The organism is Streptomyces sp. CNQ085, from assembly GCF_022614595.1.
Lineage (GTDB): Bacteria > Actinomycetota > Actinomycetes > Streptomycetales > Streptomycetaceae > Streptomyces.
This window is the reverse complement of the sequence record NZ_JAJFAU010000005.1, coordinates 11,473-63,242: the sequence shown is the minus strand read 5'-3', so window position 1 is coordinate 63,242 and position 51,770 is coordinate 11,473. Positions and strand designations below refer to the sequence as shown.

40 protein-coding genes, 2 tRNA genes and 4 pseudogenes are annotated in these 51,770 nt (G+C 72.8%); 22 read left to right on the top strand and 24 right to left on the bottom strand.

Annotation, left to right across the window (positions count from 1 at the left end; translation table 11 throughout):
- The 10 genes and pseudogenes from LJ221_RS23860 to LJ221_RS02200 all read right to left on the bottom strand — a co-directional run.
- Positions 1 to 407: pseudogene (locus LJ221_RS23860) on the bottom strand (rod shape-determining protein); the annotation flags it as partial.
- Positions 408 to 691: 284 nt separating this feature from the next.
- On the bottom strand, positions 692 to 1,105 hold the full coding sequence (gene ndk / locus LJ221_RS02240) for a nucleoside-diphosphate kinase (protein ID WP_241713235.1): 414 nt from the start codon (positions 1,103 to 1,105) through the stop codon (positions 692 to 694).
- 106 nt (positions 1,106 to 1,211) lie between these two features.
- Positions 1,212 to 1,559, bottom strand: coding sequence for a DUF4233 domain-containing protein (locus tag LJ221_RS02235; RefSeq protein ID WP_241713233.1), 348 nt, complete (start codon positions 1,557 to 1,559; stop codon positions 1,212 to 1,214).
- A 6-nt stretch (positions 1,560 to 1,565) separates the two neighbouring features.
- Positions 1,566 to 3,125 carry a folylpolyglutamate synthase/dihydrofolate synthase family protein gene (locus LJ221_RS02230; RefSeq protein ID WP_374228352.1) on the bottom strand — a complete coding sequence of 520 codons (1,560 nt, stop codon included), beginning with the start codon at positions 3,123 to 3,125 and terminating at the stop codon, positions 1,566 to 1,568.
- Between the two features lie 101 nt (positions 3,126 to 3,226).
- Positions 3,227 to 5,875, bottom strand: a complete 2,649-nt coding sequence (locus tag LJ221_RS02225) for a valine--tRNA ligase (RefSeq protein ID WP_241713231.1) — start codon at positions 5,873 to 5,875, stop codon at positions 3,227 to 3,229.
- Between the two features lie 244 nt (positions 5,876 to 6,119).
- Positions 6,120 to 7,415 carry an ATP-dependent Clp protease ATP-binding subunit ClpX gene (clpX, locus tag LJ221_RS02220; RefSeq protein WP_241713229.1) on the bottom strand — a complete coding sequence of 432 codons (1,296 nt, stop codon included), beginning with the start codon at positions 7,413 to 7,415 and terminating at the stop codon, positions 6,120 to 6,122.
- A gap of 180 nt (positions 7,416 to 7,595) precedes the next feature.
- Positions 7,596 to 8,282, bottom strand: coding sequence for an ATP-dependent Clp protease proteolytic subunit (locus LJ221_RS02215; RefSeq protein WP_241713227.1), 687 nt, complete (start codon positions 8,280 to 8,282; stop codon positions 7,596 to 7,598).
- Between the two features lie 64 nt (positions 8,283 to 8,346).
- Complete coding sequence (locus tag LJ221_RS02210; RefSeq protein WP_241713263.1) at positions 8,347 to 8,949, bottom strand: ATP-dependent Clp protease proteolytic subunit; 603 nt, start codon at positions 8,947 to 8,949, stop codon at positions 8,347 to 8,349.
- A gap of 257 nt (positions 8,950 to 9,206) precedes the next feature.
- A complete protein-coding gene (tig, locus tag LJ221_RS02205) occupies positions 9,207 to 10,589 on the bottom strand; it encodes a trigger factor (RefSeq protein WP_241713225.1) in 1,383 nt (460 codons plus the stop codon).
- Between the two features lie 98 nt (positions 10,590 to 10,687).
- Positions 10,688 to 10,764 (bottom strand) — tRNA-Pro (locus LJ221_RS02200).
- Positions 10,765 to 10,877: 113 nt separating this feature from the next.
- On the opposite strand from LJ221_RS02200, the gene LJ221_RS02195 reads away from it, so the two are divergent.
- Positions 10,878 to 10,948, top strand: a tRNA-Gly gene (locus tag LJ221_RS02195).
- Between the two features lie 36 nt (positions 10,949 to 10,984).
- Here LJ221_RS02195 and LJ221_RS02190 read toward each other — a convergent pair.
- Entirely contained in the window at positions 10,985 to 11,179 is a 195-nt protein-coding gene (locus tag LJ221_RS02190) for a hypothetical protein (protein ID WP_241713223.1), read from the bottom strand.
- 502 nt (positions 11,180 to 11,681) lie between these two features.
- Here LJ221_RS02190 and LJ221_RS02185 point away from each other — a divergent pair.
- Positions 11,682 to 12,884, top strand: a complete 1,203-nt coding sequence (locus LJ221_RS02185; RefSeq protein ID WP_241713222.1) for an acyltransferase family protein — start codon at positions 11,682 to 11,684, stop codon at positions 12,882 to 12,884.
- 148 nt (positions 12,885 to 13,032) lie between these two features.
- Here the strand turns inward: LJ221_RS02185 and LJ221_RS02180 are convergent, their stop codons facing one another.
- A complete protein-coding gene (locus LJ221_RS02180) occupies positions 13,033 to 14,187 on the bottom strand; it encodes a PP2C family protein-serine/threonine phosphatase (protein ID WP_241713220.1) in 1,155 nt (384 codons plus the stop codon).
- A gap of 117 nt (positions 14,188 to 14,304) precedes the next feature.
- Between LJ221_RS02180 and LJ221_RS02175 the strand changes: the two genes are divergently transcribed.
- Complete coding sequence (locus tag LJ221_RS02175; RefSeq protein WP_241713261.1) at positions 14,305 to 15,531, top strand: GNAT family N-acetyltransferase; 1,227 nt, start codon at positions 14,305 to 14,307, stop codon at positions 15,529 to 15,531.
- Between the two features lie 42 nt (positions 15,532 to 15,573).
- On the opposite strand, the gene LJ221_RS02170 is transcribed toward LJ221_RS02175, so the two are convergent.
- Genes LJ221_RS02170 through LJ221_RS02160 form a run of 3 tightly spaced genes read right to left on the bottom strand, consistent with a single transcriptional unit; the run spans position 15,574 to position 17,559 of the window.
- Entirely contained in the window at positions 15,574 to 16,410 is an 837-nt protein-coding gene (locus LJ221_RS02170) for an Fpg/Nei family DNA glycosylase (protein ID WP_241713218.1), read from the bottom strand.
- A gap of 25 nt (positions 16,411 to 16,435) precedes the next feature.
- Positions 16,436 to 16,924: a ribose-5-phosphate isomerase gene (locus LJ221_RS02165; protein WP_241713216.1), complete on the bottom strand. Its 489-nt coding sequence runs from the start codon at positions 16,922 to 16,924 to the stop codon at positions 16,436 to 16,438.
- A gap of 26 nt (positions 16,925 to 16,950) precedes the next feature.
- The gene (locus tag LJ221_RS02160; protein WP_241713215.1) at positions 16,951 to 17,559 is read right to left on the bottom strand and encodes a biotin transporter BioY; all 609 of its coding nucleotides are present in this window, start codon (positions 17,557 to 17,559) and stop codon (positions 16,951 to 16,953) included.
- A 289-nt stretch (positions 17,560 to 17,848) separates the two neighbouring features.
- Here LJ221_RS02160 and LJ221_RS02155 point away from each other — a divergent pair.
- Positions 17,849 to 18,190 (top strand): annotated as a pseudogene (locus LJ221_RS02155) (amino acid permease); the annotation flags it as partial.
- A 352-nt stretch (positions 18,191 to 18,542) separates the two neighbouring features.
- On the opposite strand, the gene LJ221_RS02150 reads toward LJ221_RS02155, so the two are convergent.
- Positions 18,543 to 19,190: a DsbA family protein gene (locus LJ221_RS02150; protein ID WP_241713214.1), complete on the bottom strand. Its 648-nt coding sequence runs from the start codon at positions 19,188 to 19,190 to the stop codon at positions 18,543 to 18,545.
- A 159-nt stretch (positions 19,191 to 19,349) separates the two neighbouring features.
- Between LJ221_RS02150 and pepN (LJ221_RS02145) the strand changes: the two genes are divergently transcribed.
- Together pepN (LJ221_RS02145) and LJ221_RS02140 are read left to right on the top strand one after the other, a co-directional pair.
- Positions 19,350 to 21,962, top strand: coding sequence for an aminopeptidase N (pepN, locus tag LJ221_RS02145; RefSeq protein WP_241713213.1), 2,613 nt, complete (start codon positions 19,350 to 19,352; stop codon positions 21,960 to 21,962).
- Positions 21,963 to 22,064: 102 nt separating this feature from the next.
- Positions 22,065 to 23,114 (top strand): hypothetical protein, encoded by a 1,050-nt coding sequence (locus LJ221_RS02140; RefSeq protein ID WP_241713212.1) that lies wholly within the window; start codon positions 22,065 to 22,067, stop codon positions 23,112 to 23,114.
- A 157-nt stretch (positions 23,115 to 23,271) separates the two neighbouring features.
- Here the strand turns inward: LJ221_RS02140 and pepN (LJ221_RS23585) are convergent, their stop codons facing one another.
- Positions 23,272 to 27,384 (bottom strand): aminopeptidase N, encoded by a 4,113-nt coding sequence (gene pepN, locus LJ221_RS23585; protein WP_308314702.1) that lies wholly within the window; start codon positions 27,382 to 27,384, stop codon positions 23,272 to 23,274.
- 123 nt (positions 27,385 to 27,507) lie between these two features.
- Between pepN (LJ221_RS23585) and LJ221_RS02125 the strand changes: the two are divergent.
- A pseudogene (locus tag LJ221_RS02125) lies at positions 27,508 to 27,658 on the top strand (Clp protease N-terminal domain-containing protein); the annotation flags it as partial.
- A gap of 259 nt (positions 27,659 to 27,917) precedes the next feature.
- Positions 27,918 to 29,633, top strand: a complete 1,716-nt coding sequence (locus tag LJ221_RS02120) for a TIGR03767 family metallophosphoesterase (RefSeq protein WP_241713211.1) — start codon at positions 27,918 to 27,920, stop codon at positions 29,631 to 29,633.
- Positions 29,634 to 29,669: 36 nt separating this feature from the next.
- On the opposite strand, the gene LJ221_RS02115 is transcribed toward LJ221_RS02120, so the two are convergent.
- Complete coding sequence (locus tag LJ221_RS02115; RefSeq protein WP_241713210.1) at positions 29,670 to 30,329, bottom strand: SMI1/KNR4 family protein; 660 nt, start codon at positions 30,327 to 30,329, stop codon at positions 29,670 to 29,672.
- Between the two features lie 214 nt (positions 30,330 to 30,543).
- Here LJ221_RS02115 and LJ221_RS02110 point away from each other — a divergent pair, with 214 nt between their 5' ends.
- On the top strand, positions 30,544 to 31,713 hold the full coding sequence (locus tag LJ221_RS02110) for an endo-1,4-beta-xylanase (RefSeq protein ID WP_241713209.1): 1,170 nt from the start codon (positions 30,544 to 30,546) through the stop codon (positions 31,711 to 31,713).
- Positions 31,714 to 31,871: 158 nt separating this feature from the next.
- On the opposite strand, the gene LJ221_RS02105 is transcribed toward LJ221_RS02110, so the two are convergent.
- The gene (locus LJ221_RS02105) at positions 31,872 to 32,132 is read right to left on the bottom strand and encodes a hypothetical protein (RefSeq protein ID WP_247719533.1); all 261 of its coding nucleotides are present in this window, start codon (positions 32,130 to 32,132) and stop codon (positions 31,872 to 31,874) included.
- A 389-nt stretch (positions 32,133 to 32,521) separates the two neighbouring features.
- Here LJ221_RS02105 and LJ221_RS02100 point away from each other — a divergent pair, with 389 nt between their 5' ends.
- Positions 32,522 to 33,700, top strand: coding sequence for a methyltransferase domain-containing protein (locus LJ221_RS02100; protein ID WP_241713207.1), 1,179 nt, complete (start codon positions 32,522 to 32,524; stop codon positions 33,698 to 33,700).
- A 95-nt stretch (positions 33,701 to 33,795) separates the two neighbouring features.
- Here LJ221_RS02100 and LJ221_RS02095 read toward each other — a convergent pair whose 3' ends face one another.
- Positions 33,796 to 34,518: a lytic polysaccharide monooxygenase gene (locus LJ221_RS02095; protein WP_241713205.1), complete on the bottom strand. Its 723-nt coding sequence runs from the start codon at positions 34,516 to 34,518 to the stop codon at positions 33,796 to 33,798.
- A gap of 554 nt (positions 34,519 to 35,072) precedes the next feature.
- On the opposite strand from LJ221_RS02095, the gene LJ221_RS02090 reads away from it, so the two are divergent.
- The 4 genes from LJ221_RS02090 to LJ221_RS02075 all read left to right on the top strand — a co-directional run bounded on the left by LJ221_RS02090 (position 35,073) and on the right by LJ221_RS02075 (position 37,877).
- On the top strand, positions 35,073 to 35,369 hold the full coding sequence (locus tag LJ221_RS02090) for a hypothetical protein (RefSeq protein WP_241713203.1): 297 nt from the start codon (positions 35,073 to 35,075) through the stop codon (positions 35,367 to 35,369).
- A complete protein-coding gene (locus LJ221_RS02085; RefSeq protein WP_241713201.1) occupies positions 35,366 to 36,667 on the top strand; it encodes a hypothetical protein in 1,302 nt (433 codons plus the stop codon). Before LJ221_RS02090 ends, LJ221_RS02085 begins: the two co-directional genes overlap by 4 nt.
- Before the next feature lie 176 nt (positions 36,668 to 36,843).
- Entirely contained in the window at positions 36,844 to 37,692 is an 849-nt protein-coding gene (locus LJ221_RS02080) for a helix-turn-helix transcriptional regulator (protein ID WP_241713198.1), read from the top strand.
- Positions 37,671 to 37,877 (top strand): DUF397 domain-containing protein, encoded by a 207-nt coding sequence (locus LJ221_RS02075; RefSeq protein ID WP_241713196.1) that lies wholly within the window; start codon positions 37,671 to 37,673, stop codon positions 37,875 to 37,877. Before LJ221_RS02080 ends, LJ221_RS02075 begins: the two co-directional genes overlap by 22 nt.
- Before the next feature lie 298 nt (positions 37,878 to 38,175).
- Here the strand turns inward: LJ221_RS02075 and LJ221_RS02070 are convergent, their stop codons facing one another.
- Genes LJ221_RS02070 through LJ221_RS02060 form a run of 3 tightly spaced genes read right to left on the bottom strand, consistent with a single transcriptional unit; the run spans position 38,176 to position 41,031 of the window.
- Entirely contained in the window at positions 38,176 to 38,475 is a 300-nt protein-coding gene (locus LJ221_RS02070; protein ID WP_241713194.1) for a hypothetical protein, read from the bottom strand.
- 10 nt (positions 38,476 to 38,485) lie between these two features.
- Positions 38,486 to 40,729 (bottom strand): 4-alpha-glucanotransferase, encoded by a 2,244-nt coding sequence (gene malQ / locus LJ221_RS02065; RefSeq protein WP_241713192.1) that lies wholly within the window; start codon positions 40,727 to 40,729, stop codon positions 38,486 to 38,488.
- Positions 40,730 to 40,767: 38 nt separating this feature from the next.
- Complete coding sequence (locus tag LJ221_RS02060; protein WP_241713190.1) at positions 40,768 to 41,031, bottom strand: hypothetical protein; 264 nt, start codon at positions 41,029 to 41,031, stop codon at positions 40,768 to 40,770.
- 391 nt (positions 41,032 to 41,422) lie between these two features.
- On the opposite strand from LJ221_RS02060, the gene LJ221_RS02055 reads away from it, so the two are divergent.
- Positions 41,423 to 43,819, top strand: coding sequence for a beta-N-acetylglucosaminidase domain-containing protein (locus LJ221_RS02055; RefSeq protein ID WP_241713188.1), 2,397 nt, complete (start codon positions 41,423 to 41,425; stop codon positions 43,817 to 43,819).
- Positions 43,820 to 43,889: 70 nt separating this feature from the next.
- On the opposite strand, the gene LJ221_RS02050 is transcribed toward LJ221_RS02055, so the two are convergent.
- Positions 43,890 to 44,435, bottom strand: coding sequence for an HNH endonuclease (locus LJ221_RS02050; RefSeq protein WP_093849161.1), 546 nt, complete (start codon positions 44,433 to 44,435; stop codon positions 43,890 to 43,892).
- 215 nt (positions 44,436 to 44,650) lie between these two features.
- Between LJ221_RS02050 and LJ221_RS02045 the strand changes: the two genes are divergently transcribed.
- From LJ221_RS02045 to LJ221_RS02015, 7 genes and pseudogenes are all read left to right on the top strand, one after another.
- Positions 44,651 to 45,742, top strand: coding sequence for a mechanosensitive ion channel family protein (locus LJ221_RS02045; RefSeq protein ID WP_241713258.1), 1,092 nt, complete (start codon positions 44,651 to 44,653; stop codon positions 45,740 to 45,742).
- 120 nt (positions 45,743 to 45,862) lie between these two features.
- A pseudogene (locus LJ221_RS02040) lies at positions 45,863 to 46,054 on the top strand (MarR family transcriptional regulator); the annotation flags it as partial.
- A gap of 142 nt (positions 46,055 to 46,196) precedes the next feature.
- Positions 46,197 to 47,474 carry a 6-phospho-beta-glucosidase gene (locus tag LJ221_RS02035; protein WP_241713186.1) on the top strand — a complete coding sequence of 426 codons (1,278 nt, stop codon included), beginning with the start codon at positions 46,197 to 46,199 and terminating at the stop codon, positions 47,472 to 47,474.
- The gene (locus tag LJ221_RS02030) at positions 47,465 to 48,511 is read left to right on the top strand and encodes an N-acetylglucosamine kinase (protein ID WP_241713184.1); all 1,047 of its coding nucleotides are present in this window, start codon (positions 47,465 to 47,467) and stop codon (positions 48,509 to 48,511) included. Before LJ221_RS02035 ends, LJ221_RS02030 begins: the two co-directional genes overlap by 10 nt.
- A 297-nt stretch (positions 48,512 to 48,808) precedes the next feature.
- Entirely contained in the window at positions 48,809 to 50,116 is a 1,308-nt protein-coding gene (locus tag LJ221_RS02025) for a hypothetical protein (RefSeq protein ID WP_241713183.1), read from the top strand.
- A gap of 205 nt (positions 50,117 to 50,321) precedes the next feature.
- Positions 50,322 to 50,477, top strand: a complete 156-nt coding sequence (locus tag LJ221_RS02020) for an Arc family DNA-binding protein (RefSeq protein WP_241713181.1) — start codon at positions 50,322 to 50,324, stop codon at positions 50,475 to 50,477.
- Between the two features lie 318 nt (positions 50,478 to 50,795).
- Complete coding sequence (locus LJ221_RS02015; protein ID WP_374228351.1) at positions 50,796 to 51,710, top strand: PP2C family serine/threonine-protein phosphatase; 915 nt, start codon at positions 50,796 to 50,798, stop codon at positions 51,708 to 51,710.
- The last annotated feature ends 60 nt before the right edge of the window (positions 51,711 to 51,770 follow it).

Below are 51,770 nucleotides of genomic sequence, written 5' to 3'. Positions count from 1 at the left end.
GCCATCGGCTCCTCGATGATGTGCACCTGGCGGGCGCCCGCCTGGGTGGACGCCTCGATGACCGCGCGCCGCTCGACACCGGTGATGCCGGAGGGGACGCACACGACCACCCGGGGGCGCGCGAGGTAGCGCCGCTTGTGGATCTTGAGGATGAAGTAGCGGAGCATCCGCTCGGTGATCTCGAAGTCCGCGATCACCCCGTCCTTGAGGGGACGGACCGCCACGATGTTGCCCGGGGTGCGGCCGATCATCTTCTTCGCCTCGGCGCCGACCGCGAGGATTCCGCCGGTGTTGGTGTTGATGGCGACGACCGATGGCTCGTTGAGGACGATCCCGCGACCCCTGACGTACACCAGCGTGTTGGCGGTCCCGAGGTCGACAGCCATGTCACGGCCGATGAACGACATGTTGTTCGCCATGAGGATACGTCAGGCCTTCCGACTGGAGCGATGTGAGGGGAGGACGACAGCGTGCGCTGCGGGGCCCGGAGAGGTTTCCATCGTAGTCGCGCTCCTTCGAACGCGGTGAGAGGGTTCCTCCTCCGTCATTGTCGGCGGAACGCGGTTCATCCCCGTATGTGGTGACGTCGCGTCCGGGTGATTCGTTCCCCCGACTGGCGGGCGAACTCACCCGGGGCGATCGAATTCCATCGATCACCCCAGGTCAAGAGATTCACACCTCTGACGCGCCGTCAGAAACGGGAGGGAAAGAAGATATTCAGTTCCCGTTCGGCGGACTCCTCGGAGTCCGAGGCGTGGACAAGGTTCTCACGCACGATCGTTCCGAAATCCCCTCGGATGGAGCCGGGCGCCGCGGCGATCGGGTCAGTCGGACCGGCCAGGGCACGCACCCCCTCGATCACCCTCTCGCCCTCGACGACCATCGCCACGGACGGGCCGGAGGCCATGAACTCCAGCAGCGGCTCGTAGAACGGGCGGCCGACGTGCTCGGCGTAGTGCCGCTCCAGCGTGGCGCGGTCCAGCGTGCGCAGCTCCATCGCGCTGATCGTCCAGCCGGCCTTGCGCTCGACGCGCCCGACGATCTCGCCGATCAGGCCCCGCCTGACCGCGTCGGGCTTGAGAAGGACGAGAGTGCGCTGGCTCATGGTCGGCTGCTCCTTGGGGTGTCGCGTGAGTACGGGCCTTCACAAGTGCTCAGAGGCTACAGGGAGCCCGTCCGCGCCCCGGCGGCACCCGTCCACGCGGTGCGGGTCAGACGGCTCCGGCTCCCGCTCCCGCGGCCCTTCGGGCCTTCGCCTCGTCGATCATCCGGCCAAAGTGGATCGACGCCCACCACAGCCCGGCGAAGACCGCGCCGAGGAAGAACATCGCCGGGACGGCGAAGCCGGAGGCGATCAGAGCGATCTGCAGCGCCCAGCCGAGCTGGAGCGCGCCGGGCCGGCCGAGCATCCCGCACAGCAGCGGGCACAGCAGCATCGCCGTGCCCGCGACGGCCCAGACCGTCCCCGCGGGCAGCCCGCCCAGCCGCGTCGCCACCAAGGCGGCGAAGCCGATGACGAGGAACTCGCCGATGAGCGTGGACGCGCAGAGCGTACGCACCGTGTGTCACCTGTCCTTTCCGAGCAGCAGCCGGGCCTCGCCGACGGTCAGGACCGAGCCGGTGACCAGTACGCCCGCACCGGCGTACTCGCCCTCCTCCTCGGCCAGGGTGATGGCCGCCTCCAGCGCGTCGTCCAGCCGGGGCTCGACCTGGACCCGCTCCTCGCCGAAGACCTCCACGGCCAGCGCGGCGAGCTCGTCCACGTCCATGGCGCGGGGGGTGGAGTTGCGGGTGAGCACGACCTCGGCGAAGACCGGTTCGAACGCCTCCAGCAGCCCCTTCACGTCCTTCTCCGCGCTGGGGGCGACCACGCCGACCAGACGGCTGAAGCCGAACGCCTCGGTGACCGCGGCGGCCGTCGCCTGGGCGCCCGCGGGGTTGTGCGCGGCGTCCAGCACCACCGTGGGACTGCGGCGTACCACCTCCAGCCGCCCCGGGGAGGCCACGGCGGCGAAGGCGGTGCGCACGGCGTCGATGTCCAGGGCGCGGGCGTGCCGGGAGCCGATGCCGAAGAACGCCTCGACGGCCGCCAGTGCCACGGCGGCGTTGTGCGCCATGTGGGCGCCGTGCAGCGGCAGGAAGACCTCCGGGTACTCCCCGCCCAGGCCGCGCAGCGTCAGCAGTTGTCCGCCGACGGCGACCTCGCGGGCGACGACGCCGAACTCCAGGCCCTCGCGGGCAACGGTGGCCTCCATCTCCACGGCCTTGCGCAGTACGACCGAGGCGGCCTCGACCGGCTGCTGTGCCAGCACGACGGTGGCGTCCCGCTTGACGATGCCGGACTTCTCCCCCGCGATCTCCTCGGGCGTATCCCCCAGCCGGTCGGTGTGGTCCAGGGCGATGGGGGTGACGACGGCGACGGACGCGTCGATCACGTTGGTGGCGTCCCAGCTCCCGCCCATGCCGACCTCGACGACCGCCACGTCCACGGGCGCGTCGGCGAAGGCCGCGTAGGCCATGCCCGTCATGACCTCGAAGAACGACAGCCGGTGCTCCTGGGCGGCGTCCACCATCTCCACGTACGGCCGCAGGTCCTGGTAGGTCTCGATGAACCGCTCGGCGGAGATCGGCGCGCCGTCCAGGCTGATCCGCTCGGTCATGGCCTGGACGTGCGGGCTGCTGTAACGGCCGGTGCGCAGGTCGAAGGCGCCCAGCAGCGCCTCGATCATCCGGGCGGTGGTGGTCTTGCCGTTGGTGCCGGTGATGTGGATGCAGGGGTAGGAGCGCTGCGGCTCGCCGAGTACGTCCATCAGCGCGGCGATCCGCGTCAGGGACGGCTCCAGCCTCGTCTCGGGCCACCGCCCCACCAGCTCGGCCTCCACCGCCCGCAGCGCCCGGTCCAGCTCCGGGTCCTCGGGCCGGGTCGGCAGCTCGCCGCCCCCGGCCGGACCGGCCTGGGCGCGCAGGGTACGGCTGCCGGCCTCGATCACGGCGAGATCGGGGTCGCGGTCGGTCTCGGCGTCGATGATCTCGTCGAACCGCTCCAGGGGATCGCCGTGCTCCCCCTCCTGGCCGGAGGCGTCGCCGTGGCCTTCGTGCGGGTCGCGCGGGGGCTGCTCACTCACCGTTTCAGTGTACGGAGGCAGCGGTGGCCGCCGCGCCCGGGCCGGACGCGGCGCCCACCGCTCTCTCGTCGCAACCGTCCTCCGGCCCGCACGCGGGCTCTCTATGCCTGCGGCAGCGCCTCCATCTGGGCGGAGATCCGGGCGATGTCCGCCTCGGCCTGCTTCCTGCGGGTTCGGATCTTGTCGACCACGTGGTCGGGGGCCTTGGCCAGGAAGCCCTCGTTGCCGAGCTTGGCCGTGGTCTGCGCCAGCTCCTTCTCGGCCGCCGCCAGATCCTTGGCCAGACGCTTGCGCTCGGCGGCGAAGTCGATCGCGCCGGACAGGTCCAGCTCCACTTTCGCGCCCGCCACCGGCAGGGACGCGGTGGCCCGGAAGTCCTCGCCGGCCGGCCGCATGCGCAGCAGGGAGCGGATGGCCGCCTCGTGGACGGCCAGCGCCGTCCCGTCCAGGGTGAGGCGGGCCGGGACGCGCTGGCCGGGCTGGAGGCCCTGGTCGGCGCGGAAGCGGCGGACCTCGGTGATCACCTGCCGCAGGGTGGCGATCTCCTGCTCGGCCGCGGTGTCGCGGAAGCCGGAGTCGGAGGGCCAGTCCGCGACCACCACGGACTCCCCGCCCGTCAGCGTCGTCCACAGCGTCTCGGTGACGAACGGCATCACCGGGTGGAGCAGCCGCAGCGTGGTGTCCAGGACCTCGCCCAGCACGCGGGCGGAGGCGCGGGCCGCGTCGCCGCCCGCGGCGAAGGTGGTCTTGGACAGCTCGACGTACCAGTCGAAGACCTCGTCCCAGGCGAAGTGGTAGAGGAGGTCGGAGAGCTTGGCGAACTGGTAGTCGTCGTAGTACGCGTCCACCTCGGCCACGACCGTGTTCAGCCGGGAGAGGATCCAGCGGTCGGTGGACGACAGCTCCTCGGGCGCGGGCAGGCCGCCCTCGACCGTGGCGCCGTTCATCAGCGCGAAGCGGGTGGCGTTCCAGACCTTGTTGGCGAAGTTGCGGGAGGCCTGGACCCAGTCCTCGCCGATGGGGACGTCGACACCGGGGTTGGCGCCGCGCGCGAGGGTGAAGCGCAGCGCGTCGGAGCCGTACTCGTCCATCCAGTCCAGCGGGTTGACCGCGTTGCCGAAGGACTTCGACATCTTCTTGCCGAACTGGTCGCGGACCATGCCGTGCAGCACGATCTGGCGGAACGGCGGGGTGCCGTCCATCGCGTAGAGGCCGAACATCATCATCCGGGCGACCCAGAAGAAGAGGATGTCGTAGCCGGTGACCAGGACGGAGTTCGGATAGAACTTCGCGAGGCTCTCGGTCTTCTCCGGCCATCCGAGGGTGGAGAACGGCCACAGGCCGGAGGAGAACCAGGTGTCCAGCACGTCGCTGTCCTGGTACCAGCCCTCGCCTGCCGGGGGCTCCTCGTCCGGGCCGACGCAGACGGTCTCGCCGTTCGGGCCGTACCAGACCGGGATGCGGTGGCCCCACCACAGCTGGCGGGAGATGCACCAGTCGTGGAGGTTGTCGACCCAGCCGAAGTAGCGGGACTCCATCTCCTTGGGGTGGATGGCCACCCGTCCGTCGCGCACCGCGTCGCCGGCGGCCCGCGCCAGCGGACCGACCTTCACCCACCACTGCATCGACAGCCGCGGCTCGATGGTCGTCTTGCAGCGCGAGCAGTGGCCGACGGAGTGAACGTAGGGGCGCTTCTCGGCGACGATACGCCCCTCGGCGCGCAGTGCGCCGACGACCGCCGAACGCGCCTCCAGCCGGTCCAGGCCCTGGAACGGACCGTGGGCGGTGATGACCGCGTGCTCGTCCATGACCGTGATGCCCGGCAGGTCGTGGCGGCGGCCGATCTCGAAGTCGTTCGGGTCGTGCGCCGGGGTGACCTTGACGGCGCCGGTGCCGAACTCGGGGTCCACGTGCTCGTCGGCGACGACGGGGATGCGCCGGCCGGTGAGCGGCAGCTCGACCCCGGTGCCGACGAGGTGGGCGTAGCGCTCGTCGTCGGGGTGGACGGCCACGGCCGTGTCGCCGAGCATCGTCTCGGCACGGGTGGTGGCCACGACGATGGAGTCCTCGCCCTCCCCATAGCGGATCGAGACCAGCTCGCCGTCCTGGTCGGCGTACTCCACCTCGATGTCGGAGATGGCCGTCAGACAGCGCGGGCACCAGTTGATGATCCGCTCGGCACGGTAGATCAGCTCGTCGTCGTGGAGCCGCTTGAAGATCGTCTGGACTGCGCGGGAGAGACCCTCGTCCATGGTGAAACGCTCACGCGACCAGGCGACGCCGTCGCCCAGCCGCCGCATCTGGCCGGAGATCTGCCCGCCGGACTCCGACTTCCACCGCCACACCCGCTCCACGAACGCCTCGCGGCCGAGGTCGTGACGGGACTTGTCCTCCTTGGCCAGCTCGCGCTCGACGACGTTCTGGGTGGCGATGCCCGCGTGGTCCATGCCGGGCTGCCACAGCGTCTCGTGGCCCTGCATCCGCTTTCGGCGGGTGAGGGCGTCGATCAGCGTGTGCTCGAAGGCGTGGCCCAGGTGCAGGCTGCCGGTGACGTTGGGCGGCGGGATGACGATCGTGTACGGCGGCTTGCCGCTCCCCGCGTCCGCCTCGAAGTAACCGCGCTCTACCCAGCGCTCGTACAGCTTCCCCTCCACCTCGGCCGGAACGTACTGGGTCGGCAGGTCGGCATGGGCGCTGTTCGACGGCTCCGCCCCAGCGGGGGTCGGGCTCTGCTGAGTGTTCTCGGTCACGACGGCCAGTGTACGGGCGGCCGTGCGGCGGTCTCGAACCGGTTTGGGAGTCCGGGTGACGAGGCCGTGCCGGGGTCCGTCAGGACGGGACGGGACGGCTCGTCCACGGACACGTCCGGTCAACGGGGAGTCCGGCGTGAGCCACAACCAGCCGCCGCCAGGTCCGTACGGTCAGCGGCCGAGGGCCGCCGTACGGTGGCCCTCGGCCGGGGTACGGCCACGTGCTGCCGACGGCGTGGTGCGCTCAGGCGCTCTTCTCGCGCGGCCCCTGCCCCTGGTCGCGCTCGCCGCGGGAGCGGGGCACCAGGGTGGGGTTGACGTTGGAGTGGACGACGTCCTCGGTGATCACCACACGCGCCACGTCCTTGCGTGAGGGGACCTCGTACATCACCGACATCAGGACCTCCTCCATGATCGCGCGCAGACCGCGCGCCCCGGTGCCGCGCAGGATCGCCTGGTCGGCGATGGCCTCCAGCGCCGGGCGGTCGAAGTCCAGCTCCACACCGTCGAGCTCGAAGAGCCGCTGGTACTGCTTGACCAGTGCGTTGCGCGGCTCCACCAGGATCTTCAGCAGGGCCTCGCGGTCGAGGTTGTGGACGGAGGTGATGACCGGGAGGCGGCCGATGAACTCCGGGATCATACCGAACTTGACCAGGTCCTCGGGCATGACGTCCTCGAACTGGTTGCTGGCCTCGATCTCGCGCTTGGAGCGGATCGTGGCGCCGAAGCCGATGCCCTTGGCGCCCGCCCGGGACTCGATGATCCTCTCAAGCCCGGCGAAGGCGCCGCCCACGATGAACAGCACGTTCGTGGTATCGATCTGGATGAACTCCTGGTGGGGGTGTTTGCGTCCGCCCTGCGGCGGCACGGAGGCGGTGGTGCCCTCCAGGATCTTCAGCAGCGCCTGCTGCACGCCCTCGCCGGAGACGTCGCGGGTGATCGACGGGTTCTCGCTCTTGCGGGCGACCTTGTCGATCTCGTCGATGTAGATGATCCCGGTCTCGGCCTTCTTCACGTCGTAGTCGGCGGCCTGGATCAGCTTCAGCAGGATGTTCTCGACATCCTCGCCCACGTAGCCGGCCTCGGTCAGGGCGGTGGCGTCGGCGATGGCGAAGGGTACGTTCAGCATCCGGGCGAGGGTCTGCGCCAGCAGCGTCTTGCCGGAGCCGGTGGGGCCCAGCAGGAGGATGTTGGACTTGGCCAGCTCGATGCCGTCGTCGCGGCCCTGCGAGCCGCCGTTCTCCCCGGCCTGCACCCGCTTGTAGTGGTTGTAGACGGCGACGGAGAGAGCCTTCTTGGCTGCCTCCTGGCCGACGACGTACCCCTCGAGGAACTCGTAGATCTCACGCGGCTTGGGCAGTTCGTCCCAGCGCATCTCGGAGGTGTCGGCGAGCTCTTCCTCGATGATCTCGTTGCAGAGGTCGATGCACTCGTCGCAGATGTAGACGCCCGGCCCCGCGATGAGCTTCTTCACCTGCTTCTGGCTCTTGCCGCAGAACGAGCACTTGAGCAGATCGCCGCCGTCACCGATGCGTGCCACGAGGTGCTTCTCCTTCGCCTGGGATCCGTCGAGTTCCGCGAACCCGGGTGCTTGCTCTGGGCCTTGGCGGGGGCGGCCCCCGGACCCCTTATGACGGTACCTTGCCCGACCCCCTGAACGGGCCCCCCTCGGACCGACTCGACCCGAGGGGGGCGGAAATGTTCGAAGGATCCCGCAGGCTCAGCCCAGCCCCACCGAGGTCTTGCGGGTGGAGATGATCTGGTCGATCAGGCCGTACTCCAGCGACTCCTCGGCGGTGAGGATCTTGTCGCGCTCGATGTCCTGGCTGATCTGCTCGATCGGCTTGTTGGAGTGCTGGGCGAGCATCTCCTCCAGCTGGGTGCGCATTCGCTGCACCTCGTTGGCGGCGATCTCCAGGTCGGAGACCTGACCGCGGCCGGTCTCACTGTAGGGCTGGTGGATCAGGATCCTCGCGTTAGGCAGCGCCATCCGCTTGCCGGGGGTGCCGGCGGCCAGCAGCACGGCCGCGGCGGAGGCCGCCTGGCCCATGCAGACGGTCTGGATGTCCGGCTTGACGAACTGCATCGTGTCGTAGATGGCCGTCAGCGCCGTGAAGGAGCCGCCGGGGCTGTTGATGTAGACCGAGATGTCGCGGTCGGGGTCCATCGACTCCAGGCACAGCAACTGCGCCATGACGTCGTTGGCGGAGGCGTCGTCGATCTGCACACCGAGGAAGATCACGCGCTCCTCGAAGAGCTTCGCGTACGGGTCGTACTCGCGCACGCCCTGCGAGGTGCGCTCCACGAAGCGCGGAACGACGTAGCGGGACTCGGCCGACGGCCCGGTGTAACGGGCCTCGAGGCGGTCGTGGATCCCGGCCCCGGGGAAGCTGTGCTGACTGTTCATGTGGCTGTACACCGTTCTGGAGAGATGGACTGGCTGCGGTGTCGAGCTGTGGGAGGTCAGGCGCTCACGCGCCCGTACCGCCGCCGCCCGGAAGCTGCGTGGCGGAGCCGTAGACCTCGTCGATCAGGCCGTACTCCTTGGCCTCCTGGGCGGTGAACCAGCGGTCGCGATCGGCGTCGCGGGTCCACTGCTCCTCGCTCTGGCCGGTGTGCAGCGCGGACAGCCTCGTCATCTTCGTCTTGGTGCGCAGCAGCTGTTCGGCGTGGATCTTGATGTCCGAGGCCGAGCCCGCCAGGCCCGCGGAGGGCTGGTGGATCAGGATCTCCGCGTTCGGCAGGGCGAAGCGCTTGCCGGGGGTGCCCGCGCTCAGCAGGAACTGGCCCATGGACGCGGCCAGGCCCATGGCGATGGTCACCACGTCGTTCTTGATGTACTGCATGGTGTCGTAGATCGCCATGCCGGCCGTGATCGAGCCGCCCGGGCTGTTGATGTAGAGGTAGATGTCCTTGTCCGGGTCAGCGGCCAGGAGGAGCAGCTGAGCGGTGATCCTGTTGGCGATGTCGTCGTCGACCGGCTGGCCGAGGAAGATGATCCGCTCGTTGAGCAGTCGGTTGTAGACCTGGTCGCCGAGGCCACCGATGGTCGGCTCGGTGGCGGCGGAAGGCATCGGAAGCGTCACGTGTCCACCTGCTCGTATACGGACGGCCGCGGTCTGCCGCAGGGCCGTCTCTGTGGTCTTCGTCTGTACTTGGACCCTAACGCGCGGGTCCGACTGCGCCGTCCCGGTCCGAGAACTGTTCGCTGTTAGCGCAGGGAGCGTTCCCGCAGGTGAGGTCGGTGTGTTCCGCCGTACGCGAACGGGCCCGCACGCGGTGTCGCGTACGGGCCCGTTGGGCCGGTCGTGGGGGCGGGGCGCCCCGCGGATCAGCCCTCGGACTTCTCGCCGCTCTGACCGGTGGACTCGGCGGATGCCTCGCCGGACTCCTCCTCGCCCTCCTCGTCCTCCATGGAGACGACCTCGCCATTGGTGTCGGTGACCTTGGCGGCCTCGACGACGACCGCGAGGGCCTTGCCGCGGGCGACCTCGCCGACGAGCATCGGCACCTGGCCGCCCTCGACCACGGCCTGGGCGAACTGGTCGGGGCTCATGCCGGAGGACTGGGCGCGCCGCATGAGGTGCTCGGTGAGTTCCTCCTGGTTGACGTTCAGCTTCTCCTTGTTGACCAGCTCGTCGAGGATGAACTGGGTCCGGATGCCCTTCTCCGCCTGCTCCTTGAGCTCGTTCTCGAACTCCTCCTCGGTCTTCTCCTGCATCTTCAGGTAGGCCGTGAGGTCCATGCCGAGCTGTGCGAGCTGGTGGTTGACCAGGTTGTGCTTGCGGGTGTTGATCTCGTCCTGGAGGAGCTTCTCGGGCACCGGGACCTCGACCAGGGAGATCAGCTCGTCGAGCACCTTCTCCTGGGCCTGGGTGGCCTGGTCGTACTTCTTCATCCGCTCCAGGCGCTTGCGGCTGTCGGCCCGCAGCTCCTCAAGGGTGTCGAACTCGCTGGCCATCTGGGCGAAGTCGTCGTCCAGCTCGGGCAGTTCACGAGCGGAGACGGAGGTGACATCGACCTTGACCTCGGCCTCGCGGCCGGCGGCGGAGCCGCCCTTGAGCTCGGAGGTGAAGGTCGCGGAACCACCGGCCTCCAGACCGGTGACGGCCTCGTCGATGCCGTCCAGCAGCTCACCGGAGCCGATGGTGTAGTCGACGCCCTCGGCGACGCCGTCCTCCAGGACCTCGCCGTCGACCCGGGCCTCCAGGTCGATCTTGACGACATCGCCCTCGGCGGCGGCCCGCTCGACGACGGTGGTGGAGGCGAAGCGCTCACGGAGCTGCTCGACCGACTTCTCCACGTCCTCGTCGGCGACCTCGAGGGCGTCGACGGTGACCTCGATACCGGAGTAGTCCGGGATCTCGACGGCGGGGCGGACATCCACCTCGGCGGTGAACGCGAGAAGCTCGTTGTCCTTGAGCTCGGTGATGTCGACCTCGGGCTGGCCGAGCGGGCTCAGCTCACCCTCCTCGACGGCGTCCTGGTAGAGCTTGGGAAGCGCGTCGTTGACGGCCTCCTCCAGGACAGCGCCCCGGCCGAACCGCTGGTCGATCACCCGGGCGGGAACCTTGCCCTTGCGGAAGCCTGGCACGGTGACCTGCTGGTTGATCTTCTTGTACGCCGCGTCGAGGCTGGGCTTGAGCTCCTCGAAGGGCACCTCGACAGTGAGCCGAACCCGGGTGGGGTTCAGGGTCTCCACGGCGCTCTTCACGGTCGGTCTCCTTGGGGGCTGACTGCTGGGACTTCGTACTTCTTGTGGGGCGCCCCGCACGCAGACACGACACAGACAGGCGCGTCTTTCATAGTACGTGGTCGGGGTGGCCGGATTCGAACCGACGGCCTTCCGCTCCCAAAGCGGACGCGCTACCAAGCTGCGCCACACCCCGTCCGTGCGACACGTAGAGTACATGCCGTACGATGCGGAGCGTGCCGCACACGGTTCACGGTCGGTCGGCTGCGGTCTGTATGATCTGCCTGCCGCGTGAACGACGGCGGTGCCGCGGGCGTAGCTCAATGGTAGAGCCCCAGTCTTCCAAACTGGCTACGCGGGTTCGATTCCCGTCGCCCGCTCCGCTGTTTGCCTGCGCGCCCGCTTTCCGGACGCCCTCAGAAAGTGATCTGGTTGATCGACTCGGCGAGCGAGTCGAGGAAGCGGCTGATCGACGGGGCGATGCCCGTGGAGGCCAGGAAGAAGCCGAAGAGGATCGCGACGAGCGCGGGTCCCGCCTTCAGTGAGCCGCTGCGCATGAGAACGACCATGATGATCGCCAAGAGCAGCACCACAGACAGTGAAATGGCCACAACTGATCACACCCTTGGTCGCAACGCCTCTGCGCCGGCCGCGCCGGCCCGGGAACCCTCCACCACGTCCCCGGTGTGACCATCGTGCCACCAACTGCCGTGTTGGTGGAGGCGGGTGGAGGATCGGCGGGCCCCGGGCGTGTCAGCGGGCCGGGTCCGCCGGACCGCCCCCGCCCGGCACCGCACCGGGCCCGCGCGGCACACTCCGGCATTTCGGGCCGGATCTTCCGAGAACATTCCCAATAACTTCACCGCCGGAATTCGACGGTTGCCGCGATTCGCTCCGGACGGCGGAACCCCGAAGGGGGAGCGACGCCTTCCGAGGGGACAAGTCCGGCACGACCGGAAGAAAAGGGCGGACGAATGGGACTTAACGTGTAAAACACAAAAGGTGTCGCTTTCCATGGGCTGCCCGAGAGGCACTGGTCACAATTCCCCGTTCCGAGGGGTTCGAGAACTCCCCGGATTTACCTGCGGCCGGGTTCCCGCTAAAGTGCGGCAGATGTTCCAGGTCGGCCACGAGCGCTCGCCGCGCCCTCCCGCCAGGCCCGACGCGGCCACACCGTCCGCACCGGAGACCGGCCGGACCGGGCCGAGAGGCGGAACGGGCGGAGCCGGGCGGCGGGACGCCTTCTTCGACAACGCCAAGTTCCTGGCGATCGCGCTGGTCGTGGTGGGACACGCCTGGCGGCCGGTGATCGACGACTCGCGGGCGGTGCTGGCGGCCTACAACTTCGTGTACGCCTTCCACATGCCGGCCTTCATCATCGTTTCGGGCTACTTCTCCCGAAGCTTCGACACGCGCCCGAGCCGGGTGCGGCGGCTGGTGACCGGCGTACTCGTGCCGTATCTGCTCTTCGAGACCGCCTACAGCCTGTTCAGAAAGGCGGCGGACTCCCCGGAGCACCCCATAAGCCTGCTCGATCCCTGGTACCTGACCTGGTTTCTGATCGCGCTGTTCGTGTGGCGGCTGACGACACCCGTCTGGAAGGCCCTGCGCAGGCCCCTGCCGATAGCCCTGGGCATCGCCCTGCTGGCCTCGGTCTCACCCGACATCGGCAACGACCTGGACCTCCAGCGGGTACTGCAGCTCCTGCCGTTCTTCGTCCTCGGCCTCTGCCTGCGGCCCGAGCACTTCGAGCGCGTGCGGCGGCGCGGGGTGCGGCTGCTGAGCGTGCCCGTGGCCGCCGCGGCGCTGGTCCTCGCGTACTGGTCGGGCCCCCGGATGAACTTCGAGTGGTTCTACCACAACAGCAGCGGCCAGGAGCTCGGCGTGCCCTGGTGGATCGGCGTCGCCATGAACCTCGCGATGTTCGCCTGCTCCCTGGTGCTGACGGCCTGCTTCTTCGCCTGGGTCCCCCGGCGCCACACGTGGTTCACCGCACTGGGCGCGGGGACGCTGTACGCCTACCTGCTGCACGGCTTCCTGGTCCAGGCCTCGCGGATCTTCGGGTGGTACGACGCGTTCCCCTGGATCGCCACACCGGCCGGCGTCGTCGCGCTGACGATCGGCGCCGTGGCCCTGGCGGCCGTGCTGTGCGGCTCTCCGGTGCGGCGGGCGTTCCGGTTCGCGATGGAGCCCAGGATGGACTGGCTCTTCGGACGGGACGCCGCCGAGGACGCCCGGCGGCGCTCCGCCGTCCCGGCCGCCCCGGCGGACTCGGCCGGGACGGCGGAGCCCTCCGGTAGGGCCGACTCGCGCTGACCATCCGCCCGGGGTCTCACCGGTCCGCGGCGCCGTACGGCTCACGCAGGCCCTGCCTGATCTCCCTCAGGATCCCGCGGCTGAGTCCGCCTCCGCCTCGGTGACCGGCCACCGCGGGGTCCTGCCCGACGTACCGGCCGCACCCTCGTCAGTCACGGCGGATCAGCAGCAGGGCACGGTCGTCGTTGACGTCGCGGGCGACGGCTTCGATCAGATGCCAGGCGGCCCCCGCGAAGCCCCTGACGACATAGCGGTCGGCCTCCCCCGTGAGCCTGTCGATGCCCTCGGTCAGCTCCCGTTCGGCGGTCTCCACCAGGCCGTCGGTGAAGAGCATCAGGACGTCGCCCGGGCGCAGACTCCCCTTGACCGGGTCGAACCGGGCGCCGTCGTAGACGCCCAGCAGCGGTCCCTCGGCGTTCTTCTCCTCCCAGCGGCCACTGCCCGCGTTGAGCTGGAGGGCCGGGACGTGGCCCGCGGAGAACAGCTCGTAGTCGCCGCTGTCGAGGTCGAGGACGAGGTGGACGGAGGTCGCGAAGCCCTCCTGCCAGTCCTGGCGCAGCAGGTAGTCGTTGGCGGCCGGAAGGAAGGCGTGCGGAGGCAGAGAGCCCAGCAGTCCGCCGAAGGCGCCGGACAACAGCAGCGCGCGGGAGCCCGCGTCCATGCCCTTGCCGGAGACGTCGGTGAGGACGGCCTCCAGAGTGCGGCGGTCGGGCCCGGTGAGGGTGGCGACGACGAAGTCGCCGGAGAAGGACTGCCCGCCCGCCGGACGCAGCGCCATCTCCCGGTGCCAGCCCACGGGCAGCTTCGGCAGCTTGCTCTGGACGCGGATGCGTTCGCGCAGGTCGAACAGCATGGTGTTGCCGCGCCGCCAGGGGACGCCGACCCGGCTGCGGAACTGGGCGATCAGCAGCCCGGAGAGCCCGACCGCGCCCACCACCAGGACGGTCCCCGGTGTGACACGGCCGGGCCCGGCCGTGTACGGGCCGAGCACGGTGGCCTCCACGATCAGGGCGCCGGCCGCGGCGGCGTACAGGACCAGCAGACTGGCCGGGCGCAGCAGCAGGCCGCCCGCGATGACCGGCAGCACCAGACCCTCGGGCGCGAACCACAGCGGCTCAGCGGTCGTGGCGTAGGCGAGGGCGGGGACGGTGGCGAGCAGGGCGGCGAAGGCGATCCGGTCGGATCCGTCGCCGCGGAAGTAGTCGACGGCGGAGCGGCGCAGGACGGTGCGGACCCGGCGGACGGCCTTGCGGGCCTGGCGCAACCGGGGCGCGGGGAGGGTGTTGCCCGTGCGACCTGCCATGTCAGGGACCTTATCCACCCGTTCGGGGGTCCGTCGATTCCCGACATGGGGTGACCTGAAACGGTGTTCGATAACCAGTCGCCCCGCTTCTGTCTTCCTGATAGGGATGGGTCCATGATGGGTACGAATCTGCGGGTGCTGCGTCCCGAGGAGTGGGACGACTGGTTCGAGAAGCTCGAACTCGCCTTCGGGGAGTCCGAGCCGCCCGAGGCCCGGGCGCTGTGGCGGGAGCTGACGGAGTTCGAGCGGGCGGTCGCCGTCCGGGACGGGGAGGAGATCGTCGGTACGGCCTGTGCGTTCTCCTTCCGCATGTCGGTGCCCGGGGGCGCGGTCGTGCCCACCGGCGGGCTGTCGATGGTCAGCGTGGCCGCCACGCACCGGCGGCGCGGCATCCTGACCTCCATGATGCGCCGGCAGCTGGACGACGCGCGGGCGGCCGGGGAGCCGCTGGCGGTGCTGACCGCCTCGGAGCCGGCGATCTACGGACGCTTCGGGTACGGCGTGGCGGCCCGCCATGTGCGCGCCCGGATCGACAGGGACCGGGTGCGCCCGCAGGTGCCGCCGGGCACGGAGGGGGTCAGGCTGCGGAACGCCGATCCGGTCGCGGCGCTGGAGGAGTGCGAGAAGCTGTACGCCCGCCTGGTGCCTTCCCGGCCCGGGATGCTGGAGCGGCGTCCGGGCTGGGAGCGGCAGGGCGTACTGGATCCCGGGGGCTGGCGGGAAGGCGCGTCGGCGCTGCGCTGCGTGCTGGCCGAGGCGGACGGCGAACTGCGCGGATACGCCCGCTATGCCGTCAAGCCGGAGTGGGACGCGGCCGGCCCGAAGGGCACGGTGCTGGTGCACGATCTGGAGGCGCTGGACCCGGCGGCGCGCGCGGCGCTGTGGCACTTCCTGTTCGGGATCGACCTGACCTCGGTGGTGGAGGCGAAGTCCCGTCCGGTGGACGATCCGCTGTTCCATCTGGTCGGCGACATCCGTCGGTGCGGTCTCCTCCTGCGCGATCTGCTGCATCTGCGCCCGGTGGAGGTGGGCGCGGCGCTGGCGGCCCGCCGCTACGCGGCGCCGGTGGACGTGGTGCTGGAGGTGGAGGACTCCTTCTGCCCGTGGAACGCGGGGCGCTGGCGGCTGACCGGCGACGCCTCGGGCGCCTCCTGCGAGCGCACCGGTGATGCCGCTGAACTGGCTCTGGGAGCAAAGGAGTTGAGCGAGGCCTATCTGGGCGGTACGTCCCTGGCCGCGCTGGCGGGCGCCGGACGGGTACGGGAACTGCGTCCCGGGGCGCTGGCCGGGGCCGCGACCGCGTTCGCCTGGCCCGTCGCGCCGTGGCTGCCGCACGGCTTCTGACGGCTCGGGCCGGGGGCCCGAGAGAGCGGCGGGCCCGGCGGGTCAGGGCTTCTGGCAGCCGGGGCACCAGAACAGGTTGCGGGCGGCGAGCGGGGCGGTGCGGATCTCCTGGCCGCAGATGTGGCAGGGCATCCCGGTCCGGCGGTAGACGTACACCTCGCCGCCGTGGTCGTCCACGCGCGGCGGGCGGCCCATGGACTCGGGGGTGTGCTCGGGCCGTACGGTGTCGATGCGGTTGTTCCGCACACCCTCGCGCATCAGCTCGGCCAGATCCGCCCAGAGCGCCTCCCACTCGGCCCGGGTGAGGTCCCTGCCCGCGCGGTAGGGGTCGATGTTGTGCCGGAAGAGGACCTCGGCGCGGTAGACGTTGCCGACGCCCGCGACGACCTTCTGGTCCATCAGCAGCGCGGCGACCGTGCTGCGGCTGCGGGAGATCCGTGCCCAGGCCCGCTCAGGGTCGGCGTCGGGGCGCAGCGGGTCGGGGCCCAGGCGGCCGGTGACCGCGTCCTTCCCCGCCGCCGTGAGCAGCTCGCAGGTGTTGGGACCGCGCAGGTCGGCGTAGGCGGAGGGCGCCTCGGCGGTGGCCAGGCGCAGGCGTGTCAGCCCGACGGGTGCGGGTGGCGCTCCCTCGCCGAGGGCGAAGGAGCCGTACAGGCCGAGGTGGATGTGGATCCACTCGCCGTCGGCCTCCCCTCCGAACCGGGGGAAGCCGAGGAAGAGGTGCTTGCCGTGGGCGTCGGTGCCGCCCAGCGTCCGGCCGTCGACGAGGGCGGCTCCGCCCTCGAAACGGCCCTGGGGGCTGGAGGCGTGGACGGGCCGGCCGCCGAACCTGTCGTCGAGGTCGGCGGCCAGCCGGTGGATGGTGTGGCCTTCTGGCACGGGTGCGGGCCGGTCCTTGCCGGGGTCAGTCCTGCTGGGGGTGGTGGGCGGGGACGGGCGGGAGGTTCCCGGTCCGCTCGTAGGACGAGAGCATGTCGATGCGGCGGATGTGCCGCTCGTCGCCGGAGAACGGGGTGTCGAGGAAGGCCCGTACGAAGGAGACGGCCTCCTCGGTGGTGTGCATCCGGGCGCCGACGCTGATCACGTTGGCGTCGTTGTGCTCCCGGCCCAGCCTGGCGGTCTCCACGCTCCACGCCAGCGCGGCCCGCACCCCCCTGACCTTGTTGGCGGCGATGGCCTCGCCGTTGCCCGAACCGCCGATGACGATGCCCAGGCAGTCCTCGTCGTCGGCCGTCCGCTCCGCGGCGCGCAGGCAGAAGGGCGGGTAGTCGTCAGCCGCGTCGTAGATGTGCGGGCCGCAGTCGACGGGCTCGTGCCCGGCCTCCTTCAGCCACTGGACGAGGTGGTTCTTCAGTTCGTAGCCGGCATGGTCGGAGCCGAGGTACACGCGCATGGGGCGGAAGTCTATTCAGGCTCGGGTCAGGACTTGCGCCCGACCAGCTTCCAGGCCGCGGGGAGGGCTCCCATGGCCAGGGCCGCCTTGAGCGCGTCGCCGATCAGGAAGGGCACCAGACCGGCCGCGACGGCCTGGCCGGCGGACATGCCCGTGGCCAGGGCCAGGTAGGGGACGCCGACGGCGTAGATGATCGCGGTGCCCACGGCCATGGTCCCGGCGGTGCGCAGCGCGCCGCGGTCACCGCCCCGGCGGGCCAGGGCGCCGACGGCGACGGCGGCCAGCAGCATGCCGATGACGTAGCCGAAGGAGGGCATCGCGGCGCCGGAGCCGCCCTCGGCGAACCACGGCATCCCGGCCACGCCCGCGGCGGCGTACAGGCCCATGGAGGCCAGGGCGCGGCGGGGGCCCAGGCCGGCGCCGAGCAGCAGCGCGGCGAAGGTCTGGCCGGTGACGGGGACGGGCGAGCCCGGCACGGGGACCGCGAGCTGCGCGGCCACCCCGGTGAGCGCGGCGCCGCCGAGGACCAGGGCCGCGTCGCGCAGACGGGCGCGGGCGGCGGTGGAGGCGGGCAGGACGTCGGCGAGGACGGCGCCCGGGCGGACGGTGGCTGCGGTGGTGGCAGAGGTGCTCATCACGGCTCCGGTCTCGTGAGGACTTCGGGGGACGCCCCGACGTTAACCGACGCCAGCCCCGGCGCCCCCGTGAGGTTGACGACAAAGAAGGGCGGGTCGAGCTTGTGGGAGGTGGCTGGAGAGTGGGTGGAGGAGTGCGCGCCGCCGACTCGCCCACGGATCGCCCAGCTGTCCGTATATCGGATGGGAGGGTGAGGGACGTTGCCGCCGACCGGGCCGGGCGCCCACACTTGCCAGGTGCGGAGCCAACTGTTCCGCTTCCCCCGACTCCCTGGACGGCACCTTCCCCATGTCCGGCACGCCCGATGTGAAGAACACCGCCTCCCCTCGCCGGGAGACGGACGGCACCGAGCACGCCGCCCTCTCCCATGGCCTCAGGCAGCGCCATCTGTCGATGATCGCCCTCGGCGGCGTGATCGGCGCCGGTCTCTTCGTCGGCTCCGGCGCGGGCATCGCCGCCGCGGGCCCGTCCATCGTCCTCGCCTACGCCGCCTCCGGACTGCTGGTGATGCGGATGCTCGGCGAGATGTCCGCCGCCCACCCCGCCTCCGGCTCCTTCTCCGTCCACGCCGAGCGCGCGATCGGCCCGTGGGCGGGCTTCACCGCAGGGTGGATCTTCTGGGTGCTGCTGCTGATGCCGCGCGAGGGCGACACCCGCACCCAGCTGGCCCTCACCGCCGGACTCACCCTGGCCCTGTCGGCGGCCGGGCTGGTGCGGCAGCGGCGGGCGGGGCGGGCGCCCTCCGGGGCGGCGCGCGAGCGGTAGCCGCCGCGTCTCCGTACGCCCCGGCGGCGCTGTTGCCCTTCAGTTCTTGTCGCGCATGATGCGCGACAAGAATGGGGCACTGGGCCCTCCCTCGTGCCGTACCTCCGGCCGCCCTCGCGGTCGTCTTCTCGGCCCTCGCGCGTCACGGGCGGCAGGCGGTACGGGGGACTCCCGCCCCCGGGACGGGAGGGAGGCTCAAGCGGGGCTCAAGCGGGGCTCAGTCGAACTTCGGGTCCTCCGTGCGGGTCCGCTTCAGCTCGAAGAAGCCCGGAGTGGAGGCCACCATCAGCGTGCCGTCCCACAGCCTGGCCGCGGCCTCGCCCTTGGGCGCCGGGGTGACGACCGGGCCGAAGAAGGCGGTCCGCCTCCCGTCCGGACCCGGTACGGCGATCACCGGGGTACCGACCTCCTGGCCGACCAGGCCGATGCCCTCCTCGTGCGAGGCGCGCAGCCGCTCGTCGTGGACGTCCGTGTGCGCCGCGTCCGCCAGCTCCTCGGGCAGGCCCGCCTCCTTCAGGGCGTCCACGATCGTGGCGCGCTCGTTGGGCAGGCCCCGGTTGTGGAAGCGAGTGCCCAGGGCGGTGTAGAGCGGGCCGAGCACCTGGGGACCGTGCTCCTGCTCGGCGGCGGTCAGCACGCGCACCGGGCCCCAGCCGGCCTCCATCAGATCGACGTACTGCCGCGGAAGCTCCTCCAGCCGGTTCTCGTTGAGCACCGACAGGCTCATCACGTGCCAGCGCACCTCGACCGGGCGCATCTTCTCCACCTCAAGCATCCAGCGGGAGGTCATCCAGGCCCACGGGCAGATGGGGTCGAACCAGAAGTCGGCCGGGGTCCTGCTCTCGGTCTCGGACGTCTCGGGCATGCGGGTCTCCTCGTCGTACGGATCGGGCGGGTCTTCTCTTCCCCCCGGCGTGCCTGGTGGGAACGCCCGGGGGCCCGCGGTGATTCCCGGCGCGGGGCCCCGCGACCGCATGAAATCCTGGCCTTTCGATGTCGAGACGCGAGACGAGGGAGCCACGCCGTGCCCGGTGAGAATCTGACCCGTGACGAGGCCCGGGAGCGCGCCCGGCTGCTGACCGTGGACGGGTACGACGTCGCGCTCGACCTACTCTCCGCGGTCGGGCCCCACCCCGGGGACGGCCCGCGCACCTTCCGCTCCACCACCACCGTCCGCTTCCGCTGCGCCGAGCCGGGCGCCTCGACCTTCGCCGACCTGCTGGCCCCGGCGGTCGCCTCGGTGACGCTCAACGGCCGCGAGCTGAACGTGGAGGAGGTGTTCGACGGCACGCGCGTCGCGCTGGACTCCCTGGAGGCCGAGAACACCCTGACCGTGGACGCCTGGTGCGCGTACAGCCGCACCGGCGAGGGGATGCACCACTTCGTCGACCCGGAGGACGGCGAGACCTACCTCTACACCCAGTACGAGCCGGCCGACGCCCGCCGGGTGTTCGCGAACTTCGAGCAGCCCGACCTGAAGGCCCCCTTCTCCTTCACCGTCACCGCCCCCGCGCGGTGGACGGTGCTGAGCAACGGCGAGCGCACCGGCGAGCCGGAGCCGGCCGGGGAGGGCGCGGCCGTCTGGCGCTTCCGGGCGACCAGGCCGATCTCGACGTACATCACCACCGTCGTGGCCGGCCCCTACCACCACGTCACCGACGTCTACCGGCGTGAGCTGCCCGGCGGCGGCGAGCTGGTGGTCCCGCTGGGCGCGCTGTGCCGCAGGGGACTGGCCCGCCACTTCGACGCCGACGAGATCTTCACCATCACCAAGCAGGGCCTGGACTTCTTCCACGACCACTTCGACTACCCGTACCCGTTCGGCAAGTACGACCAGGCGTTCGTGCCCGAGTACAACCTCGGCGCGATGGAGAACCCGGGCTGTGTGACCTTCCGCGAGGAGTTCGTCTTCCGCGGCAGGGTGACCGACGCCTCCTTCGAGGGACGGGCCAACGTCATCCTGCACGAGATGGCGCACATGTGGTTCGGCGACCTGGTCACCATGGAGTGGTGGGACGACCTGTGGCTCAAGGAGTCCTTCGCCGACTTCATGGGCTCGTTCTCGATGGTGGAGGCCACCCGCTTCACCGACGGCTGGATCACCTTCGCCAACCGCCGCAAGTCCTGGGCCTACCGCGCCGACCAGCTGCCCTCCACCCATCCGATCACCGCCGACATCCGTGATCTGGAGGACGCCAAGCTCAACTTCGACGGCATCACCTACGCCAAGGGCGCCTCCGTCCTCAAGCAGCTCGTGGCGTATGTGGGGCGCGACGCCTTCCTGGAGGGCGCGCGGCGGTACTTCAAGCGCCATGAGTGGGGCAACACGCGTCTGGAGCACCTGCTGTCGGTGCTGGAGGAGACCTCCGGGCGCGACATGGGCGAGTGGGCGCGGGCCTGGCTGCGGACCGCCGGGGTCAACTCCCTCAGCCCGCGGGTGACGTACGACTCCGCGGGCCGGATCACCGAGCTGGCGGTCGTCCAGGAGGCGGCCGAGGACCACCCGGTGCTGCGCCCGCACCGGGTGGTGGTCGGCCTGTACCGGCGGCAGGGTGCGGGGGGCGCGCTGGAGCGCTACGCCCGCGCGGAGGCGGACGTCACCGGCGTGCTTACGGTGGTGGAGGAGCTGGCAGGCGCCGAGCGCCCCGAACTGATCCTGGTCAACGACGACGATCTGACGTACTGCAAGGTCCGCTTCGACGAGGCCTCTCTGGACACCCTCCGCTCCCACCTGGGCTCGGTCACCGACGACCTGGCCCGTGCGCTGTGCTGGTCGGCCCTGTGGAACCTCACGCGCGACGCGCTGATGCCCGCCCGCGACTTCCTCGACCTGGTGCTGCGCTTCGGCGGCGGGGAGTCCGACATCGGCGTGGTACAGATGCTGCACGCCTGGGCGCGCGCCGCCCTGGTGCACTACGTCACGCCCGAGTGGCGCCAGGAGGGCGCGCGGCTGCTGGCCCGCGGCGCGCTGCGGCATCTGCGGCAGGCCGAGCCGGGCGGCGACCACCAGCTCGCGTGGGCGCGGTTCTTCGCCGCCGTCGCGCACGAGGAAGACGACCTGCGGATGCTGGAGACGCTGCTGGAGGGGACGGGCCGGATCGACGGGCTGGAGGTCGACCAGGAGCTGCGCTGGGCCTTCCTGGAGGCGCTGGCCTCCCGCGGGCTCGCCGACGAGGGGCGGCTGGCGGCCGAGCTGGCCCGCGACGACACCGCGTCCGGCAGGCGGCACCAGGTGCGCTGTCTGGCCGCGCGGCCGTCGGCCGAGGTCAAGGCGCGGGCGTGGACGGACGTGGTGGACTCCGACCGCCTGTCCAACGCGCTGGTGGAGGCGACCATCTCGGGCCTCGCCCAGCCGGGGCAACGGGAGCTGCTGGCCCCGTACACGCCCCGGTACTTCGAGGCGATCGAGCGGGTGTGGACCGAGCGTTCCATCGAGATCGGCATGTCCGTCGTCCGCGGTCTGTTCCCCGCGCTCCAGGACAACCGGGCCGTGCTGGAGCGGACGGATGCCTGGCTGGGCGCGCACGAGGACGCCGCTCCCGCGCTGCGCCGGCTGGTGCTGGAGGCGCGCGACGACGTGGCGCGGGCGCTGCGGGCGCAGCGCTGCGACGCGGTCACCCATGCGGCGGGGAGCTGATCGGCACTCGAACGCCCGTACTTTAGGGCAGGTGTGTCCGCATTCGTCTACAGGCCCGTAACAGAGGTTGGTGGGCGGAACGCGGGTGGGAATCGCCGGGACATGAGCAACAACACCCCTGTGTCCCCCCGCCCCGTCCGCCGCCTGTCGCACGTACACCACCGGGTGGTGACGGCCCGTACGCTGCGCGAGAACGGCGTGTCGGCCGCCGCCGCCGACGAGCGCTGCCGACCGGGCGGCCCCTGGCGGATGCCGCTGCCGGGCGTCTACCTGCTGCACCCCGGTCCGCCGACCGGTGAGGAGCGGCTGCACGCGGTGCTGCTGTACGCGGCGGGGCCGGAACGCCCACCGGGGCCGGCCGCCCGCGCCCCGCACCCTGTACGCGGGGCGCGGGCGGTGATCACCGGACCCGCCGCGCTCGCCCTGCACGGCTTCTCCTCCACGCCCCCGCTGTCCGCGCTGGAGCACATCGACGTACTGGTGCCACACACCCGGCGGCTGCGTCCGGCCGGCTGCGCCCGCGTGGTGCGCACCCGTTCCCTGCCCGCGTCCGAGGAGGTCACCGGCCTGCCCGTGGCCCCCGTCCCCCGCGCCCTGGCCGACACCGCGGCCCGGACCGGCGACGCGGTGTCGGTGCGCCGGATGCTGACCGAGGCGGTGCGCGACGGCCACTGCGAGGCGCGGGCCATCGTCCGCGAACTGGCCCGGGCGCGGCTGCTGGGCCGCCCGCACCTGGCGGACGCCGTGGACGCGCTGCTGGCCGAGAGCCGGTCGGTGGCCGAGAGCCTGCTGTACGGGCTGGTCCGCGCCCACAGCCTGCCCGAGCCCTGCTGGAACGTCGACCTCCGGCTGCCCGGCGGCCTCCATCTCGGCGGGGTGGACGCCTACTGGCCGGGGCAGGCCGTGGCCGTCGAGATCGACCTCCGCGACGGGCTGGACGCGTGGGGCGGCGCGGGCGCGGAGAGCGGCGTGCGCCCGCCGGTGTACGCCCGCAAGCGCGAGCGGCTGCGGGGCCGGGGCGTCACGGTCGTCCACGTCACCGCGGCCGCGCTCCGCGACCGTCCCGCACAGCAGGCCGCCGTGGTCCGCACCGCCCTGGTGACCGCACCGGAGCGCGGGCCCGTCCCGGGCGTGGAGGTCCTGCCGCGGTGAATCCCGGCCCTCAGGCGCCGGAAGCCTCCCGTCCTTCCCACAGTGGCGCCCCGCCCGCGTGGGGAACACCGCGGCCCCCGGAGGAACAGGACGGCGCCCGCGCCTGAAGGCGCGGGCCCCACCCCCTTGCCGTACGCCGCGGGGGACGTACGGAGCGTCAGACGGCCGCCGCCGCGTCCGCCGCCCGCGCCTTCAGCGCGCGCTCGATCCCCGCGCGCGACTCGGTCACCAGACGGCGCAGGGCCGCGCTGGGCCCGGCCGACTCCAGCCAGGCGTCCGTGGCCCGCAGCGTCTCCTCGGACACCTGCAGTGCCGGGTAGAGGCCAACCGCGATCTGCTGGGCCATCTCGTGGCTGCGCGACTCCCACACGTCCTTGAGCACCTCGAAGTACTTCGCGGTGTACGGGGCGAGCAGCTCGCGCTGGTCGGTCTGGACGAAGCCGCCGATGACCGACTCCTGCATGGCGTTGGGCAGCTTGTCGGACTCCACGACCGAGGCCCACGCCTCGGCCTTGGCCTCCCGCGTCGGCCGGGCCGCCCGCGCCGCCGCCGCGTGCCGCTCGCCGGCCGAGGTGCGGTCACGCTCCAGCTCGGCCTCGATGGCGGCCTCGTCCGCGCGTCCGGTGGCCGCGAGGCGGTGGAGCAGCGCCCAGCGCAGCTCGGTGTCCACCGTCAGGCCCTCGATCTCCTCACCGCCGTCCAGCAGTCCGGCCACCAGAGCGAGCTGCTCGTCGGTACGGGCGGTGGCGGCCAGCGCCCGCGCCCAGGCGAGCTGGTGGTCGCCGCCGGGCCGGGCGGTGCGCAGCCGCTCCAGCGCGGCCTCGGACCAGCGCAGCAGCCCGGTCTCGCGCCGGCTCGGAGCGGCGTACAGGTCCAGCGCCAGCTTGACCTGCCGCTGGAGGGACTGGACGACGCCGATGTCGGACTCCTTGCCGATGCCGGAGAGCACCAGCTCCAGGTAGTCGCGGGCGGCCATCTCACCGTCACGGGTCATGTCCCAGGCCGAGGCCCAGCACAGGGCGCGCGGCAGCGACTCGGTGAAGTCACCCAGATGGGCGGTGACGGTGGCCAGGGACGCCTCGTCGAGCCGGACCTTGGCGTAGGACAGGTCGTCGTCGTTGAGCAGGATCACCGCCGGGCGGCGGGTGCCGGCCAGCTCGGGCACCTCGGTGCGCTCGCCGTCCACGTCCAGCTCGATCCGGCCGGTGCGCACCAGTTTCCCGTCCTCCAGCCCGTAGGAGCCGACGGCGATGCGGTGCGGGCGCAGCAGCGGCTCGCCCTGGGCGCCCGCGGGCAGGGCCGGGGCCTCCTGGCGCACGGCGAAGGAGGTGATGACGCCGCCTTCGTCCACCTCGATCTCCGGGCGCAGGACGTTGATGCCGGCCGTCTCCAGCCACGCCTTCGACCAGGTCCTCAGGTCCCGGCCGGAGGTCTCCTCCAGGGCGGTGAGCAGGTCGGTCAGGCGCGTGTTGCCCCAGGCGTGCCGTTTGAAGTACGTCTGCACGCCGCGGAAGAAGGCGTCCTCGCCGACGTAGGCCACCAGCTGCTTCAGGACGGAGGCGCCCTTGGCGTAGGTGATGCCGTCGAAGTTGACCAGGACGTCGTCCAGGTCGCGGATCTCGGCCATGATCGGGTGCGTGGAGGGGAGCTGGTCCTGGCGGTAGGCCCAGGTCTTCATGGAGTTGGCGAAGGTCGTCCACGCGTGCGGCCAGCGGCTGCCGGGGGCGGCGGCCTGGCAGGCGATGGAGGTGTAGGTGGCGAACGACTCGTTCAGCCACAGGTCGTTCCACCACTCCATGGTGACCAGGTCGCCGAACCACATGTGCGCCAGCTCGTGCAGGATCGTCTCGGCGCGCACCTCGTAGGCGGCGTCCGTCACCTTGGAGCGGAAGACGTACTGGTCGCGGATGGTGACGGCGCCCGCGTTCTCCATCGCGCCCGCGTTGAACTCGGGGACGAAGAGCTGGTCGTACTTGGCGAAGGGGTAGGGGTGGTCGAACTTCCCCTCGAACCAGTCGAAGCCCTGGCGGGTGACCTCGAAGATCGCGTCCGCGTCCAGGTGCTCGGCCAGCGAGGGGCGGCAGTAGACACCCAGCGGGACGCTGCGGCCCTTCCCGTCCTCCCAGCTGCTGTGCACCGAGTGGTACGGGCCGGCGATCAGCGCGGTGATGTAGGTGGAGATGCGCGGGGTCGGCTCGAAGCGCCAGACGTTCCCGGTCCGCCCCCCGTCCCCCGGGGTGGGCGAGTTGGAGATCACCGTCCAGCCCTCGGGGGCGGTGGCGGCCAGCGCCCGCGCCCAGGCGAGCTGGTGGTCGCCGCCGGGCCGGGCGGTGCGCAGCCGCTCCAGCGCGGCCTCGGACCAGCGCAGCAGCCCGGTCTCGCGCCGGCTCGGAGCGGCGTACAGGTCCAGCGCCAGCTTGACCTGCCGCTGGAGGGACTGGACGACGCCGATGTCGGACTCCTTGCCGATGCCGGAGAGCACCAGCTCCAGGTAGTCGCGGGCGGCCATCTCACCGTCACGGGTCATGTCCCAGGCCGAGGCCCAGCACAGGGCGCGCGGCAGCGACTCGGTGAAGTCACCCAGATGGGCGGTGACGGTGGCCAGGGACGCCTCGTCGAGCCGGACCTTGGCGTAGGACAGGTCGTCGTCGTTGAGCAGGATCACCGCCGGGCGGCGGGTGCCGGCCAGCTCGGGCACCTCGGTGCGCTCGCCGTCCACGTCCAGCTCGATCCGGCCGGTGCGCACCAGTTTCCCGTCCTCCAGCCCGTAGGAGCCGACGGCGATGCGGTGCGGGCGCAGCAGCGGCTCGCCCTGGGCGCCCGCGGGCAGGGCCGGGGCCTCCTGGCGCACGGCGAAGGAGGTGATGACGCCGCCTTCGTCCACCTCGATCTCCGGGCGCAGGACGTTGATGCCGGCCGTCTCCAGCCACGCCTTCGACCAGGTCCTCAGGTCCCGGCCGGAGGTCTCCTCCAGGGCGGTGAGCAGGTCGGTCAGGCGCGTGTTGCCCCAGGCGTGCCGTTTGAAGTACGTCTGCACGCCGCGGAAGAAGGCGTCCTCGCCGACGTAGGCCACCAGCTGCTTCAGGACGGAGGCGCCCTTGGCGTAGGTGATGCCGTCGAAGTTGACCAGGACGTCGTCCAGGTCGCGGATCTCGGCCATGATCGGGTGCGTGGAGGGGAGCTGGTCCTGGCGGTAGGCCCAGGTCTTCATGGAGTTGGCGAAGGTCGTCCACGCGTGCGGCCAGCGGCTGCCGGGGGCGGCGGCCTGGCAGGCGATGGAGGTGTAGGTGGCGAACGACTCGTTCAGCCACAGGTCGTTCCACCACTCCATGGTGACCAGGTCGCCGAACCACATGTGCGCCAGCTCGTGCAGGATCGTCTCGGCGCGCACCTCGTAGGCGGCGTCCGTCACCTTGGAGCGGAAGACGTACTGGTCGCGGATGGTGACGGCGCCCGCGTTCTCCATCGCGCCCGCGTTGAACTCGGGGACGAAGAGCTGGTCGTACTTGGCGAAGGGGTAGGGGTGGTCGAACTTCCCCTCGAACCAGTCGAAGCCCTGGCGGGTGACCTCGAAGATCGCGTCCGCGTCCAGGTGCTCGGCCAGCGAGGGGCGGCAGTAGACACCCAGCGGGACGCTGCGGCCCTTCCCGTCCTCCCAGCTGCTGTGCACCGAGTGGTACGGGCCGGCGATCAGCGCGGTGATGTAGGTGGAGATGCGCGGGGTCGGCTCGAAGCGCCAGACGTTCCCGGTCCGCCCCCCGTCCCCCGGGGTGGGCGAGTTGGAGATCACCGTCCAGCCCTCGGGGGCGGTGACGGTGAAGGCGAAGGACGCCTTCAGGTCGGGCTGCTCGAAGCAGGCGAAGACCCGGCGGGCGTCGGGCACCTCGAACTGCGTGTAGAGGTACGCCTGGTCGTCGACGGGGTCGACGAAGCGGTGCAGGCCCTCGCCGGTGTTGGTGTAGGCGCAGTCGGCCACGACGCGCAGCTCGTTGCGTCCGGCGGCCAGGCCGGGCAGGGCGATGCGCGAGTCGGCGAAGGCCTCGGCGGGGTCGAGGGACTCGCCGTTGAGGACGATCTCGTGCACGGCGGGTGCCACCAGGTCGATGAAGCCCTCCCGGGCCTCGCGCACGTCGAACCTCACCGTGGTGGCCGAGCGGAAGGTCCCCCCCTCCTGCGCGCCGGAGAGATCGAGCTCGATCTCGTAGGAGTCCACCTCGAGCAGACGGGCCCGCTCCCGCGCCTCTTCGCGCGTGAGGTTCGTACCAGGCACCTGCGTCATCTCCTTCGTACGTCCGGATTCTCGGGTTTCCGGCCATCCTCGCACGCCCGCCCGCGGGAAGGTGATGGCCTTCCCCCGCCGGCACCTGCGGCGATTCACCGTGGCGGCGGGGCGCCCGGGCTCGTCCCGTTCGACACGAGGGGCGAGGAAGGCGTTGGAACTCACCTTCCGCGAGGCGCTGCGGCCGGGCCACAACTACGTCGGCACCGAGCACGTCCTGCCGGCGCTGCTGGAGTCGGAGGACGGCGCCGGCCGCGTTCGCGGCCGCGCGGGGCGGCTCGCAGCCCGGGGAATGAGCCGGAGGGCCCGGGGCGGGGTGTCCGGAAGGTGAACTCCCGGCCACTCCGGTGAACGCGCGGTCGGCGGGACACGGCGGACGCGGCCCCGGGTGATCCATGAGCCCTGTTCGGCGTCGTACGTTCGCACGCCGTTGGAGCGCGGGTCACCACGGCTGCCGACGATCCCCGGTGGGTGGGGAACGCCCCGCCCCAAGGCACCGCGTTCGCATCCGGGGAGAGACGCCCATGTCCCGCAGCAGCCGGCCAGCCCGCCGCACCACGCCCCACCGCGCCCTCGACCGCCGCACCCTGCTCGCCGCCGCCGGAGCCGCCGCGGTCGCCACCGGTGCGGGAGTGGCCCTCGGCGGGGGCGGGGGACCGGCCGACGCCGCGGCGCCCACCGCGGCCCCGCCCTCCCCGCCGCCCTCCCCGTCCCCTTCGCCCTCCGCCCCGGCCGCCCCCTCCCCCGCCGGGACCACGCTGGAGGGCACCGCCTCGCCGCGCGGTACGGGCGGCTACCGGCGGCTGGGCGAGGGGCGCGGCTGGGCGCGGGTCGTACGGGAGGACCTGGCCGCCGCGGGCGGGGCGCGCGCGGACCGGCGCACCGCACTGGCCTGTTTCGTCCACCTCACCGACACCCATGTCACGGACGTGCAGCATCCGTTGCGTTTCGAGTACATGCGCTCCGGGAAGCTCGGCGCCTGGCGCCCGCAGGAGGCACTGTCGGTGCACGGCCTGGTCTCGATGGTCGAGCGGATCAACTCGCTGCGCGGCGGCCCGGCCACCGGCGCGCCGCTCGGCTTCGCGATCACCACCGGGGACAACACCGACAACAACTGCCGTGCCGAGACCGAGTGGTTCCTCACCGCGATGAGCGGCGGCCGCATCACCCCCAACACCGGCGACCCGCTGCGCTACGAGGGCGTGCAGAACTCCGGGCTGCCCCTGTACTGGCACCCGGAGGGCGGGGCGGAGGACACCGACCGGGCGCGGTACGGCTTCCCCCGCCTCGACGGCTTCCTCGACGCCGCGGTCCGGCGGCTCACCAGCCCCGGCCTGGCCATCCCCTGGTACTCCACCGTCGGCAACCACGACGACCTCCACGGCGGCCACTTCGCGGGCGGCGCGCACTTCACCGACCTGGCCACCGGGGAGCGCAAACTCTACGAGCTGCCCGAGGCCGAGGCCGCCGCGCTCCACAGATCGGTGCGAGGGGGCCGCGACACCCGGGGCGCCGCGCTGAGGGAACTGCTGCGCGCCCACTCCCGGAGGATGCGCGCCGTCACCCCCGACCCCTCCCGCGCGCCCCTCACCACCCGGGAGTACGCCGCGGCGCACCTGGACCCGGCGTACGCCGGTCCCGGTCCGGCCGGCCACGGCTACACCCGGGCCGCTCTGGAGGAGGGGCGGCTGTACTACTCCTTCCGCGTCGCCGACGGCGTGCTCGGCGTCAGCCTGGACACCACCAACCCGGACGGCGACTACCGAGGCCACATCGGAGCCGCCCAACTGCGCTGGCTGGAACGTGAGCTGGCCCGCCACGGCGACGACCTCGTGCTGGTCTTCAGCCACCACTACAGCGAGTCCGTCACCGTCGGCGGCGCGGAGCTGACCGCGCTGCTGGGGCGGCACGCCAATGTGGCCGCCTGGATCAACGGGCACAGCCACCGCAACCGGATCGTGCCGCGCGGCCACTACTGGGAGATCACCACCGCCTCGCACGTGGACCACCCGCAGCTGGCCCGCGTCGTCGAGCTGACGGACAACGGCGATGGCACCCTGTCCCTCTTCACCACCTGCGTCGAGTCCGCGGCCCCCTACGCCGCCGACCCCGGCGATCTCTCCCCCGCCGGGCTGGCGTCGCTCTACCGCGAGCTGGCCTTCAACGCCCCGGGCCGCAGCACGTCCCTGACCGGCGGGGCGGGCGATCGCAACACGGAACTGCTGCTGCGGCGGCGCTGAGGGGACGGCGGGGAGCGCGGCGGGGATACGGCCGGGTCAGCGTCTCCGGCGCTCCGGCCCCGGCCCGGGTTCCGGCCCGGGCTCCTGCTCCGGCTCCGGCGGCCTCCAGGGGCGGGCGCCGGCCAGGAAGCCGGGACGGCGCGCGGTGGGCGGCAGCGGCCCGAGCGTCCTGCCGCCGGGCAGCCGGATTCCGGTGGTCAGCAGCGCCGCCAGGGTCCGTGTCAGCGTCGTCCCGCAGCCGCGCCACGGGTCGTCACCGCGCCGGGCGGCCCCGGCGTCGAACACGACGACCGGCCACCGGTCGGGGCCGCCGGACGCCCCGGTGTCCCAGAGCAGCCTGACGCCCTCCCGCGTATCGCCCCAGGCGAGCAGCCCGCCGGGATCGGGGTGGAACGGCGGCGGCTCCCTGCGCAGGGCCCGGCGGGAGGAGATGCGGCACTCCCGGTGGGTCTCCCACAGCCAGTCCCCGTACTCGTAACCGCCCTCCCGCTCGCACGGCGTGTGCAGCCACAGCCGCCCGCCGATCTCCAGTGGCCCGAGGGCGGAGACCAGCGCCCTGTAGTCGGCCGGCAGCCTCAGCCCCAGCCGGCTCTCGACCACGTCCCAGTCGACGGGGACGGGCTCGGGCGCGGCGGTCCGGCCGGAGTCCGTCGACGGCGGGAGCGTGAGCCGTGCGATGAGCGAGGACAGGTCCATGGCGAGGCATGTTCGCATGTCACGCCGACAGCCGCGCGGCCCGGGTGCGGCGGCGGACCGGGGTACGCGGGACGACCTCGGCTGACACGTCGGCGAACGGGGGTGGTGCACGGGTATTGACGGCCTGACCGAAGGGCTCTTAGCGTCCCTGAACCAGGCATCCGGAAATTTTCCGGAAATCTTGAAAAGACCGACCGGAAATGGGAGCCCTCCGATGAGACCCGTTCGCATCGCCACCGCCGCGCTCACCGCGGCCGCACTGTCCCTGCCCCTGGTGGTGACCTCGGCCGCGGCCGCCCCGCCCGCCGGCCGGGAGGCCGCACCGCACTCCAACGCCAAGTTCGACCGGCTGCGCGAGGCCGCTCCCAAGGGGTTCTACGTGGGCACCGCCGTGGCGGGCGGCGGCCACCACCTCGAGCAGGACTACCCGGACCCGTTCACCCACGACCGGAAGTACCGGAAGATCCTGGGGCAGCAGTTCAGCTCGGTCTCCCCCGAGAACCAGATGAAGTGGGAGTTCCTCCGCCCCGACCGGGACACCTACGACTTCGAGGCGGCCGACGCCATCGTGGAGTTCGCCGAGCGCCACCGGCAGGTCGTGCGCGGCCACACGCTGCTGTGGCACAGCCAGAACCCCGAGTGGCTGGAGCAGGGCGACTTCTCCGAGGAGGAGCTGCGCGAGATCCTGCACGAGCACATCACCACCGTCGTCGGCCGCTACAAGGGCAGGATCCAGCAGTGGGACGTGGCCAACGAGATCTTCGACGACCAGGGCGGCCTGCGCACCCGGGACAACATCTGGATCCGCGAGCTCGGGCCCGGGATCATCGCCGACGCCTTCCGCTGGGCCCACGAGGCCGACCCGGAGGCGAGGCTGTTCTTCAACGACTACAACGTGGCGAGCGGCAACGCCAAGAGCGACGCCTACCACGAGCTCAGCCAGGAGCTGCTCGCGCAGGGCGTGCCCCTGCACGGCTTCTCCGTCCAGGCTCACCTGAGCATGCGCTACGGCTTCCCGGGCGACCTCCAGCAGAACCTGCAGCGGTTCGACGACCTCGGCCTGGAGACGGCCGTCACCGAGCTGGACATCCGCATGGACCTGCCCGGGAACGGCGAGCCCACCCCCGCACAGCAGGAGCAGCAGGCCGACTGGTACCAGCGGGTACTAGAGGCGTGCCTGGCGGTCGAGGAGTGCGACTCCTTCACCGTCTGGGGTTTCACCGACAAGTACTCCTGGGTGCCGGTGTTCTTCGAGGGCGAGGGCTCGGCGACGGTCATGACCGAGGACTTCAAGCGCAAGCCCGCCTTCCACGCCCTGAAGTCCTCCCTGAAGGAGGCCAAGTGGGAGCAGTGGAAGGAGGACCGGGGCTGGAAGCGCCGCTGAGTGCTTCCGTCCGCCGCTGACCGCCCACCGCCGGCCGGCCGCGGCGAGTTGGACGAGGAGCCCCCGCCGGGCCCGCTTCCACCCCTTACCGGGCGGTGGCGGGCCCGGCCCGCTCCCGCCTCACAGCCGCCTCGCACCGGACACGGGACGGGGCGGCGTCACCTGACCGCCGCCCTCTCCAGGGCGGCGGTCAGGACGCGGGCGGTCTCCAGGTTGCAGCGCCCCAGCTCCACCAGCGGACGCGGGCCGACGGTCCGGGTGCAGGACGCCAGGTCGATGCCGAGGGAGGGCAGGGTGATCCCGTTCCCGGCCAGGGCCGCGTGGAGTTCGACCACCGCCTCGGTGGATGCGCTGATCGCCTCGGTGACCGGATCGCTGCCCGCCGCGTCGGCGGGCGGGACTGTGGGGAGGTCGTGCATGGGCGCGGTGCCTTTCCGTGCGTCGTGTCGCCTGTCGCGTTCGGCTCACCGCACAGCGTGATGTGCCGTGGGGGCCGTCCGCCAGAGGAACCGGCTCAGCAGCCGCACTGCGCGCCTCACGAAACCGCAGACGAAAGACGCTGGAGCGGGCCCCGTTAATCCACCACCCAACTCCCGCGCCGTTGGCCTGAGTCACCTTCCCGGCACGCTGGGTGACCTCTAGCGTCTCCTTCCGTCACCCACTCACGACGAACGGAAGGACCGTCCATGGCAGACGGCACGAGGAGCAAGCACGCCGGAAAGCCGGCCCCGATCAGGCCGTGGAACCCGCCACCCCAGCCGCCCTCCCCCGACGGCGGCCCCGCCAAGCCCAAGCGGCGGTGAACGCGGTGACGAGTACGACGGGCGCGGCGGAAGCGGCAGGCACGGCGGACACGACGCGGCGGTGGCACGAGTCCCACCGGCGCCTGCTGGACGCCGTCTCGGCCTCCGGCGCCCTCACCCCCGACTGGCGGCCGTCCTTCGAGGCGGTGCCGCGCCACCTCTTCCTGCCAGAACGGGTCTGGCGGTACGGCGCGGACGGATACGTTCCCGTCCACCGCGCCGGGGAGCCCGATGCCTGGTGGGAACTCGCCTACGCGGACGAGCCGGTCGTCACCCAGCTCGACGAGGGTGCGGCCGGCGGCCCCGGCGAGGCCACCTCCTCCAGCTCCATGCCGTCGCTCGTCGCGCGGATGCTCGCGGAGCTGGAGGTGGGCCGCGGTGGTGAGCGCGTTCTGGAGATCGGCACGGGCACCGGCTGGAACGCCGCCCTGCTCGTCCACCGCCTCGGCGACGCCCGGGTGGTGACCGTCGAGGTGGACCCGGCCCTGGCCGAACGGGCGCGGCACGCGCTGGCCTCGGCCGGCCGCGCGCCCCGGGTGGTGTGGGGCGACGGCGTGTCCGGGTGGGCGCGCGGCGCGCCGTACGACCGGGTACTGGCGACGTGCTCGGTGCTGCGCGTACCGGGGGCGTGGGTGGCGCAGACCGCGCCCGGCGGGCGGATCGTCGCGCCCCTGCACCGGGATGTGTGGTCCGGGGGCCTGGTCTCCCTGACCGTCCAGGACGGCGGCCTGGCACGGGGGAGGTTCACCGGTTCGGCGTGGTTCATGCCGCTGCGCGCCGACCGGCTGCCCGCCCCGGCGGTGGACTCCGCCACCGCCCGCTCCTCCACCACCGGCCTGGACCCGGCCCGGGTCACCGAACCCGGCTTCTGCGCCTGGGCGTTCGCCCGCCTGCCGGACATCACCATGACCTACGCCGACGAGGACGGCGGCGCCCGGCGCCTCTGGCTGACCGGCCGCGACGGCTCGGCCGCGACCGCGGCCGGGGACGGCCGGAGCGGAGACGGCAGCGGCCTCTTCGAGGTCTGGCAGTACGGCCCGGCCTCCCCGTGGGACCGGGTGGAGGCCGCCTGGAGCGCGTACGAGGCCGAAGGCCGCCCTGAGCAGGGCGAGTTCGGTCTGACGGTCACCCGTGACGGCCGCCAGGAGGTCTGGCTGCGCGACCCGGCGCACGTCATCGGCTGACGGAGCGGCCCGTACACGCGCGGCGGGAAACGGAGAGGGCCGGCGCACGCCCCTGCGGGCGCGCGCCGGCCCGGCCGCGTCACGCGGTCACCGGATCACGCGGCCGCGCAGGCTCCGAGGTCCTCCCAGACGCCCCACTCGCCGGTGGCGCCGGGCTCCTCGCCCCGCGTCCACCACTTGGCGCGCCAGGTGTGCCCGTCGTGGGTGACGGTGTCGCCGCCGGTGTAGACGTTCCCGGTGCCCCAGGCCGGCGAGGCGCAGGCGCCCGGCTCGCCGTCGCCACCGCCGTCACCGCCGCCCGTGCCGCCGATGTTGACGTCGATGCAGGCGTAGAAGGCGTTGGCGGTGTCCGCCACGTTCCACACGGCGAGCACCTTCTGGCGGCCGGTGAGGCCGTCGAAGTTCACCTGGTGGCTGACCTGCGAGGGCGGCTGCACACCCTTGCCGTCGAACTCGGCGATCTTCCGGTCGCCGATGAAGTACTGCCAGGTGTCGGTGGAGTGGCGCGCCGTCAGGCTCCAGGTGAAGGTGTGCGAGGAGCCGACCGGCGTGACCCGCCAGGCCTTGCTGTCGTCGTCGAGCTCGGCGAACTGCTCGTTGCCGCCACTGCAGCTCTTGAGCCCCTTCGGCCCCTCCACGCTCTGCGGCTCGTACGAGATCTGACCGCAGTCGACGACGCCCGCTGCGCACTGGTCCTGGCGGCTGCCGGGGTCGGTGACCCAGCCGTGGGCGTTGGCCGTGCCCGCCGGAAGGCTGACGGCGAGCAGGGGGGCGGCCATCGCGCCGAGCGCAAGGACCACTCGCTTCTTCGTGTTCATGTCATTTCACTTTCTTCGGTGTAGTCGAGGCCGCCACCCGGAAGCGCGGCGCGACCGGGTGGGATACGGCTCTTACGCCGCGCCGGTCGCGCCGCCCCGCCGGATGGCGCGGGTGTACGGACGCACCGGATGCCCCGGGGTATCCACGCCCACGCACCTCGCCCTCACGCGGACAACGCCGCGAGGGCGAGGGCAGGGCCTGGGTTAAGGTCTAGACCTCACGCGTTCAGGTCTAGACCTTAATGACGGATCGTTCTTGGTCAAGAGGTTGGACGCGGCGAACCGCCGGACAACTCGGCGCTCGTCCGACCATCGGCGACCGGTCCGCCCGTCCCGGCCCCGCGCTCCCTCGGACGCCCCCGCCGCCTCCGGTGCGTCACGAACCCGCAGGCGACCACGCACGCGTTTCACATACGCGCCACCGGCGTCCCGGGTAACGCGGGGAGGCCCCCGGCCACACCCTCCTGACCAAAACGCGATCTTGCAGCGCCCCGGAAGGCCGGTAGCCTGACGAGGGGCCGCAGAAGCGGCGCGGCGGCGAGCGGAGGCGAACTGTGGACCGGCGTGAGGTGTTGGGGCACTACGAGGGCCTCGCCGCCGAGTTCGACGAGCACTGGGTGTACGGCCCGGACTACATCCCCTGGATGTCCGCCCGCATCGCCGAAGCACTGAGCCTGTCTCCCGCCGACCGGGTGGCCGACATCGGCTCCGGTACGGGGTTGTTCGCCCGTGAGATCGCCCGCTCCGTCGGGCTCACGTACCCACTGCTCTGCGTGGAGCCGTCCGCGGCCATGCTGCGCCGGCTGTTCGCCGATCTCGCCCCGGTGCTGTCCGCCGAGTTCTACCGGTGACCGCCGGGCCGCTCCTGGAGACCGTCACCGGCGTGCGGCAGGTGCTGGCCGTGGTGCTGCCGGTGCGGCTGCCGCGCGAACCGGGCGGCCCGGAGTGGGCCGAGGGGCCGTTCCCCTTCGAGCTGGGCGAGCGGCGCACCGATGCCGCGACCCGCGCCACGTACTTCGCCCCGGCCTCGGCCCGGGTTCTGTACGGCACCCCGGACCGCCCCTGCCGCTGGCATCGGCCGGCGGCGGCCGAGCACGAGGGGCTGCGTCTGGAGGGCCTGGAGCTGCTGCGCGCCGCCACCGTGCGCGAGCCCGCCCGCGCCCTGGCCGTCCTGCACTTCACCGTCTCCCGGCCCCTGCTGCCGGTGCTGCGGGCCATCGGCCACCGCCACCCGGCCGGCCCCGACCCCCTCACTGGTCCTCTCGCCCCCGGTCGCCTGCTCGGGGAGACAGCCGAAGTCCGCGACGCCACCGGCACGTTCGCCATCACCCGCCCCTACACCGTCGCCTTCCTCACGCCCGGCCCCGGTCACGCCCCGGCCCTGCGTCCCACTCCGCAGACACCCGTGCCGCCCGGTGCCGACCGCTGGCTGTGGCAGCTCGCCTCGCGGTCCGTCCCCGCCGACTACCCCCTAGCCCCCGAGACCGCCGCCGAGGAACTGAGCCGGGCGGTACGGATCTCCGCCGACTGGAGCGCCCTGGTCCTGCGCCACGGCACCGCCTTCCTCGGCCACCGGACCGACCCCGGCGGAGACGACTTCTACACTTTCGCCGCCCTGCACGCCCGCACCGTCTACCTCGACGCCCTGCTGCTCGGCTCCCTCCAGCGCGACCACATCGACGAGCTGACCGACGAGCTCTCCGCCGTCTTCGACGACGGCTCCCGCCTGGCCGCCCGTGTCGCCGCCCTGGAACGGAACATCGCGCGCTTCCGCAGCACCTACTGGCGCCAGCACCTCACCGCCCACGGCCCCGCCAACAGCCTGCTGCTCGCCTTCCAGAACCAGCACCGGCTACCGGATCGCTTCACCGAGATCCTGGCCGAGGCCGCCGACTACAGCCGGCTCGTCCAGACCCAGGAGAGCCAGCAGATCAGCGGCGCGCTCGGCGTGCTGACCATCCTCGGCCTGCCGCTGGGCACCGCACTGGGCATCCTCCAGGTCCTCGGCGACGACTCCCCCGCGCACCTGCTGGCCGCGCTGGGGCTGTCGGTGGTGGTGACGGCCGCCGCGCTCACCACCCGCTACGGCCGCCTGGTCCTCTCCTCGCTACGCGGCGGCCCCGGCTCCGGCCGTCGCCGGCGCCGCTGACCTCGGGCGGCTCCGGGCGGTTCCGGCCCGCGCTTCCCCTGTCGGGCAAGGCCGTAGGGCCGGTGAACACCTTCGGGGGAATCATTCGCCGAACACACCGTTCCAGTCACTCCGTGTGCTTGCGTGGAACGGAATTTCAAGCCCGCACGCCCATTCCGTGACAGGGGGAGCCCGCCATGACCGAGCCCAGGCAACTCGACCCGTACGCCTCGCCCAAGACCTTCTACGGCGCGGAACTGCGCCGTCTGCGCGAGGCGGCCGGGCTGACGCAGTCCCAGCTCGGCGAGCGCGCCTTCTGCTCGGGCACGTACGTCGGCCAGTTCGAGACGGCCGTGCGCCGCCCGCAGCAGGACACGTCGAAACTGTTCGACGAGATCCTCGGCACCGGCGAACACCTGCAACGCCTGTGCCGACTGGCCCGGGAGAACAAGTACCCGGACTACTTCGCCGACGCGGCGGAGCTGGAGCAGATGGCGACGACCATCAGCGAGTACGCGCCCATGCTGGTGCCGGGCCTGTTGCAGGTTGAGACCTACACACGGGCCATCACTCGCGCGGCACTCCCCCTCGCTTCGGAGGAGGAGGTGGAGAAGCTGGTTCGGGCTCGCATGGATCGGCAGTACCTTCTCAACCAGTCAACTGCGCCACAGTTGTGGGCGGTCTTCCACGAGACAGTGCTCCGGGTCCCGATGGGAGGACCGACAGTCATGCATGAACAGCTCATCCATATCGCTCAACTGGCGCACTCCCACCGGATCATGGTGCAGGTTCTTCCGTTCACCGCTGCGGCGCACGCACTCTTGAACGGCATGGCGTCCCTGATGACCTTCCGCGACGCACCGCCTGTCGTCTACACAGAGAGCGCTGGCACCGGCCAGCTCATCGACGAACCGGTCATGGTGGAGCGATCCCAGAAGTCATACGATCTCGTCAGGGCCGCTTCGCTGCCTCCTATGGCGTCCCTGGACCTGATCGAATCGGTGGCCGAGGAGTACACGACATCATGCGCACCGCATACGACCTGAACACCGCTGTCTGGCGCAAGTCGTCCTACAGCGACGGCACCGGCGGGAGCTGCGTCGCGGTCGCCGACGGCTTCCCCGGCGTCATACCCGTCCGCGACAGCAAAGCCCCCGAAAGGCCCGCACTGGTCTTCCCGAACGCCGGCTGGTCCGCCTTCGTGACAGCGGTCAAGGACAGAGTGCTCTGACAGCCCGCGGTCAACCCGGTCACCGGCAGAGTGGTGGGACGGCCAGCGGCCTTCCCGGGTTGGACGGCGATGGCGCGATGGTGGACGAGGAGGGGCGCGTCTACGAGCGGGTCCGCGTGACGATCCCCACCGCGCGTGCCCACGTGCCGGCCGCCGCCGGGGCCCTGACCGTCCGGGATCCGTGCGGCTGCGGCGGCGGCTTCCAGTGGTCCGGCCGGGTCCGAAAGTGTCACCGGCCACCGGCCGTCCGCTCTTGCGGGCAGGGCCGGCCGGAGGCAGGGTCCGGGGCGACCGCGGGTCAGCCCTGGTTGGGCTCCTGGCGGCCGGCGACCTGACCGCTCTTGCGGGCGGACTTGTCGCCGACCATCACCAGCGCGGCGATGATCGCGAACAGGGCGATGGGCGCCACGACGTACAGGCCGAGGGTCTCGACCACGCTCAGGCCGGTGCCCGGGTCGTCGCCGTCGTCGCGGTAGAGGGCGAGGGCGGAGGGGGAGGCGACCAGCAGCGTCAGCGCGGTGAGGGCGGTGACGAATCCGGCGCGCACGGCGGTGCCGGCGCTCCTGACGTTCTCGTTGACCTTGACCTTGTTGTCCACACGGTCAACGCTAGCGAACCTCTCCCGAGGTCACGCGCCCAGGGTGGTCTTCGGGCTCGGCGTGGCTCTCCCCGTACCGCCCCGAGTACCGCCCTCCGTGCTGCCCGGGAGCCGGTATACGGCGCTCGCGCGGCCCGTGCAGCCCCTCGTACACCGTCTCCAGCAGGTCGCGCATCCGGGGTGAGGTGACCAGTTCCTCCAGGGTGACGGGCCTGCCGTCACCGTCGGCGATGGGCAGCCGCCAGTTGGGGTACTGGTCCCAGGTCCCCGGCACGTTCTGCGGGCGCCGGTCGCCGACGCCGTCGGGCAGCCAGACCCCGACCATCCTCGCGGGGGTGCGGGCCAGGAAGCGGTACAGGCCCCTGATCTCGCTCTCCTCCTCGCCCGGCCCTTCCGGCAGCAGGTCCAGACGGGTCAGGTGGGAGATCCACTCGGCGGTCTCCATGGCATCCCGGGCCTGCTCCTCGGCGAGCGGGCCGGACAGCAGGCCGAGGCCGTCGCGCAGCGCGACGTGGTCGCCGCTGAGGCGGGCGGCGGTGCTGGGCAGGTCGTGGGTGGTGGCGGTGGCCAGGCAGTCGGCACGCCAGTCCCGCGGCTCCAGCGGCTGGGGGACCTCGTGGTCGGGGGTGCGGATGTGGTCGTAGTCGCGCTCGAACCACAGCACGGAGGTGCCCAGCACGCCGTGCCCGGCCAGTTCCCCGCGCACGCCCGGCTCGACGGTGCCCAGGTCCTCGCCGACGACGACCGACCCGGCGCGGTACGCCTCCAGGGCGAGCACTCCGAGCATGGCCTCGGCGTCGTAGCGCACGTAGGCGCCCTCCGTGGGCGGGCGGCCCTCGGGGACCCACCACAGCCGGAACAGGCCCATCACGTGGTCGATGCGCAGGCCGCCGGTGTGCCGCAGCAGCCCGCGCAGCAGCGTGCGGTAGGGGGCGTAGCCGGACGCGGCCAGCGCGCCCGGGTTCCAGGGCGGCAGGCCCCAGTCCTGGCCGCGGGGGCTGAAGGCGTCCGGCGGCGCGCCGATGGACATACCGGTGGCCAGGAAGTCCTTGAGCGCCCAGGCCTCGGCTCCGGAGGGGTGAACGCCGAGCGCCATGTCGTGCACCAGGCCGATGGACATGCCCGCGTCGCGGGCGGTGCGCTGGGCGCGGGCGAGCTGGGCGTCGGTGAGCCAGGCCAGCCAGGTGTGGAAGTCCACCCGGTCCAGCAGTTCGCCGCGGGCGCGGGCGGTGGCGGCCGAACGGGGGTCGTCCAGGCCGGCGGGCCAGGAGCGCCAGTCGGGTCCGTGGATCTCGGCGAGGGCGCACCAGACGGCGTGGTCCTCCAGGGCCTGGCCCTGTTCGGCGAGGAAGTCGCAGTACGCGACGTGGCGGCCGGGGCCGAGGGGGGCGGTGCGCACCAGCGCCAGGGCGCGGCGCTTGAGCGACCACACCGCGTCGCGGTCGATCATCCCGTCCTTGGCGAGGGTGGCCTCGCGCAGTCCGGCCGCCTGTGCCAGCAGGTCGTCCGCCTTGGCGCGGGCCCCGCCGCGCAGGTAGGCGTACTCGGGGATCTCCTCGATCCGCAGGTGCACCGGGTCGGCGAAGCGCCGCGAGGAGGGGCGGTAGGGGGAGGGGTCCACCCTCTCGCCCTCGGCGGCGGGCACGGCCGAGTGCAGGGGGTTGAGCTGGATGAAGTCGGCTCCGGTCGCACGCCCGGACCAGGCGGCGAGGTCGGCGAGGTCGGCCAGGTCGCCCATGCCCCACGAGCGTGAGGACAGCAGCGAGTAGAGCTGGACGAGCAGGCCGAAGGAGCGGCCCTGGACGGCCGGGAAGCGGTCCGGGGCGACGATCAGGGCGGCCTGCGCGGTGCGGCCGCCGGGGGCCTCGGCGTGGAGGGTGTGGCAGCCCAGGGGGAGCCGTTCGCCGTCGGCGTCCGGGTCCGCCCCCCAGTCCAGGGTGCGGCCGTCCTCCGTCTCGACCCTCAGCGCGGTGCCGTCGGGAAGCGGGGGGACGCCGCCGCGGACGGTGGGCGGGGAGGCGTCCTCGCGGGAGGCCGCGCGTACGACGACGGTGGGGGGCAGCAGCCGGGCCGCCTCCTCGCGCGTGTGGCGGGCCAGGGCGTCGCGTACGGCGTCCGGGGTGGAAGCGTCGACTCCCAGTGCGGCGAGCACTTCGACGATCGTGTCGTCGGGCACCCGGACCGTACGTCCCGGGGCCGGGTCGTAGGAGGTGCAGACTCCGTGTGCCGCGGCCAGTCGCGCCAGTCGGCTCATGGGAACTTCCTCCGCTCTCCCCCTGGACTCGCCGGGACTCAGACCTCCGCGGAATCCGTTCCGTATCCCACCCCGGCCGGTTCGCTGGTCAGCGGCAGCTCGGCGGCCAGCGGCGGCTCACTGGTGAGCGGGGCGGCGTCGGCGAGTGGGGGCTCGCTGGTCAGTGGCGTCTCGGCGTACTCCCAGGAGCAGGAGCCGTCCAGGCCGGAGTCGGGGTCGGAGACTCCGGACAGGTCGATCGGCTCCTGCCCCTGTTTGGGAAACAGGGGAAGGGGGGTGAGGAGTTCAGCGGACGCGGCCACGGGGGCCTCCGTTCGTTGCTGTCGGTCGGACATGGGGGCCCTACCCACTGAGGCGGAGCCCAGACACTTTCGGCGAAACAAACGTGATATGGCTCACATGCTCGCCACCGATGATTTCACGGCGTGATGCGCCTGCCAGCGTAGGACATTCGAGCAAAGCGGGCATCCCGGCCAAGGTTTACCGCCTCTTCCCGGGCCGGCCGCCCGGGAGGGGTGCGGCCCGTCCCGTCCGGCCCCGGCCGCACCGTTCGACGAACCGGGCACTTCGGCCCCTGTCGTTGACACCTTCACCACGGCGGTGATGGGCTCGTTACCTACCGGCGGGTCCGGTGCCCGGCCGGAGGGCCGGAAGACGGGTCGGGGAACGGGTCGAGAGGGGCCTGAGGAACACGTGAACCACGCGACGCATGGCCGCGCCGCCCGCCGGACCGGTGCGACGGCACTGGTCGCGGCCGTCCGCGACGTCCTGCGCGCGGCCGGGGCGCGCGAGGTGCGCACCGTACGCCCCGGAGAGGAGACGCGCGCCGACGGACTGGTGGTGCACGCCGGCGACCGGGCCGCCGAACGGGCGCTGCGCAACCACGTGGTGCTCGGCTGGGCCGTCTCGCCGGGACAGTCGATGTGCCTGGCCTCCGGGGACGACCGCAAGGCCCTGCTGCGCAAGATCGACGCCATGGCGGCCTTGGGTGTGCGGGCGTTCCAGCTCCGCTTCGAGGACGCCAGCTACACCGAGTGGCACTGCGACGCGGACGCCGAGCGCTACGGCACGGGCCCCGAGGCCGCGGCCACCGCCCAAGCGGAGATCGCCAACGAGGTGGCGGCGCACCTGGCGGAGCGGTACGGCTTCGGGCGCGACGCGGTTCCGCTGTCGGTGCTGCCGACGGAGTTCTACCAGGACGGCCCGACCGAGTACCGCGACACGCTCGCCGAAGAGCTGGACGCGGACGTGGAGGTGGCCTGGACGGGGGTGGGGGTCGTGCCCGCCACCATTACCGGCGGCGAGCTGGCCCGGGCCCACACCGTCTTCCGCCGCCCGCTGGTCACCATGGACAACTACCCGGTCAACGACTACGCCGGCGACCGCGTCTTCCTCGGCCCCTACACCGGCCGGGAACCGGCCGTCGCCAACCGCTCGGCGGCGCTGCTGGCCAACGCCATGGAGCAGGCGACGGCCTCCCGCCTGCCGCTGTTCACCGTCGCCGACTACGCCTGGAACCCGCGCGGCTACCGGCCGCGGGAGTCCTGGCGGGCGGCCGTCGAGGACCTGGCGGCGACGGGCGGCGGGGAGACGGGGACCGAGCGCTCCGGGGAACGGGCCCGCCGGGCGCTGCACGTCCTGGCCGCCAACAACTCCTCTTCGGTGCTCGACGAGAAGGAGTCGGCCTACCTCGCCCCACTGCTCGACGCCTTCTGGAAGGCCCGCGCGGGCGGGGACGGCGCCGGGGCGTGGAAGGCCCGGCTGGAGCTCCAGCGGCTGCGCGCGGAGGCCCGCGAGAGCGGGGTGACGGTCGGCGAGGACGTGCTGCCCGCCTTCGTCGACAGGGCCCTGAAGGCCGCCGACGACTGGTCCGGCGCGGGTGGCGGGGCGCAGTGGTCCGAACGTTCCGGCGAGCGGGTGCGGGGCGGCCCCGAGCCGTTGCCGGGCTCCCCGCCGGAGCACGCCGCCGACGGCGACCCGGCCACGGCCTTCCGCGCCGCCGAGGAACCCGGGCCCGGAACCGCCGGTGACGAGGGGGACGGCGGCGGTGACGAGCTGGTGCTGCGGCTGCCCCGGGCGCGTTCCCTGGCGGCCGTCACCGTCCAGTCCGAGCCGGGCGCGGGCACCCGCGCCGCCGTCGAGGCGCGTGTGCCGGGCGAGGGCTGGAGGCGGCTGGGCGCCCTCTCCGGGGAGGGCTGGACGGAGGTGGACACTGGCGGTCTGCGGGCGGACGCCGTACGGCTGGTCTGGCAGGACGGTTCGATGCCTCCGGTGATCCACGAGCTGACGCCCTGGTACTCGGACTCGCCCGGCGCCGGGCTGGAACTCTCCCGCGAGGAGGCCAACGCCGTCATCGGCGGCGAGCCGGCCGCCGTCGGGGCCCGGCTGACCGGCCACCGGCCCACCGACGTGCTCGGCCGGCTGACCGTGCGGGCGCCGGAGGGCTTCACGGTGCGGGCCCCGCGGCGGGTCACGCTCCGGCGCGGCGTGCCGGCGGCTCCAGAGATCGAGATCAGCGCCGGGGAGGACGTACGGCCGGGCACGTACCGGATCCCGGTCACCCTCACCGCCGAGGGCGAGAGCCTGCGGAGGACGCTGGCGGTGCGCGCCTATCCGCCCACCGGCGGGCCGGATCTGGCCCGGGGCGCGAAGGCCGGCTCCTCGGCCGACGAGACCGGGGACTTCCCCGCCTCGGCGGCGACCGACGGCGATCCGGGGACCCGCTGGTCCTCCCCCGCCGAGGACGGCCAGTGGCTGCGGGTGGAGCTGGACCGCCCGGCCCGGATCGGCGAGGTGCGGCTGCACTGGCAGGACGCGTACGCCTCCCTCTACCGCGTGCAGGTCTCCGCCGACGGCGCCGACGGCAGGGCCTGGAGCACGGCCGCGACCGTCCGCGACGGGCGGGGCGGCCGGGAGACGGTGCGGATGGACGCGCCCGCCGGCACCCGCTACGTGCGGATCGTGGCCGATGAGCGGGCGACCCGCTTCGGCGTCTCGCTGTGGTCGCTGGAGGCCTACGCCGTGCAAGAGCCCGAGCGGGACGAGGAGAAGGCGAGGGAGGGGACCGGGGAGCGGCGGGAGCGGGAGTAGGGTCCCGGGCGCGCCGGACACGGGGCCGTCACCGGCCCCGCCGCCGGTCCCGTACGGGAGGGCCCGGACCTCAGGCGGGTGTCGTCGTTCTGCCTTCGATCCGGGCCAGGGCGTCGTCCGCGCCGTAGGGCCGCAGATACGGCAGCCAGCGCGGGTCCCGGTGCCCCGTTCCGATGATCCGCCAGGCCAGGCCGCTGGGCGGGGCGGGCTGGTGGCGCAGTCGCCAGCCCAGCTCCGCCACGTGGCGGTCGGCCTTGACGTGGTTGCAGCGGCGGCAGGCCGCCACGACGTTCTCCCAGGAGTGCTGCCCGCCGCGGCTGCGCGGCACGACGTGGTCGACGCTGGTCGCGACGCCACCGCAGTACGCGCACCGGCCGCCGTCGCGGGCGAACAGGGCGCGGCGGGTGAGCGGCACCGTGCCCCGGAAGGGCACGCGCACGAAGCGTTTGAGACGAACGACGCTGGGGGCGGGTATGGCCTGGGTCGCGCTGTGCATGAGGGCGCCGGAGTCCTCCAGGCTGATCGCCTTGCCGTTGAGGACGAGTATGAGCGCGCGGCGGAGCGGTACGACGCCGAGCGGCTCGTACGACGCGTTGAGGACCAGGACGTGCGGCACGGTGCCTCCTTGTACGTCGGCGGCGCGTGGCTCGCGCCGGGACGATCTCCCCCAGTGTGTCCCGCGCCCCGGTGGCGGCGCCACCACGATCGCGTAACGCGCTGAGCGTGTTTTCGACCACACGCTGTTCCTCCCCCGCCTGGTGCCGCCACTACCCCGGGTGACGCGGCCCGTCCAGCGAGGTGTCCCCCGTTAGTGTGTTGTGAGTGGATTCCATGGACGAGGCGCACAGGACCGCCACCGACACCGCGGGCTGGATAGAGGAGAACTGGGGGACCTGGCTCGCCGTCGGGCTGCGCATCGCGCTGATCCTGGCGATCGCCGTCGTGCTGCGCTCGGTGGTCAGACGGGCCATCACCCGGCTGATCGCCCGGATGAACCGCAACGCCGAGGCCGAGGCCAGCGGCAACGCCCTGCGCGGCCTGCTGGTCAACGCCGAGCGGCGGCGCCAGCGTACGGAGGCCATCGGCTCGGTGCTGCGCAGCGTCACCACCTTCGTGATCATGGGGACGGCGCTGCTGATCGTGCTGTCCACCCTCGGTATCGACCTGGCCCCGCTGCTGGCCAGTGCCGGTGTGGCGGGCGTGGCGATCGGCTTCGGCGCCCGCAACCTGGTCACGGACGTGCTGACCGGGATGTTCGTGCTGCTGGAGGACCAGTACGGGGTCGGCGACCGCATAGACGCGGGCGAGGCCACCGGCACCGTCCTGGAGATCGGGCTGCGGGTGACCAAGCTGCGCGGCGACGACGGCGAGATCTGGTACGTGCGCAACGGCGAGATCAAGCGGGTCGGCAACCTCAGCCAGGGCTGGGCGACGGCCGCCCTGGACGTGGAGGTCCGCTCCGACGAGGACCTGGAGGAGGTCTGCTCGGCGATCGCCGCGGCCGGTGAGGGGATGTCGACCTCCGCGCCGTGGGACGAGGTCCTGTGGGCGCCGGTGGAGGTGCTGGGCCTGAACTCGGTGACGCTGGACAGCATGACCGTCCGCGTCTCGGCCAAGACGATGCCGGGCAAGGCGCTGCCGGTGGAGCGCGAACTGCGCCGGCGGGTCAAGCGGGCGCTGGACGCGCTGGGCATCCGGATGGTGGACGAGGAGTCGCTGGCGGCGCTGCGGAGGCTGGAGGAGGAGCTGGGGGCGCCGGCCCACGCGCGGGACTCCGGCCGGGCCCGGCTGGAGAGGGGGCCCGCGACGGGAGCGGCGAAGGAGGCGGTTGACCCGCCGAAGGACGCCCTGAGAGACCCGGCGAAGGCCCTCGTGAAGGGGCCGAAGGATCTCGGGCGGGGCGCGGGCGGACCACGGCGGTAGGACGCGGCGGACGCACGGGGCCGCCTCCGCCGCGGCCGTTGACGCCGGCCGAGGGCGGGCCCTACTGTCCCTGCGAAACGACAGGAAACCTTCCTTACAGTTCACGGAGGGCAGGGGCCGATGGCCGGAACCGCTCCGGGAACGCCCCGAGTACTGCGCGCGATCAACGACCGCGTCGCCCTCGAACTGCTGCTCGCGCACGGCTCGCTCTCGCGCGGCCGCGTCGGCAGGCTGACCGGACTGTCCAAGCCGACCGCCTCACAGCTCCTGACCCGCCTGGAGGCCGCCGGGCTGGTCCGTCGGGTGGCCAGCGCCAACAGGGGCGGGTTCCAGGCGCTGGAGAGCGCCCTGGCCGCCACCCGCGACGAGGTGTTCGACATCTCCCGCTGAGACCCCGCGCCCGTACCCGCGCCCGGACGTTCGTTCCGCTCCCGAGCTCCCAGGAGGCAGTCCCGTGAAACTCGCAGTGGTGGGCGGCGGGTCCACCTACACCCCCGAACTCGTCGACGGCTTGGCCCGGTTGCGGGAGATCCTGCCGGTCACCGAACTGGCCCTGGCCGACCCGGCCGGGGACCGGCTGGAGCTGGTGGGCGGGCTCGCCCGCCGCATGCTCGCCCGCGCCGGCCACCCGGCCGCCGTCACCACCACCGGCGACCTGGACGCGGCCGTCGCCGACGCCGACGCCGTACTGATCCAGCTCCGCGTGGGCGGCCAGGCGGCCCGCGAGCGGGACGAGACATGGCCGCTGGAGTGCGGCTGCGTCGGGCAGGAGACCACGGGCGCGGGCGGACTGGCCAAGGCTCTGCGCACCGTCCCCGTCGTCCTGGACATCGCCGAGCGGGTGCGCCGCGCCAACCCCGGCGCGTGGATCGTCGACTTCACCAACCCGGTCGGCATCGTCACCCGCGCGCTGTTGAACGAGGGCCACCGGGCGGTGGGCCTGTGCAACGTCGCGATCGGCCTCCAGCGTAAATTCGCCGCCCTGCTGGAGGTGGAGCCCGGCCAGGTGCACCTCGACCACGTGGGGCTCAACCACCTCACCTGGGAGCGGGGGGTGCGCCTGGGCGGGCCGAAGGGGCGGGACGTACTGCCCGGGCTGCTGGCCCGGCACGGCGCGGCGATCGCCGCCGACCTGCGGCTGCCCGAGCCCCTCCTGCACCGGCTGGGCGCCGTGCCCTCGTACTACCTGCGCTACTTCTACACGCACGACGAGGTCGTGGCCGAGATGCGCGAGCGCCCCCCGCGGGCGGCGGAGGTCGCCGCGATGGAGCGCGATTTGCTGGGGATGTACGCCGATCCGGCGCTGGACACCAAGCCGGAGCTGCTGGCCGGGCGCGGCGGCGCCTACTACTCCGAGGCCGCCGTCGCTCTGACCGCGTCCCTGCTGGGCGGCGGTCGGAGCGGCGCGGGCGCGGGTGTGCGGGTGGTGAACGTCCGCAACGACGGCACCCTGCCCTTCCTCCCCGACGACGCGGTGGTCGAGGTCCCGGCCGCGGTCTCCCCGGCGGGCGCGGAGCCGCTGCCCGTACCACCCCTGGACCCGCTCTGCACCGGCCTGGTCTCGGCGGTGACGGCGTACGAGCACCTGGCCCTGGACGCCGCCCTGCGCGGCGGCCGGGACCGGGTGTTCGCCGCGCTGCTGGCCCACCCCCTGATCGGTCAGTACGCCCTCGCCGAGAAACTGACCGACCGTCTGCTCGCGCACAACCGGGAGTACCTGGCATGGGCCTGACCCCCGCCGCGGCGCTGGCCGTCGACGCGGGCAACAGCAAGACCGACGTGGCGCTGGTCTCGGCGGACGGAACGGTGCTGGGTTCGGCGCGCGGCGGCGGCTTCCGGCCGCCGGAGACCGGGGCCGGGGCGGCCGTCGCGTCACTGGCGCGGACGGTGGCCCGGGCGGCCCGGGACGCGGGTCTGGACGCGGGTCTGGACACGGCGGAGCCGGACGCGCGGCCGGGCATCCCCCTGGCCGGGCATGTGTCTGCCTGCCTGGCCAACGCCGACCTGCCGCGTGAGGAGCGGGAGTTGGCGGAGCGGATCGACGATGTCGGCTGGGGCCGCACCGTCCGCGTGGCCAACGACACCTTCGCGATCCTGCGCGCGGGCCTGCCCGACGACGGGCCGCCCCGGAACGGGGTCGCCGTCGTGTGCGGTGCGGGGATCAACTGCGCCGGTGTCACCGCCGACGGCCGCGTCCACCGCTTCCCCGCCGTCGGCCGCCTGTCCGGGGACTGGGGCGGCGGAGGAGGGCTGGCGGAGGAGGCCCTGTGGCACGCCGCCCGCGCCGAGGACGGCCGGGGCGAGGACACCGAGCTGGCCCGGGCGCTGCCCGCGCACTTCGGGCTGCCCAGCATGTACGCGCTGATCGAGGCATTCCACCTGGGCGGTCTGCCGGGCGGGCGCAGGCACGAGCTGGTACCCGTCCTCTTCGCCGTGGCCGCGCGGGGCGACGCCGTGGCCCGCTGTCTGGTGCACCGGCAGGCCGAGGAGATCGCGGTGATGGCCTCGGTGGCGCTGGAGCGGCTGGACCTGCTGGGGACCGAGGTGCCGGTGGTGCTGGGAGGCGGCGTCGCGACCGCCCGGCACCCGCTCCTGCACGACCGCCTGCTCGCCCTGCTGGCCGAGCGCGCCCCGCTGGCAACCGCTCATCTGGTCACCGCTCCCCCGGTCCTCGGCGCCGGTCTGCTGGCCCTGGACCGGCTGGGGGCCGGGCCCGTCCCCTGCGCCCGGCTGCGCGCCCACTACGCCGGCCGCACCGCGGGCGCCTGAGACGCGTGCCCTCCCCGCGGGGAAGGGGCCTGAACGCGTGGGGGCGCGTCCCCGGCCCGCCGGAGGCCGAGGGCCCCGGAGGCGGGGAATCGGGTGGTCCGCGTCAACAACGCGCCGGAGGAGTACCGCCGGTGTGGGCGGGGCAGTCCGCGGATGGCCGTACACGAGCGGCGTCCGGCCGACAAGATGGGAGCAGCGGATCCGGCGCTCCCCCCGGCCCACCGGGGCCGGGCGGACGCCGGGCGCGGGCACGGACGCGTACAGGACGCGAAGACGACACGAGCGGCGAGGTGACCGATGGGGGACGACGGGGCTGGCGAACCGGGCGGACCGGTGATGGCCCGCGAGGAGGTGGACCGTGCCCTGGCGCGGTTCGGAGCGGAGCACCAGGCGGTGGAGACCTCCTTGTACGCGCTCCAGGACCACGCGGGGCGCAGGCTGCTGGAGGGCGCCGAACTGACCGGGATCTCCAAGGAGCGGTGGGCGCGGACGGAGGAGGCCGTCTCGCTGCTGTGGACGTACTTCGACGCCTTCACCGCCGCGCTGGAGGCCGCGCGCGAACTGCGCGGCGGGAGCCGCCGGCCCGGACCGGAGGAGCTGGCCGAACTGACCGCGCGGCTGCGCGGCCCGGCGGTCACCGTCCCCGCCGCCGACGGTTCCGGTTCCGGTTCCGTCGAGCGGATCAGCCTGGCCGAGTTGGTGACCCGGATGAACGGCTGGTACGCCCGGGCCCTCGACACCGTCGCCGCCGCCGACTCCGTGTGGTCCGCGCTGCCCGCGCGGATGGACATGCTCTCCGCCGAACTCAAGCGCATCCGCTCCCTGGCGCACTCCGTGGGCGTGCGCCCCGGGGAGCATCCGGCGGGCGACGACCTGGAGCAGGTCACCGCGGAGCTGACCGCGCTGCGTGCCGGCGTGGTCGCCGATCCGCTGGCCTTCTGGGCGTCGGCGGGCGGGAGTTCGGCCCCCGGCGGCGGGCGTCCCGACACCGTACGGTACGACCGCGCGGCCCGTACCCTGGAGGACGTGCGGCGTGAGATCGACGCCGTGCTCCAGGTGCGGCAGGACGCCGAGCAGCGGCTGATGCGACTGCGCGACGTGCTGTCGCGGGCCGACCGCACCCTGGCCGAGGCCAGGACGGCGCGCGGCGAGGTGCTGGCGAAGATCGCGGCGGTCGAGGTGCCCGCGGTGAGCGGGCCGCCGACCGCCCTGTACGAACAGCTCGCGCTGGCCGCGGAACACCGGCGGCACGCCCGCTGGCACCGGCTGTCACCGCTGCTGGAGAGCCTGGAGGAGCGCGCGGACGAGGAGTTGGAGCGGGCCCGCGCCTCGCTGACCGCCGTGACCGCGCCGCTGGCGGTGCGGGCGGAGCTGCGCGGCCGGCTGGACGCCTACCGCGCGCGGGTGGCGCGGCGCGGGTCCGCCGACGACCCCATGCTGACGGAGCGGTACGACGCCGCCCGGCGGTTGCTGTGGAGCGCGCCGTGCGATCTGCGTGCGGCCGAGCAGGCGGTGCTGCGCTACCGGGACGCGGCGCTGGAGGTGCCGGCGCCGCCCGGACCCGCGGCCGGCGGGCCCGCGCGTGGAGAGGGGGAGCTCCGGTGAGCCGGGCGCCTCCGGCCCGCCGAAACCCGGTCCGCGCGACCGCGGGGGGCGGATTCGGACCTGATGTGCCGGGAACGCTTGACCACCGGGACACCCGGTGGGGTGTGGCGGAGGAGGTATGCCATGCGCCCACCGGCACCTCGTGGTGTCGCGGTGCCGCCTCCAGGACGTCTCCACAACACCACACGGACCCTATTGTGAAGTCATGGACGAGACGACACGCATCACGCTCCGCCTCCCCGTCGACCTCCACGAATGGCTGGTCGCCCAGGCCAGGTCCGCCCGCAGATCCCTCAACTCCGAGATCGTCTACCGCCTGGAGGCCGAGCGCGCCGCCGAAGCCGACGGCGAATCGCGCTGAAGGCGGTTCACCGCTCCCCGTCCCGCACCCAGAAGTTCAGCCCCCTCCCGTCGGCGGGAGGCGCCCCCACCCCCGGCCCGGAGGCCGGGACACCATCGAAGGAACCCGGTGATCATGCCGCAGCCCGACCGCCCTTCCGTCTGCCCCCGGTGCCAGGAGCCGCTGGAGGACGGTGATCTCCACCGCGGCGCGTGCGGCGCCGGTCCAGCGGCCGGGACGGGCGTCTCGCAGCCCTCCGCCCCTCTCCTGATCCCGCCGCCTCCGGCAGCGCCGCCCATGCCTCCCGTACCGCCGACGCCCCCAGCGGTCCCGCCGGCCGTGCCGGACACCGCACAGGACGGGTCGGACTACGTCCTGCCGCCTCCCGCGACGGGCACCGTCGACGCCGAGGGCCGCTGCGAGCACTGCGGCCATGCCCAGCCGCGCGAACGCGACCACATGGAGGAGTCGTCGGAAGGGGTGGCGGCGATCAGCGACCGGGGGCTGCGCCACCACCGCAACGAGGACTCCTTCGCGCTCTCGTCCGTCCCGCTGCCGGACGGTTCTCCCGCCGTGATCGCCGTCGTCTGCGACGGGGTGTCGTCGGCGACCCGCCCGGACGAGGCCTCGGCCGCCGCCGCCGAGTCCGCGTGCGCCTCCCTGCGGCGTTCCCTGCCGCGCGGCGCCGACCCCCGGCAGGCCGTGCACGACGCCCTGGTGGCGGCTGCCGAGGCCGTCAACGCCCTGGCACCGGAGCCCCGCGACCCGGTGGAGAACGCCCCGGCCTGCACCATCGTCGGCGCGGTGGTCGCCGCGGGTCTCCTCACCGTCGGCTGGATCGGCGACAGCCGCGCCTACTGGGTCCCCGACGACCGCTCCGCCACACCCGCCCGGCTCACCGAGGACGACTCCTGGGCCGCCCAGATGGTGGCGGCGGGCCTGATGGAGGAGGCCGAGGCCTACGCGGACGCCCGGGCACACGCCATCACCGGATGGCTGGGCGCGGACGCCTACGAGATCGACCCGCACACCGCCTCGTTCACCCCGGACCGGCCGGGCGTGGTGGTGGTGTGCACGGACGGGCTGTGGAACTACGCCGAGTCCGCCGGGGAGATGGCCGCGGCCGTCCCGGCCGACGCCCGTACCCACCCGATGCGGTCCGCCCGGCACCTGGTGGGGCACGCGCTGGACGGCGGCGGACACGACAACGTGACGGTGGCGGTGCTCCCCTTCTCCGCGCCGCCCGGCTCTTGAGCCGGGGGGAGGTCCGCCGGGCGCTCGAAGAGCGTCGCGGAGCGGCTGCCGAAACCGTCC

Coding starts and splice junctions, on each gene's coding strand:
- LJ221_RS02120 (WP_241713211.1), top strand. CDS start 27,918: ATGTCCCGCAGCAGCCGGCCAGCCCGCCGCACCACGCCCCACCGCGCC.
- LJ221_RS02150 (WP_241713214.1), bottom strand. CDS start 19,190: ATGCCCGAGACGTCCGAGACCGAGAGCAGGACCCCGGCCGACTTCTGG.
- LJ221_RS02080 (WP_241713198.1), top strand. CDS start 36,844: ATGACCGAGCCCAGGCAACTCGACCCGTACGCCTCGCCCAAGACCTTC.
- LJ221_RS02165 (WP_241713216.1), bottom strand. CDS start 16,924: ATGCGCGTGTACCTCGGCTCCGACCATGCCGGCTACGAACTGAAGAAC.
- LJ221_RS02210 (WP_241713263.1), bottom strand. CDS start 8,949: ATGCCTTCCGCCGCCACCGAGCCGACCATCGGTGGCCTCGGCGACCAG.
- LJ221_RS02215 (WP_241713227.1), bottom strand. CDS start 8,282: ATGAACAGTCAGCACAGCTTCCCCGGGGCCGGGATCCACGACCGCCTC.
- LJ221_RS02175 (WP_241713261.1), top strand. CDS start 14,305: ATGGGTACGAATCTGCGGGTGCTGCGTCCCGAGGAGTGGGACGACTGG.
- LJ221_RS02160 (WP_241713215.1), bottom strand. CDS start 17,559: ATGAGCACCTCTGCCACCACCGCAGCCACCGTCCGCCCGGGCGCCGTC.
- LJ221_RS02180 (WP_241713220.1), bottom strand. CDS start 14,187: ATGGCAGGTCGCACGGGCAACACCCTCCCCGCGCCCCGGTTGCGCCAG.
- LJ221_RS02105 (WP_247719533.1), bottom strand. CDS start 32,132: ATGCACGACCTCCCCACAGTCCCGCCCGCCGACGCGGCGGGCAGCGAT.
- LJ221_RS02110 (WP_241713209.1), top strand. CDS start 30,544: ATGAGACCCGTTCGCATCGCCACCGCCGCGCTCACCGCGGCCGCACTG.
- ndk (WP_241713235.1), bottom strand. CDS start 1,105: ATGAGCCAGCGCACTCTCGTCCTTCTCAAGCCCGACGCGGTCAGGCGG.
- LJ221_RS02115 (WP_241713210.1), bottom strand. CDS start 30,329: ATGGACCTGTCCTCGCTCATCGCACGGCTCACGCTCCCGCCGTCGACG.
- LJ221_RS02140 (WP_241713212.1), top strand. CDS start 22,065: ATGAGCAACAACACCCCTGTGTCCCCCCGCCCCGTCCGCCGCCTGTCG.
- LJ221_RS02025 (WP_241713183.1), top strand. CDS start 48,809: ATGGGGGACGACGGGGCTGGCGAACCGGGCGGACCGGTGATGGCCCGC.
- LJ221_RS02045 (WP_241713258.1), top strand. CDS start 44,651: ATGGACGAGGCGCACAGGACCGCCACCGACACCGCGGGCTGGATAGAG.
- LJ221_RS02020 (WP_241713181.1), top strand. CDS start 50,322: ATGGACGAGACGACACGCATCACGCTCCGCCTCCCCGTCGACCTCCAC.
- LJ221_RS02075 (WP_241713196.1), top strand. CDS start 37,671: ATGCGCACCGCATACGACCTGAACACCGCTGTCTGGCGCAAGTCGTCC.
- LJ221_RS02095 (WP_241713205.1), bottom strand. CDS start 34,518: ATGAACACGAAGAAGCGAGTGGTCCTTGCGCTCGGCGCGATGGCCGCC.
- LJ221_RS02185 (WP_241713222.1), top strand. CDS start 11,682: ATGTTCCAGGTCGGCCACGAGCGCTCGCCGCGCCCTCCCGCCAGGCCC.
- malQ (WP_241713192.1), bottom strand. CDS start 40,729: ATGAGCCGACTGGCGCGACTGGCCGCGGCACACGGAGTCTGCACCTCC.
- LJ221_RS02030 (WP_241713184.1), top strand. CDS start 47,465: ATGGGCCTGACCCCCGCCGCGGCGCTGGCCGTCGACGCGGGCAACAGC.